The 57,671-nt window shown below is 34.9% G+C and carries 60 protein-coding genes and 1 tRNA gene (1 of these 61 running past the window's edge); 24 read left to right on the forward strand and 37 right to left on the reverse strand.

Annotated features, from left to right (window positions below):
- Positions 1–44: 44 nt before the first annotated feature.
- The 5 genes from ACQUQZ_RS21065 to ACQUQZ_RS21085 form a co-directional block, all read right to left on the reverse strand.
- Complete coding sequence (locus tag ACQUQZ_RS21065) at positions 45–2,438, reverse strand: ABC transporter permease (protein ID WP_435357067.1); 2,394 nt, start codon at positions 2,436–2,438, stop codon at positions 45–47.
- Positions 2,439–2,557: 119 nt separating this feature from the next.
- Positions 2,558–4,993 carry an ABC transporter permease gene (locus ACQUQZ_RS21070; RefSeq protein WP_435357068.1) on the reverse strand — a complete coding sequence of 812 codons (2,436 nt, stop codon included), beginning with the start codon at positions 4,991–4,993 and terminating at the stop codon, positions 2,558–2,560.
- A 94-nt stretch (positions 4,994–5,087) separates the two neighbouring features.
- Positions 5,088–7,484, reverse strand: coding sequence for an ABC transporter permease (locus ACQUQZ_RS21075; protein WP_435357069.1), 2,397 nt, complete (start codon positions 7,482–7,484; stop codon positions 5,088–5,090).
- 130 nt (positions 7,485–7,614) lie between these two features.
- Positions 7,615–8,283, reverse strand: a complete 669-nt coding sequence (locus ACQUQZ_RS21080; protein ID WP_435357070.1) for a hypothetical protein — start codon at positions 8,281–8,283, stop codon at positions 7,615–7,617.
- An 89-nt stretch (positions 8,284–8,372) separates the two neighbouring features.
- Positions 8,373–9,050 carry an ABC transporter ATP-binding protein gene (locus ACQUQZ_RS21085; RefSeq protein ID WP_435357071.1) on the reverse strand — a complete coding sequence of 226 codons (678 nt, stop codon included), beginning with the start codon at positions 9,048–9,050 and terminating at the stop codon, positions 8,373–8,375.
- 111 nt (positions 9,051–9,161) lie between these two features.
- Here ACQUQZ_RS21085 and ACQUQZ_RS21090 point away from each other — a divergent pair, with 111 nt between their 5' ends.
- Entirely contained in the window at positions 9,162–9,512 is a 351-nt protein-coding gene (locus ACQUQZ_RS21090; protein ID WP_435357072.1) for a four helix bundle protein, read from the forward strand.
- Between the two features lie 100 nt (positions 9,513–9,612).
- On the opposite strand, the gene ACQUQZ_RS21095 is transcribed toward ACQUQZ_RS21090, so the two are convergent.
- Positions 9,613–10,860 carry an efflux RND transporter periplasmic adaptor subunit gene (locus tag ACQUQZ_RS21095; protein ID WP_435357073.1) on the reverse strand — a complete coding sequence of 416 codons (1,248 nt, stop codon included), beginning with the start codon at positions 10,858–10,860 and terminating at the stop codon, positions 9,613–9,615.
- Positions 10,861–11,274: 414 nt separating this feature from the next.
- Between ACQUQZ_RS21095 and ACQUQZ_RS21100 the strand changes: the two genes are divergently transcribed.
- Positions 11,275–12,612 carry a sigma-54-dependent transcriptional regulator gene (locus ACQUQZ_RS21100; RefSeq protein WP_435357074.1) on the forward strand — a complete coding sequence of 446 codons (1,338 nt, stop codon included), beginning with the start codon at positions 11,275–11,277 and terminating at the stop codon, positions 12,610–12,612.
- A 313-nt stretch (positions 12,613–12,925) separates the two neighbouring features.
- Here the strand turns inward: ACQUQZ_RS21100 and ACQUQZ_RS21105 are convergent, their stop codons facing one another.
- The 6 genes from ACQUQZ_RS21105 to ACQUQZ_RS21130 all read right to left on the reverse strand — a co-directional run bounded on the left by ACQUQZ_RS21105 (position 12,926) and on the right by ACQUQZ_RS21130 (position 17,136).
- Positions 12,926–13,273, reverse strand: coding sequence for an arsenate reductase (locus ACQUQZ_RS21105; RefSeq protein ID WP_435357075.1), 348 nt, complete (start codon positions 13,271–13,273; stop codon positions 12,926–12,928).
- The gene (locus ACQUQZ_RS21110; RefSeq protein ID WP_435357076.1) at positions 13,266–13,748 is read right to left on the reverse strand and encodes a DinB family protein; all 483 of its coding nucleotides are present in this window, start codon (positions 13,746–13,748) and stop codon (positions 13,266–13,268) included. Before ACQUQZ_RS21110 ends, ACQUQZ_RS21105 begins: the two co-directional genes overlap by 8 nt.
- A 75-nt stretch (positions 13,749–13,823) precedes the next feature.
- A complete protein-coding gene (locus ACQUQZ_RS21115) occupies positions 13,824–14,375 on the reverse strand; it encodes a DUF4136 domain-containing protein (RefSeq protein ID WP_435357077.1) in 552 nt (183 codons plus the stop codon).
- A gap of 92 nt (positions 14,376–14,467) precedes the next feature.
- Positions 14,468–15,022 carry a DUF4136 domain-containing protein gene (locus tag ACQUQZ_RS21120; protein WP_435357078.1) on the reverse strand — a complete coding sequence of 185 codons (555 nt, stop codon included), beginning with the start codon at positions 15,020–15,022 and terminating at the stop codon, positions 14,468–14,470.
- 212 nt (positions 15,023–15,234) lie between these two features.
- Positions 15,235–16,260 (reverse strand): 3-dehydroquinate synthase, encoded by a 1,026-nt coding sequence (aroB, locus tag ACQUQZ_RS21125; RefSeq protein ID WP_435357079.1) that lies wholly within the window; start codon positions 16,258–16,260, stop codon positions 15,235–15,237.
- Between the two features lie 135 nt (positions 16,261–16,395).
- Positions 16,396–17,136 (reverse strand): glycosyltransferase family 2 protein, encoded by a 741-nt coding sequence (locus ACQUQZ_RS21130; protein ID WP_435357080.1) that lies wholly within the window; start codon positions 17,134–17,136, stop codon positions 16,396–16,398.
- A gap of 177 nt (positions 17,137–17,313) precedes the next feature.
- On the opposite strand from ACQUQZ_RS21130, the gene ACQUQZ_RS21135 reads away from it, so the two are divergent.
- Positions 17,314–18,375, forward strand: a complete 1,062-nt coding sequence (locus tag ACQUQZ_RS21135) for a TerC/Alx family metal homeostasis membrane protein (protein ID WP_435357081.1) — start codon at positions 17,314–17,316, stop codon at positions 18,373–18,375.
- Positions 18,376–18,470: 95 nt separating this feature from the next.
- Here the strand turns inward: ACQUQZ_RS21135 and ACQUQZ_RS21140 are convergent, their stop codons facing one another.
- From ACQUQZ_RS21140 to ACQUQZ_RS21155, 4 genes are all read right to left on the reverse strand, one after another.
- On the reverse strand, positions 18,471–19,598 hold the full coding sequence (locus tag ACQUQZ_RS21140; protein WP_435357082.1) for a hypothetical protein: 1,128 nt from the start codon (positions 19,596–19,598) through the stop codon (positions 18,471–18,473).
- Positions 19,573–20,142 carry a hypothetical protein gene (locus ACQUQZ_RS21145; RefSeq protein WP_435357083.1) on the reverse strand — a complete coding sequence of 190 codons (570 nt, stop codon included), beginning with the start codon at positions 20,140–20,142 and terminating at the stop codon, positions 19,573–19,575. The genes ACQUQZ_RS21140 and ACQUQZ_RS21145 overlap by 26 nt, the downstream gene beginning before the upstream one ends.
- 80 nt (positions 20,143–20,222) lie before the next feature.
- Entirely contained in the window at positions 20,223–20,819 is a 597-nt protein-coding gene (locus ACQUQZ_RS21150) for an RNA polymerase sigma factor (RefSeq protein WP_435357672.1), read from the reverse strand.
- A 90-nt stretch (positions 20,820–20,909) separates the two neighbouring features.
- Positions 20,910–21,536: a hypothetical protein gene (locus ACQUQZ_RS21155; protein ID WP_435357084.1), complete on the reverse strand. Its 627-nt coding sequence runs from the start codon at positions 21,534–21,536 to the stop codon at positions 20,910–20,912.
- Between the two features lie 404 nt (positions 21,537–21,940).
- Between ACQUQZ_RS21155 and ACQUQZ_RS21160 the strand changes: the two genes are divergently transcribed.
- Complete coding sequence (locus ACQUQZ_RS21160) at positions 21,941–22,657, forward strand: GNAT family N-acetyltransferase (protein ID WP_435357085.1); 717 nt, start codon at positions 21,941–21,943, stop codon at positions 22,655–22,657.
- Positions 22,658–22,797: 140 nt separating this feature from the next.
- Complete coding sequence (locus ACQUQZ_RS21165; protein WP_435357086.1) at positions 22,798–23,679, forward strand: DMT family transporter; 882 nt, start codon at positions 22,798–22,800, stop codon at positions 23,677–23,679.
- A 62-nt stretch (positions 23,680–23,741) separates the two neighbouring features.
- Here the strand turns inward: ACQUQZ_RS21165 and ACQUQZ_RS21170 are convergent, their stop codons facing one another.
- Positions 23,742–23,987: a type B 50S ribosomal protein L31 gene (locus ACQUQZ_RS21170; RefSeq protein WP_435357087.1), complete on the reverse strand. Its 246-nt coding sequence runs from the start codon at positions 23,985–23,987 to the stop codon at positions 23,742–23,744.
- A 227-nt stretch (positions 23,988–24,214) separates the two neighbouring features.
- Here ACQUQZ_RS21170 and ACQUQZ_RS21175 point away from each other — a divergent pair, with 227 nt between their 5' ends.
- Genes ACQUQZ_RS21175 through ACQUQZ_RS21190 form a run of 4 tightly spaced genes read left to right on the forward strand, consistent with a single transcriptional unit; the run spans position 24,215 to position 27,304 of the window.
- Positions 24,215–24,757 carry an RNA polymerase sigma factor gene (locus ACQUQZ_RS21175; protein ID WP_435357088.1) on the forward strand — a complete coding sequence of 181 codons (543 nt, stop codon included), beginning with the start codon at positions 24,215–24,217 and terminating at the stop codon, positions 24,755–24,757.
- Complete coding sequence (locus ACQUQZ_RS21180; protein ID WP_435357089.1) at positions 24,735–25,514, forward strand: hypothetical protein; 780 nt, start codon at positions 24,735–24,737, stop codon at positions 25,512–25,514. The genes ACQUQZ_RS21175 and ACQUQZ_RS21180 overlap by 23 nt, the downstream gene beginning before the upstream one ends.
- A gap of 41 nt (positions 25,515–25,555) precedes the next feature.
- On the forward strand, positions 25,556–26,626 hold the full coding sequence (locus ACQUQZ_RS21185; protein WP_435357090.1) for a hypothetical protein: 1,071 nt from the start codon (positions 25,556–25,558) through the stop codon (positions 26,624–26,626).
- A 51-nt stretch (positions 26,627–26,677) separates the two neighbouring features.
- Entirely contained in the window at positions 26,678–27,304 is a 627-nt protein-coding gene (locus tag ACQUQZ_RS21190; protein WP_435357091.1) for a hypothetical protein, read from the forward strand.
- A gap of 98 nt (positions 27,305–27,402) precedes the next feature.
- Here the strand turns inward: ACQUQZ_RS21190 and ACQUQZ_RS21195 are convergent, their stop codons facing one another.
- The gene (locus tag ACQUQZ_RS21195; protein ID WP_435357092.1) at positions 27,403–28,383 is read right to left on the reverse strand and encodes a pyruvate dehydrogenase complex E1 component subunit beta; all 981 of its coding nucleotides are present in this window, start codon (positions 28,381–28,383) and stop codon (positions 27,403–27,405) included.
- Between the two features lie 153 nt (positions 28,384–28,536).
- Complete coding sequence (locus ACQUQZ_RS21200; protein ID WP_435357093.1) at positions 28,537–29,064, reverse strand: hypothetical protein; 528 nt, start codon at positions 29,062–29,064, stop codon at positions 28,537–28,539.
- Between the two features lie 201 nt (positions 29,065–29,265).
- Between ACQUQZ_RS21200 and ACQUQZ_RS21205 the strand changes: the two genes are divergently transcribed.
- Positions 29,266–29,703 (forward strand): NUDIX domain-containing protein, encoded by a 438-nt coding sequence (locus ACQUQZ_RS21205; RefSeq protein ID WP_435357094.1) that lies wholly within the window; start codon positions 29,266–29,268, stop codon positions 29,701–29,703.
- Here the strand turns inward: ACQUQZ_RS21205 and ACQUQZ_RS21210 are convergent.
- Positions 29,700–30,884 (reverse strand): MFS transporter, encoded by a 1,185-nt coding sequence (locus ACQUQZ_RS21210; protein WP_435357095.1) that lies wholly within the window; start codon positions 30,882–30,884, stop codon positions 29,700–29,702. The genes ACQUQZ_RS21205 and ACQUQZ_RS21210 overlap by 4 nt on opposite strands.
- Positions 30,885–31,107: 223 nt before the next feature.
- Here ACQUQZ_RS21210 and ACQUQZ_RS21215 point away from each other — a divergent pair, with 223 nt between their 5' ends.
- The 3 genes from ACQUQZ_RS21215 to ACQUQZ_RS21225 all read left to right on the forward strand — a co-directional run bounded on the left by ACQUQZ_RS21215 (position 31,108) and on the right by ACQUQZ_RS21225 (position 32,986).
- Positions 31,108–32,046, forward strand: a complete 939-nt coding sequence (locus ACQUQZ_RS21215; protein WP_435357096.1) for a hypothetical protein — start codon at positions 31,108–31,110, stop codon at positions 32,044–32,046.
- Positions 32,047–32,241: 195 nt separating this feature from the next.
- The gene (locus tag ACQUQZ_RS21220; RefSeq protein WP_435357097.1) at positions 32,242–32,532 is read left to right on the forward strand and encodes a YciI family protein; all 291 of its coding nucleotides are present in this window, start codon (positions 32,242–32,244) and stop codon (positions 32,530–32,532) included.
- Between the two features lie 4 nt (positions 32,533–32,536).
- Entirely contained in the window at positions 32,537–32,986 is a 450-nt protein-coding gene (locus ACQUQZ_RS21225; protein WP_435357098.1) for a GNAT family N-acetyltransferase, read from the forward strand.
- 293 nt (positions 32,987–33,279) lie between these two features.
- On the opposite strand, the gene ACQUQZ_RS21230 is transcribed toward ACQUQZ_RS21225, so the two are convergent.
- Entirely contained in the window at positions 33,280–34,590 is a 1,311-nt protein-coding gene (locus tag ACQUQZ_RS21230; protein WP_435357099.1) for a DEAD/DEAH box helicase, read from the reverse strand.
- A 207-nt stretch (positions 34,591–34,797) separates the two neighbouring features.
- On the opposite strand from ACQUQZ_RS21230, the gene ACQUQZ_RS21235 reads away from it, so the two are divergent.
- The gene (locus ACQUQZ_RS21235) at positions 34,798–35,703 is read left to right on the forward strand and encodes a sterol desaturase family protein (RefSeq protein ID WP_435357100.1); all 906 of its coding nucleotides are present in this window, start codon (positions 34,798–34,800) and stop codon (positions 35,701–35,703) included.
- On the opposite strand, the gene ACQUQZ_RS21240 is transcribed toward ACQUQZ_RS21235, so the two are convergent.
- From ACQUQZ_RS21240 to ACQUQZ_RS21250, 3 genes are all read right to left on the reverse strand, one after another.
- Positions 35,700–36,383 (reverse strand): pseudouridine synthase, encoded by a 684-nt coding sequence (locus ACQUQZ_RS21240; RefSeq protein ID WP_435357101.1) that lies wholly within the window; start codon positions 36,381–36,383, stop codon positions 35,700–35,702. The two genes, ACQUQZ_RS21235 and ACQUQZ_RS21240, sit on opposite strands and share 4 nt — an antisense overlap.
- On the reverse strand, positions 36,380–36,643 hold the full coding sequence (locus ACQUQZ_RS21245) for a DUF1456 family protein (protein ID WP_435357102.1): 264 nt from the start codon (positions 36,641–36,643) through the stop codon (positions 36,380–36,382). The genes ACQUQZ_RS21240 and ACQUQZ_RS21245 overlap by 4 nt, the downstream gene beginning before the upstream one ends.
- 148 nt (positions 36,644–36,791) lie before the next feature.
- Entirely contained in the window at positions 36,792–38,345 is a 1,554-nt protein-coding gene (locus ACQUQZ_RS21250) for an NFACT RNA binding domain-containing protein (RefSeq protein WP_435357103.1), read from the reverse strand.
- Positions 38,346–38,527: 182 nt separating this feature from the next.
- On the opposite strand from ACQUQZ_RS21250, the gene ACQUQZ_RS21255 reads away from it, so the two are divergent.
- Positions 38,528–40,006 (forward strand): xylulokinase, encoded by a 1,479-nt coding sequence (locus ACQUQZ_RS21255; protein WP_435357104.1) that lies wholly within the window; start codon positions 38,528–38,530, stop codon positions 40,004–40,006.
- 51 nt (positions 40,007–40,057) lie between these two features.
- On the opposite strand, the gene ACQUQZ_RS21260 is transcribed toward ACQUQZ_RS21255, so the two are convergent.
- Complete coding sequence (locus tag ACQUQZ_RS21260; protein ID WP_435357673.1) at positions 40,058–40,633, reverse strand: thymidine kinase; 576 nt, start codon at positions 40,631–40,633, stop codon at positions 40,058–40,060.
- A 239-nt stretch (positions 40,634–40,872) separates the two neighbouring features.
- Here ACQUQZ_RS21260 and ACQUQZ_RS21265 point away from each other — a divergent pair, with 239 nt between their 5' ends.
- From ACQUQZ_RS21265 to ACQUQZ_RS21290, 6 genes are all read left to right on the forward strand, one after another.
- Positions 40,873–42,087, forward strand: a complete 1,215-nt coding sequence (locus tag ACQUQZ_RS21265; RefSeq protein ID WP_435357105.1) for a hypothetical protein — start codon at positions 40,873–40,875, stop codon at positions 42,085–42,087.
- 136 nt (positions 42,088–42,223) lie between these two features.
- Positions 42,224–43,054 carry a hypothetical protein gene (locus ACQUQZ_RS21270; protein ID WP_435357106.1) on the forward strand — a complete coding sequence of 277 codons (831 nt, stop codon included), beginning with the start codon at positions 42,224–42,226 and terminating at the stop codon, positions 43,052–43,054.
- A gap of 50 nt (positions 43,055–43,104) precedes the next feature.
- Positions 43,105–44,094, forward strand: coding sequence for a 2-hydroxyacid dehydrogenase (locus ACQUQZ_RS21275; protein ID WP_435357107.1), 990 nt, complete (start codon positions 43,105–43,107; stop codon positions 44,092–44,094).
- Positions 44,095–44,235: 141 nt separating this feature from the next.
- On the forward strand, positions 44,236–44,907 hold the full coding sequence (locus tag ACQUQZ_RS21280) for a DUF2461 domain-containing protein (RefSeq protein WP_435357108.1): 672 nt from the start codon (positions 44,236–44,238) through the stop codon (positions 44,905–44,907).
- 136 nt (positions 44,908–45,043) lie between these two features.
- Complete coding sequence (locus tag ACQUQZ_RS21285) at positions 45,044–45,760, forward strand: pirin family protein (protein ID WP_435357109.1); 717 nt, start codon at positions 45,044–45,046, stop codon at positions 45,758–45,760.
- A gap of 6 nt (positions 45,761–45,766) precedes the next feature.
- Entirely contained in the window at positions 45,767–46,309 is a 543-nt protein-coding gene (locus ACQUQZ_RS21290; RefSeq protein ID WP_435357110.1) for an NADPH-dependent FMN reductase, read from the forward strand.
- 85 nt (positions 46,310–46,394) lie between these two features.
- Here the strand turns inward: ACQUQZ_RS21290 and ACQUQZ_RS21295 are convergent, their stop codons facing one another.
- The 8 genes from ACQUQZ_RS21295 to tsf all read right to left on the reverse strand — a co-directional run bounded on the left by ACQUQZ_RS21295 (position 46,395) and on the right by tsf (position 52,308).
- Positions 46,395–46,877: a DinB family protein gene (locus ACQUQZ_RS21295; protein WP_435357111.1), complete on the reverse strand. Its 483-nt coding sequence runs from the start codon at positions 46,875–46,877 to the stop codon at positions 46,395–46,397.
- A gap of 24 nt (positions 46,878–46,901) precedes the next feature.
- Positions 46,902–47,363, reverse strand: a complete 462-nt coding sequence (locus ACQUQZ_RS21300) for a YdeI/OmpD-associated family protein (protein ID WP_435357112.1) — start codon at positions 47,361–47,363, stop codon at positions 46,902–46,904.
- Between the two features lie 51 nt (positions 47,364–47,414).
- A complete protein-coding gene (locus ACQUQZ_RS21305; RefSeq protein ID WP_435357113.1) occupies positions 47,415–48,110 on the reverse strand; it encodes a YjjG family noncanonical pyrimidine nucleotidase in 696 nt (231 codons plus the stop codon).
- A gap of 3 nt (positions 48,111–48,113) precedes the next feature.
- Entirely contained in the window at positions 48,114–48,434 is a 321-nt protein-coding gene (locus ACQUQZ_RS21310) for a (2Fe-2S) ferredoxin domain-containing protein (RefSeq protein ID WP_435357114.1), read from the reverse strand.
- An 87-nt stretch (positions 48,435–48,521) separates the two neighbouring features.
- A complete protein-coding gene (locus ACQUQZ_RS21315) occupies positions 48,522–48,947 on the reverse strand; it encodes a hypothetical protein (protein ID WP_435357115.1) in 426 nt (141 codons plus the stop codon).
- 155 nt (positions 48,948–49,102) lie between these two features.
- Positions 49,103–49,870, reverse strand: coding sequence for a shikimate dehydrogenase family protein (locus ACQUQZ_RS21320; RefSeq protein ID WP_435357116.1), 768 nt, complete (start codon positions 49,868–49,870; stop codon positions 49,103–49,105).
- Between the two features lie 36 nt (positions 49,871–49,906).
- Positions 49,907–51,262, reverse strand: coding sequence for a methyltransferase RsmF C-terminal domain-like protein (locus ACQUQZ_RS21325; RefSeq protein WP_435357117.1), 1,356 nt, complete (start codon positions 51,260–51,262; stop codon positions 49,907–49,909).
- Between the two features lie 215 nt (positions 51,263–51,477).
- Complete coding sequence (gene tsf / locus ACQUQZ_RS21330) at positions 51,478–52,308, reverse strand: translation elongation factor Ts (protein WP_435357118.1); 831 nt, start codon at positions 52,306–52,308, stop codon at positions 51,478–51,480.
- A gap of 70 nt (positions 52,309–52,378) precedes the next feature.
- Here tsf and ACQUQZ_RS21335 point away from each other — a divergent pair, with 70 nt between their 5' ends.
- Complete coding sequence (locus ACQUQZ_RS21335) at positions 52,379–53,101, forward strand: methyltransferase (protein ID WP_435357119.1); 723 nt, start codon at positions 52,379–52,381, stop codon at positions 53,099–53,101.
- Positions 53,102–53,200: 99 nt separating this feature from the next.
- Positions 53,201–53,716 carry an acyl-CoA thioesterase gene (locus ACQUQZ_RS21340; RefSeq protein WP_435357120.1) on the forward strand — a complete coding sequence of 172 codons (516 nt, stop codon included), beginning with the start codon at positions 53,201–53,203 and terminating at the stop codon, positions 53,714–53,716.
- An 86-nt stretch (positions 53,717–53,802) separates the two neighbouring features.
- On the opposite strand, the gene ACQUQZ_RS21345 is transcribed toward ACQUQZ_RS21340, so the two are convergent.
- Entirely contained in the window at positions 53,803–54,189 is a 387-nt protein-coding gene (locus tag ACQUQZ_RS21345) for a hypothetical protein (protein ID WP_435357121.1), read from the reverse strand.
- A 116-nt stretch (positions 54,190–54,305) separates the two neighbouring features.
- On the opposite strand from ACQUQZ_RS21345, the gene ACQUQZ_RS21350 reads away from it, so the two are divergent.
- A tRNA-Arg gene (locus tag ACQUQZ_RS21350) sits at positions 54,306–54,377 on the forward strand.
- 52 nt (positions 54,378–54,429) lie between these two features.
- Here ACQUQZ_RS21350 and ACQUQZ_RS21355 read toward each other — a convergent pair.
- The 3 genes from ACQUQZ_RS21355 to ACQUQZ_RS21365 all read right to left on the reverse strand — a co-directional run.
- Positions 54,430–55,518, reverse strand: a complete 1,089-nt coding sequence (locus tag ACQUQZ_RS21355) for a DUF3419 family protein (RefSeq protein ID WP_435357122.1) — start codon at positions 55,516–55,518, stop codon at positions 54,430–54,432.
- Between the two features lie 80 nt (positions 55,519–55,598).
- Positions 55,599–56,636, reverse strand: a complete 1,038-nt coding sequence (locus tag ACQUQZ_RS21360; RefSeq protein WP_435357123.1) for a Rieske 2Fe-2S domain-containing protein — start codon at positions 56,634–56,636, stop codon at positions 55,599–55,601.
- Between the two features lie 82 nt (positions 56,637–56,718).
- Positions 56,719–57,671 carry the 3' portion of a 3-oxoacyl-[acyl-carrier-protein] synthase III C-terminal domain-containing protein gene (locus tag ACQUQZ_RS21365; RefSeq protein WP_435357124.1) on the reverse strand. Its footprint extends 40 nt past the window's final position, so the window shows 953 of its 993 coding nt (coding positions 41–993); its start codon lies beyond the right edge, outside the window; its stop codon occupies positions 56,719–56,721.

Here is a 57,671-nt window from a genome sequence, read left to right on the forward strand (position 1 = left end):
TTTGTTTAAGGCTAAAAGCTAATCGCTAATAGCCAAAAGCTAAACTACTCCGTCTTCAAACTCTTCACAGGATTCGCCGTTGCTGCTCTAATCGCCTGATAACTCACTGTTAGTAAGGTAATTACCAACGCTAAAGCCAGTACCAAAACAAAAACACCAAAACCAATATTGATTTTGTAATCTTTATAGCTTTCCAACCATTCGCTCATACTATAATAGGCTATTGGTGAGGCAATTAGGCACGAGACAATAACCAATTTTACAAAATCTTGTGATAACAGTCCCCAAAGATTAGTTACTGATGCTCCCAAAACTTTTCGGATACCGATTTCTTTGGTGCGTTGTTCGGCCATGAACGATGCCAAGCCAAATAAGCCTAAACAAGAAATAAAAATGGCTAAAATAGAGACAATCAAAGAGAGATTACCGATGAGTTCTTCGTAATTAAATTTTTTGGAATATTCGGTATCAGCAAATTTATAATCGAAAGGATAGCCAGGGTTATATTTATCAAATATTGGCGTAATCTTAGCAATGGCTTCTGAAGATGAAACATTAGGGTTGATTCGTACACAAAATACGTTGACCCAGTTTTTGTTAAAAATAATACTCAATGGTTTGATAGCCTCAAAAGGAGATTGCATATTTATATCGGCTATAATGCCAACTATCTTGAATTCTTGGGTATTCAATTTTATCATTTCGCCTATCGGATTTTTCAAACCCATCCGTTTTATGGCAGCTTCATTCAGAATAATACCTGCCGAATCGGTTGAAAATTCTCTTGAAAAATCTCTCCCTTCTTTGAATTTTATACCGAGGGTTTTGGTATAATCGTAAGTTGTAGCAATGACATTAAATAATGTTCCTTTGTCTTCTTGTGTTGAGCCTTTCCATTCCCAGCCATTAGTATTACTATAGATTTGAGTTGGTGGTGAACTTGCTGTGCAGATAGACGAAACCATACCTGACGCCAGTAATTCGTTACGAAGGGGTTCAAAATTTTTATTCAAATCATCAGAAGAATCTACCGAAATCAAACTTTTATTATTAAATCCTATGGGGCGATTTTTGCCGTGCTGTATTTGTTGATAAATAATAATTGTACCTATCATTAGCACAATCGAAAAGGTGAACTGTATCACAACTAAGACTTTGCGAGGCAAAGAAGCATTTTTGCCAACATGGACACCGCCTTTAAGGATTTGTACAGGATTGAACGAAGATAAATACAATGCTGGGTAACTTCCTGCTAAAAGCCCTGTAAATAAGGTAAAAACAAGTATAATTCCCCAAAAAATTGGATTTCCCAATTGGAGAGTCATCAATTTTTCGGTGAGAGTATTGAAATATGGTAGCGAAATAAAAACCAAAATAAGTGCTACGATTAGGGCAAAAAACGCAATCAAAAGCGATTCGCTCAAAAACTGTCCGATGAGCTGTTTCCGTGCCGAACCAACAGCTTTACGAACACCTACTTCTTTGGCACGTTTCTCAGAACGAGCTGTGCTGAGATTCATGAAATTAATGCAAGCAATCACCAAAACGAAAATGCCAAAAATGCCAAAAAGTTTCACATACTTGATAAAGCCGCCTGTGTTTTGCCCATTTTCAAAATCATTGTACAATCTCCATTTTGCCATTGGATGAATAAAAACTTCGGGTTTCATACCCTCTTGCATCAATTTATTGTCGGTAAAATGACTCAAAACTACATTTTTGATTTTAGCATTAGTTTTTTCTGGACTCACGCCGTCTTTTAGCTGTACGTAAGTCTGAAAAGAATTATTTCCCCATTCGGTTGCTATGCGTTTAATATATTCAGGGCTTTGCTTTGCCTGCAATATCCAAGGCAATAAATAATCAAATTGTAGCGTGGCATTTTTAGGCTGCTTTTCAACAATGGCGGTTACTTTTAAGTCAATCGAATTATCAATTCTAACTGTTTTGCCAATAGGGTTTTGTTTTCCAAAAATCGCTTGGGCGGTTTCATCTGTCAAAACAATAGAATAAGGTTCTTTCAAAGGATTTTTATCGCCATTTAGTACTTTTAATGAAAACATATCAATGGCTTCTTCGCCAATATAATGTCCGTTTTTTAGGAATTTCTGATTACCCACTACCAAAGAACGATTCCCACCCCAATCACACATCGCAACTGCTTGAAAATCAGGATATTTAGTTTTCAATTCTTCCCCCATCGGATAAGGCAAAGCCTGTTGCGAACCACGATGCCCATCAAAAGTTTGGTGCATCATTACTTGGTAAATTGTTCCGTAGTTTTTGTGGTGCTTATTGGCAGAAAATTCATCAAAAATCCAAAGCCCAATGAGCATAGCTACAGCCATGCCTACCGAAAGACCAAAAATGTTGATGAACGAATAAACCCTGTTTTTAACGAGGTTTCGTAAGGCGATTTTTAAATAATTTTTTATCATAGCTTTTTCATAGTTTTTAAGGTTTTAGGAATTAGGATTTAGGAATTAGGGTTTAAGCTATTTTTTATATTTTTTTTCCTAATTCCTATCTCCTAATTCCTATCTCCTAAATCCTTGAATCACTCCGTTTTCAAACTCTTCACAGGATTCATTAAAGCTGCTTTTATTGCCTGATAACTCACTGTTAGTAAGGCTATTAACAAAGTGGCAATTCCAGCACCCACAAAAATCCAAATCGAAATATCAGTACGGAAGGCAAAATCTTTGAGCCAAGTATTCATGGCATAAGCTGCCAGTGGCGTAGCAATAACAAAAGCAATACAAACCAATTGCAAGAAATCTTTTGATAAGAGTTTCACAATACTCCAAATACTTGCACCAAGCACTTTTCTAACACCTATTTCTTTGGTACGTTGCTCGGCGATATAGGTGATTAATCCAAATAGGCCTAAACAAGCAATCAAAACTGTGAGTAAAGCAAAAATCAAAGCAATTTTACCGATTCGTTGCTCGGCTCTGTACATCTCATCAAACGATTCATCCATAAAATGATAGTTGAATGGCATTTCAGGAGCTAAAGCCTTCCATTTGGCTTCTATTTGTTTAATAAGTTTTTGAGGTTCGTCAGTGGTGATTTTAAAAGCTGTTACCCAAGCACTTCTACCATAACGAAAGCAAAGTGGACCTACGGTTTCACGCATAGACTGATAATGAAAATTCTTTACAACTCCTACAATCGTAAATTCAATTACATGATTCGGGGTGTCATCTCTTACATAAAGTTTCTTGCCAATTGGATCAGCAAAACTTAACAGTTTGGCTGCTTGTTCATTAATTATTATGGCCGATGAATCTGTACTAAAAGCCTTTGAGAAGTTTCGTCCCTTCAAAATTTCCATATCAAGTGTGGGAATATAATCTTCATCAATATCCCAAGTTTGCATATTAAATCCATTTTTTGCAGTAAATGCAGCCTCTGTCGAAAAAGTATTGTCACTTCTGGATGAATTGGCAACTGGTAAAAAACCTGCAAAAGTTGCATTTTTTACTCCCGCTATTTTCTTTACTTCTTCTTTGAACACATTGTTATTATCACGCAAAGAAGAAGTCCCTGTTACGACCAGTACTTTATCTTTAGAAAAACCCAGATTTTTATGTTGAATGAAATTGAGTTGTTTGTAAATGACAAAAGTAGAAATTACCAAAACCAGCGAGGTAACAAACTGAAAAGTTACCAAAGCATTACGAAAGTTTGACCGTCTGAAATTAGCATTAAGTTTACTCTTTAGTACCTCTATTGGTCGGAACGACGACAAGAAAAATGATGGATAATAACCTGCCAAAACACCCACTGCAAAAGGTAAAGTCACTAAAAAAGGTAAATACTGTACTTGAAAAAGCGATTTGAAACTAAATTGTTTTCCTGCAATGTCATTAAAATAAGGAATCAATAGCACAGTAAAAATCAAGGCAAAGCCAAAAGATAGGTAACTTGTAAGCACCGACTCTGACATAAATTGTATAATGAGGCTATTACGTTGTGTACCCATCACCTTGCGAATCCCTACTTCTTTAGCACGATTGGCCGAACGAGCCGTACTAAGATTCATGAAATTGATGCAAGCAATAAGCAATAAAAACAAAGCCACCACTGAAAATATATAGACATATTGAATATTTCCATTGGTATTCAATTCATAGATTCTGTCTGATTTTAAATGAATATCTAAAAGAGGTGTGAGCGAATATTGGAGGTAATTTCCTGCTTTTCTAAACTCATCCATGCTCTTGATGTCCATAAATGCTTTGGCTTGGGGCAAGATGTATTTATCAACAACTGCATCAAATTTTTTCTCAAATTGCTTGTAATCAACGCCTTCACGTAGCTTAATATATGTATAAAAATTATGACTAAGAAAATTGCCAAACTTATAGTCATTGATGTTTTTGAATGAAAAAATAAGGTTTGTTTGAAAATGCGTATTAGTAGGCAAATCTTCATACACGGCCGTGATTTTATATTCAACGGGGTCTCTAACGCCAATGGTGAGGGTTTTGCCAAGAGCAGAGGTATTTCCAAAATATTTTTGTGCAGCCGATTGACTAATGATAAGCGTATTAGGTTCGGTCAATGCTGTTTTTGCATCTCCTTCAAGAACATTCAATGAAAAAATGTCAAAAAGCGTAGAATCGGCATGAAGACAATCATTTTCTACCAAAAACTCATTGCCTTTTTTAATAAATCTACGGCTATTGTTGGCATAAATACGAACGTATTGCTCCACTTCAGCATAATCTTTTTTGAGCGTTGCTCCAAAAGGGTCTGAACTTACCGCCATTTTTTGGTCAGTTCCACCAAATTTGATGTCAGCATTGATACGATAAATACGGTCGGCATCTTTGAAATGACGGTCGTAGCTTAATTCGTCCAAAACATAAAGCGAAATGAGCAGAAAACAAGTAAGCCCAATAGCCAAACCAAAAATATTAATAAAAGAGTAAACCTTGTTTTTGGCAAGGTTGCGTAGGGCGATTTTTAAATAATTTTTTATCATAGCTTTTTCATAATTTTAAAGGTTTTAGGAATCAGGGTTTAGGGTTTAGGTTTTTTATCTATTTTTCCTAAATCTTATCTCCTAAATCCTTGAATCACTCTGTCTTCAAACTTTTTACAGGATTCATTATTGCTGCTCGAATGGCCTGATAACTCACTGTTAGTAAGGCAATTAATAATGAAATACAACCTGACCCGACAAATATCCACCATTGAATTTCGATTGAATAAGCAAAGTTTTTTAGCCAATTATTCATCAAAATTATGGCTATTGGCATGGCTACGACCGATGCAATCAATACCAATTTTATAAAATCTTTATTCAACAAAAAGAATATTGAACTGATGCTCGCTCCCAGTATCTTTCTGATACCTATTTCTTTTACTCGTTGTTGTGCGGTAAAAGCGGCTAAACCAAACAATCCAAGGCAAGCAAGTAACACCGAAATAATGGCAAACGATAGCGATAAAACTCCTTGTTTTTGTTCCGACTCATATTGCCTTGCAAAATTTTGATTCAGGAAATTTATTTCAATTGGATTTAATTTGTCAAATTCCCGAAACGTCTTTTGAATATAAGCTAATGCTTCTTTGGTTTTTGAAGTATTGATTTTTACATAAAGATTGTCTTCCATAGATGCTTGCGTAGGCATTACCAACACCATTGGTTCTACTTTATGTTGTAAAGAATACGTATGAAAATCTTTGAATACACCGATTATTCGACGTTCGGCAATACCACCTTCGTTATCTATTTTTACTTGAATCCTTTTTCCTATTGGGTTTGAAAAACCAAGTTCTTTCATTAAAGTTTCATTAATAAGAGCAGCACCCGTAATATCAGTTGGTTTATTTTCTGAAAAGTTACTGCCCAATTGCATTTTTATATCCATCGTAGGAATAAAAGATGGATTGACAGTAAGTTCCTGTACAATTTTCGAATTGGTAGAAATAGAACCGTCTGTTTTTTCAAAAAAGTAGGGAGTCTGACCTAAATTATTATTACCAATAGGGTTACCCGCAGCAGCTACATTTTCTATCAAAGGGTCTTTCATCAATTGGTCTTTTAGGGATGAAATCTTTAAACGTAAATTTCTGTCGTCAATATGTATCGTTACAACCTGTTTTCTATTAAATCCAAGGTCTTTATTGGCTGAAAATTGCAATTGTTGGTAAATAATCCACGCTCCAGCAATTAAAATAATGGTTGTTGCAAATTGAAATACTACCAATGATTTTCTAAAAATTATGCTTTGATTTAAACTTCCCGTCAAGCCTTTTAAAGCCAAAATAGTTCTGAATCGGGCAAGAAAGAAAGCGGGGTAGCTACCACTGATAAAGCCAATAAATAAGCTGAACATGGCAAAGATGGCGATTGAAGAAATTATACCAAATCTATTTAATTCTAAAGATTTATCGGCAAATTGATTGAAAAATGGAAGTAAAGTATTAATCAAAAAAACTGCAATAACTGAGGCAATAATACTGAAAGTAAGCGATTCAACAATAAATAAGCCGATTAAATCTCCTTGAGTAGAGCCAATAGCCTTGCGAACACCTACTTCACGAATTCTCATACCTGCTCTGGCTGTTGCCAAATTCATGTAATTAATCATGGCGATAATTAATATCAAACCTGCCAATGCCATAAATAGATACATGCGATCGATACTATTATTAGCACTTATTTCATATTGCAAATTGGAATGCAAATGAATATCACGTAATGGCTGTAATTCCATTTTGTAGGATACTACCTTCATCTCTTTTAAAATCGTTTTTTGGGCAAATTGTGGAAGCTTTGCCTCAAGCACGTTTTTATCAACACCATTGTCAAGAAGTAAATAAGTGTATAAATTTGACTCTTGCCAGCCCGCAGTAAAGCCAGTGGGCAACGAACGTAAGCCTTCAAACTGTAAATGTGAATTGCTGGGAATATCCTTAATTACACCTGTGATTTTATTGGCTATGGTTTTGTCAAATTGGATGGTTTGATTTAGAGCATTTTGTGCATTACCAAATATTTTTTTTGCCAATGATTCAGTAATAACAATCGTGTTAGGTTCTGAAAGTGCCGTTTTAGGGTCACCTGTCAAAAATGGAAATGTGAAAACGTCAAATACATTTTTATCAGTAAAAATTATATTACCTGCTTTAATAGTCTTATTTTCAAAAGTGATAATACCACCGCCTTCGGGTGCAAATCTAACCGCTTCTTTTATCTCTGGAAATTCGGACTTAAGTGCTGATGCAAAGGCAGCAGAAGTAACCGCATGATGAGCTTGCCCTCCTTCCCATTCAGCATGATGCACCACTCTTACAATATTATCAGACTTTACATGATAATCATCAAAACTCATTTCATCAATTACATACAATGAAATTAGGCAAAATACGGCGATGCCTACTGCCAATCCACCAATATTGATGAAAGAATAAACCTTGTTTTTAGCAAGATTACGGAAGGCTATTTTTAAGTAATTACGTAACATAATATTGTGGGTTAAAAAAGTTAAGCGTTGAAAATGGGAAAGCCAAAAACCGAGAAAGCATAGTGTTTTTCCAATCTTTCACCATTAACCTTTTACCTATTAAAATCCAAATCAATAATTTTGAAATCATCTATGGTTTTATCGTATAAACAAATGTTTCGTCAGCTCCAAGTTTTAATGAACCTTTTACCACACCATTTTTCTTATCTTCATAAGTCCAATCAAACTTTTTATTTGCCTCTATTTTCATTTTATGAGGAAAAGCTTCTTTGTCATCATCTAATGAAAATGACCAATTAGAAGAGAATGTACCATCATTGCTTTCAAGTTTGAGTTTGCCTTTTTTGTCACAAACTTTACATTCAAAAATGATAGTTGCTTTTGCAGCTTTGTCATTACTCGAAATCGTTTCAGTTTCTGAACTTGAACTGTTGGAAGAAGAAGATGATGATGAGTTTGAACCACCCCCACTCGAATACACTTTGTTTTTATGTCTTCTTTCACCGCCCATAACTTCTTGTCCAAGCGTAATTGTTAGACCATCTTCGCCCGTTTCAAAACGAGAGTTTTCGAGGCGAATATTATTCATCTTAAAATCTTCTCTGGCAATATGAATTTTTGAAAGCTCATTGACATTAAACTTAAATATTTGATTATCAGTCGATTGAATCGTGAGAATGTTATCATCAAATGACTTTGTTTCGCCTTTGATAACAGTCCCATCATTTTTTTGGACATAATCTTGAGCAATCGCTTGCGTAAAGGCAAACGTAAGTAGAGTTATAAATAGCTTTTTCATAATTTTTATAGATATTAGATTTTAGGTGTTAGGATTTAGGGTTTACGATTTAGATTTTAATCTAAGTCCTACTCCCTAACACCTAAGAATTACACGTGGAAATTCTCAGTAACCACCTTCCCATCAAACAAGTTGATGATTCTATGCGAAAACCCAGCATCATAAGGCGAGTGTGTCACCATGACGATGGTTGTGCCTTCATTATTAAGTTCTTGTAATAGCTTCATTACCTCTTCACCATTGGTTGAGTCTAAGTTACCAGTAGGCTCATCGGCTAATATCATTTTTGGTTTAGCAACTACCGCACGAGCAATCGCCACACGTTGTTGTTGTCCACCAGAAAGTTGTTGCGGAAAGTGATTGCGACGGTGCATCATATTCATGCGTTCAAGAGCAATTTCAACTTTCACTTTACGCTCATCAGCAGGCGTTTTAAGATACAAAAGTGGTAGTTCTACGTTTTCATAAACAGTAAGTTCATCAATAAGATTGAAACTCTGAAATACGAAGCCAATTGAACCTTTGCGAAGTCCAGCACGCTGACGTTCTGACATCACAGCGACTTCATTTCCGTAGAAATCATAGCTACCACCCGAAGGATTATCTAAAAGACCCAAAATATTGAGTAAAGTAGATTTTCCACAGCCTGATGGCCCCATAATGGCTACAAATTCACCATCTTTGATTTCCATAGTAATGCCATTCAAGGCAGTTGTTTCGACTTCTTCAGTAGTGAAGACTTTTTGAAGGTTGGTTGTTTTTATCATTTTTTTGCTGTTAGCGGTTAGCTATTAGCTTTTAGTTTTTTTGTGTAGTTTTGAAAAAATAATTATTCAAAATGTAACACTAAGTACTAATCGCAAATCACTTTTACCAATATGAAAAATTTTAAAGAATTAAGAATATGGCAAAGAAGCCACCAACTTGTTTTAACTATTTATGATTTAACAAAATATTTTCTTAAAGATGAAATTTATGGTCTTACAAGTCAAATTAGAAGGTCTTGTGCTTCAATTCCAACAAATATTGCTGAAGGTTGTGGTAGAAACTCAGATGCAGAGCTAAACAGATTTTTAGTTATTGCTATGGGTTCTGCATCTGAATTAGAATACCAATTGATACTCTCTAAAGACTTAGGGTATATTCAAACTGATAATTTTGAAAAATTAAACAATGAACTCATTGAGATTAGAAAAATGTTAAACACTTTTATTCAGAAACTAAGGTAAATAGCTGTTAGCGATTAGCATTTAGCTGTTAGCACTTATTTGATTATAACTCATTTTTCTTTAACTCATTGAATATTAACTAACAGCTAATCGCTAACAGCTAAAAGCTCAGCACCTCATTATCTCCAAAATTCTCGTACGAACTTGTGATTACTTGTTCGCCTACTTGTAAGCCTTCTAACACTTCAAAGAATTCTGGGTTCTTACGACCTAATGTAATTTTTCTTTTTGATGCTTTTTTGCCTGATTTATCCACAACATATACCCAATTTCCACCAGTATCAGAGAAGAATCCACCAACTGGAATCAAGACCGCTTTGGTTGCCTTGCCTAATTCTAAGCGAATCGGTGAAGATTGTCCACGTTTGATACCTTCTGGAACTCCTTTTGGGAAAATCATATCAACTTGAAAACGCCCGCTTTTTACTTCTGGATAAATTTTAGTAATTTCTAAAGCATAATCTTTTCCATTGAATTCAAACGACCCACCCAAACCAGCAAAAATTCTTGAAATATAATGTTCATCAATATCCACACGCATTTTGAAGCCATTCAAATCATCAATCTGGCCAATATTCTGTCCTTGACTGATATTTGACCCTACCTCAACATCAATTGAAGACAATAAACCTGCTACTGGAGCTTTTACCACCAAATTTTCAAGCGTTTCTCGCCACAACTGTACATTTTTTTGCGTACGTTCGAGTGTTCCTTCCAATTGTTTGATTTGCATTTCGGCATTTTCTTCTTGGTAGCGTTGCGATTCGAGTGTAATTTCACGTTGTTTGATAAGTTTTTCGTAATCACGCTTCGATTTCAAATAGTCAGATTCTGAAATGACTTTATCATTATTCAATTTTTTATTACGGTCGTAAATATCTTTGGCTTGGTCGATTTGAAAATCCAAATCATTGAGTGTTTGACGAATCGTAAATTTCTCAACTTTCAAACGTTGACGAGTATTTTGCAAGTCATTTACCAATCGACTCGCTTCCGTTTCCGACTGTAAGAAGTTAAGTTTCAAATTTTGATTTTCAAGTTTCAAAATTACTTGACTTTGCTTCACCATATTTCCTCCGTCAACTACTTTTTCTTTCACATATCCACCTACAATGGCATCTAATCTAATTGTTTTCAAAGGTAGAACGACACCCGTAACAACAATAAATTCATCAAAATCACCTTGACTTACAGTCGAAATGGTAATCTTATCTTTTTCGACGTTGAGTTTTGAACGTTTATCAGCAAAGGCCAATTGCCATATCAGGAATGCTGCTAATAATGCTCCTCCCCCAATCATTGCTATTCGTTGTGTATTCCAAAATTTTTTTTCAATTTGTCTGTCCATTGTGGTATGCTATAAAATCTATTACAATACTTTATTTTCTTAAATTTATTCCAAAGCTGTGCCAAAAACATAATTCACTGATAATCAAGTTATTACAAAAAAATATCTTTTAAAAACTGTCCGTTTTCGGACATATATTGTACGCTGTCGGACGTATTTTAAATCTTGCTTTTTTTCAATAAAAATTAAAAACAAAGGCAATTAACTGATAATCAGCTGATTACAAAAAACCTTTAAAAGAATAATTTGTTGGGGAATAATTTTTGTCATAGATTATGTGAGCTTTTAGCTGTTAGCTATTAACGTTTAGCCGCTTCGGCGGTCCGATTTTTTTGCATGTACCTTACTTTATCAAAAACAAAAAGTTTTTTTCGCTAAAAGCTATCAGCTAATAGCTAAAACCCTTACAAAATTATGTCGAAACTTCTAATAATTGATGATGATGTTGATGTACTAAGTGCCGCTAAATTATTTTTGAAGCGACATTTTGGTCAGGTTGATATTGAAAAAAATCCTGAAAGGATTCCTTTTTTGATTACCAATGGTAATTATGATGTTGTGTTGCTCGACATGAATTTTACGAGAGATGTAAACACGGGCAAAGAAGGTTTTGAATGGCTTGACCGCATTTTAGACATTGACCCGCTCATTTCGGTTGTACTTTTTACCGCTTATGGTGATGTAGAAATGGCGGTACGTGCCATCAAAGTCGGTGCAGTTGATTTTGTGTTAAAACCTTGGGAAAACACAAAGTTGCTCGAAACCATGCAGTCGGCATATGAAATTAGATTACAAAAAACTGGCAAAACCGATAGTAAGAAAAAGCCCGAAAGCAAGGTAGAAATCATCGGTAAAAGTCCATTGATGCTCAAAATTTTTGAGACCATCGAAAGAGTAGCAGCTACCGATGCAAATATTTTGATTTTAGGAGAAAACGGCACAGGTAAAGATTTGATAGCAAGGGCTTTACACGAAAAATCAAATCGTGCAGAAATGCCTTTTGTACATTCAGATTTAGGAGCGATTTCAGAAACTTTATTTGAAAGTGAGCTTTTTGGCCATGTAAAAGGAGCATTTACCGATGCCCGTGAAGACCGAGCTGGAAGATTTGAAGAAGCCAATAATGGCACTATATTTTTGGATGAAATCGGAAATATTCCATTGCCATTGCAAGCTAAACTATTGAATGTACTACAAAATAGAAGTATTACGAAAGTTGGCTCAAATAAATCAAAAAACATTGATATTCGCTTGATTTGTGCTACAAACGAACCTATTTATGACCGAGTTGCACAACGAACTTTTCGTCAAGATTTACTCTACCGAATCAATACAATTGAGATAAAATTGCCTGCTTTGCGTGAACGTCCAGAAGACATTTTACCATTAGCAGAACATTTTTTGAAAATTTATCGTAAAAAATATAATCGCCCTGTCAATACGATTAGTGCTAATTTAGCCAAGCAATTACAACGCTATCACTGGGCAGGAAATGTTCGTGAACTACAACACGCCGTTGAACGGGCGGTCATTCTCTCACAGGGAACTGCACTTCAACCAGAAGATTTCTTCTTTGAAGTCAGACAAGAATCGACTCCATCTTTCGACCAAACGTACCAACTGGAAGAAGTTGAAAAAATGCTAATTATCAAGACTTTAAAGAAATTCAATGGCAATATCACCGAAGCTGCCCGAGAAATGGGGCTCACTCGCCAAGCTCTTTATCGACGAGTAGAGAAGTATGGGATTTAGTAGAATATCTATGTAATTATAAAATATTTTTTATGTAATTAGCAATAAGACTTTGATTTATGGAGGAAATGAAAGTCAAGCCCGTACAAATTATAGTGTGAAGGCTTGGGATGATTTATTTTGAAAAATGCAAAAGACTTGAAAACAATTTTCAAGTCTTTATTTAATATCACCGAAGCTACTCCAGAAATGAGACTCACTCGGCAAGTTCTTTATAGGAGAGTGGAAAAGTATGGGATTTACGAAACTTAATTTATAAAAACCTAAGAGCTTTGAAAGATAGTCTTTCAAAGCTCTACATATTAAAAAAAAATTATCCAAAAATCCCTTCATACTCTTCAACATTAAACCCAACCGCCAAAATCTTGTCAGATTCTACAATGGGGCGTTTAATAACAGAAGTTTTTTCGAACATTAAATCTATCGCTGAAGCATTATCTGAGATTTCAGCTTTTTCTTCGTCAGAAAGGCTCTTGAAAGTCGTTCCTTTTCGATTAATTAATGTTTCATATGAAATCTGTGTAAGCCATTCTGCTAACTTTTCTTTAGAAATACCCTGCTTCTTATAATCGTGAAATTCATAGGCAATTCCTTTACTTTTTAGCCAAACAGTTGTTTTTTTTACTGTATCGCAATTCGGAATTCCGTAAACTTTAAGCATTTTTAAGACGATTTATGATATTTTTAATTACTTTCATCTCGCCTAAATGCTCGGTTTCATGGTTATAAAAAAACCAAAGCAATGCTTCGTTGCTACGGGGATTAGGTCCAACTTTTATAGTAGATTCTTGATCTAAATATTCTTCTGAAACCTTTTCTATCAATTCATTTATTTTTTCACCACGCTTTTCAAAAAGTCCAAGAATAAAATTTAGGTCTGGATAAGCATCTTCAGCTTGTAGTATTGAGCCATTACCGAATAATTCTCTCTCATTTTCATAAGTAGTCAATTTTTCTGTAGGATTCAATACTTTGATGATAGTATTCCTTACGGTGGTCACATGACCAAGATTCCATAGAAAATTATTTACTGCATCATAAGGGCGTGAAAGTGCTTCTTCTTGGGAAAGTCCTTCGGCAAATTTTATTATTTTTTGGGTATTGAGCGAAAGCCCTTTTTGTAGTTCTGTTAGCATTTTGGGTTATTGTTCAATATATATGCGAAAGTCGAACATCTTATTTGATATTCGACCTGTACAAAAAACATAGTTTTAAAAAAGAACGTTCCCTTTAGGTTTCTGCGGTTTTTCGGCAGTTGCAAAAAGTGGATATTGATCAAAAATATTCCTGACAATACTTTTAAAATAATTTCTCTTAGAGGAAGCTCTATTGAAGATTCCAGTAGCATATCCTCGCCAAACAACTTCACTCGACTCAGCTTCAATCATTGATACCATCAATGTTCCCTTTTCTAAATCGTACTTTACAGGACGATACATATAGTTATCATCTTCGGTCGATACCCAATTGACTAACGAAGGTTGGTCATAGCCTTTGTATCTCAGTCGGTCATAGTAAATTGCGAAATTAACCAAAATATTGGGCTTTTGAGCATTAAACTCATAGCCTCTTGCACGCATTTGGTACTGAATTGCTTGCTGGACATCTTCGCACAAAATATTCGTATCACGCTCACATTCAACAAATGCGTAGGTCATGTACTTCTTAAAATGTGTCGAATATCTATAGTCATTATCAACAAAAACTCTGGTGCAGCCACTAAAAAAAAGCCCCAAACAACAAAATAATAGTATTTTTTTCATCATATTGATATGTTTACGACCGTCTGAAATTACCTCACAGTAAAGGGAAGTTCAAAATCTTTAGATTTATTGACTGTCGAAAGTGGACTTCCTTATAATTCTTCAATTTTACGTGGTTTTTCTCCAGCTGCAAAAAGTGGGTACTGGTCAAAAATATTTCTGACAACGCTACGGTAATAATTAATAGGCTTATTGACTTGTTTATTGAAAACGCCTGAAGCATACCCTCTCCAAATCAGACGGCTACTTTCGGCATCAAGTAAAGATACTAAAATCATTCCACCACCAAAATGGAAATTTTGGGTTTTATAAGTATCATCGCCATCAAAATGATTTACCCAACGGTCGAGTGATGGTTGGAAATATCCTTTATAATCTACACGGTCACGAATGATGCTATAACTAACCAATAAACCTGGATCATCAGCAACTACTTTATATCCACGAGCTTTCATCTGACGGCGAATGGCATCTTGAATTTCCGAACAAACAAACGACGTATCAATTTCGCAATTGAGAAAGTTGTAGGTTTTGTACTTTGTGAAGTCAGTTTCATAACTATAATCATTATCAACCATCAATTTGAGAGTATTACAGCTTGATAATGCAGCGATAATCAGTGCGGAGAATAAATAGATTTTTTTCATAAGGCTTATAAAACGTTTGGTTTAGATTAAGATAAATCAAATCAACTATTTAATACACAATCGCAACAGCAATTCATCAAAGTTAATGAATCGTTTTTAAAAATCAAGTGAAATATGTATGATTTCTTGATTTTTTTACAGTTATGAATTAGTAATATTAAACAATAAAAATGATGCAATACCTAAAAAAACTCGCCCTAATCAGCAATCTTCTACCCAACGTAGTACTCCAATGCTTTTTTCATTTCTGTTTTCGACACAACTACGTCATATAAACAAGTCCCAGCTCCATTGATAAGCGAAAAACGAATGTCTTTTCCTTTATTTTTCTTGTCTTGTTGTGTGTGCTTAATAATCGCCTCAAAATCACTTGCTTGCATCGATACTTTTCCATAAATCGAAAAAATAAAATCTTCGATTTGTTCTAAAGTCTTTTCATCGAGTAAACCTCTTTCAAAAGCTATATACGACTCACAGAGCATTCCGGTTGCAATTGCTTCGCCATGAAGCAATCTTTTTTTTCCTTGAGGCAAAAAATACGTCTCTATGGCATGTCCAAGTGTATGTCCGAAATTTAAAATTTTTCTAATTCCTTGCTCGGTTGGGTCTTGTTCTACTACTTTTTTCTTGATTTCGACCGAATGTGTAATCAAATCAGCCAAATCTTGATCGGCCAAATCTTTTTTTCTGATTTCATTCCATTTTTCACCATCTTGAATCAAACAATGTTTCAAGATTTCAGCAAAACCCGAACGTTTTTCTCTTTCAGAAAGTGTTTCCAAGAAAACAGGATCAATTAAAACTGATTTTGGCAAAGTAAAAACACCTAAATGATTCTTAAAACCATGAAAATCAATGCCTAACTTCCCTCCTACGCTGGCATCTACTTGCGAAAGCAGTGTTGTAGGGATTTGAATAAAATCAATGCCTCGCTTGTAGGTTGCTGCACAAAAACCACCCATGTCACCAATCACCCCTCCACCCAAATTGATCATCAAAGCGTGGCGGTCGAGTTGTGCGTCAGTCATTGTCGACCAAATAGTTTCACAAGTTTGAAGATTTTTATGTTCTTCACCATTTTTTACCGTAACCGAAATGTGTTTGGGCAAAAACTCTTTTACGATCGGATAACAAAAACGTTTGGTGTTCGTATCGGTTAATACAATGATTTTAGAATAACTTTTTGTATCCAGAAAAGTTTGTAAACTTTCGGAAATTCGAGAAATTACAACTGACATTTGACTTCTTAGATTAATTAGAATGCCAAAGTTAGTGATTGAAGAGGAGAAATGTTTTGAATAAAGAAGAAAAAACAACGAAGAGACATAGAAAAACCTGCAAGGTCTTTTTCAGACCTTACAGGTTTTATTATTTTAGTTCAACAAATCCCATTTAAAAATACCTAATTTCGAAAAGAAATATCGAATTGAGACTCTTAAAACCCCCAAACCATATTTTGAACTTCGAGCGAAATTGATTGATGATGCCTCTTCAAAATATTTAGTTGGACAAGTAACTTCGGCAATCTCAAAGCCTTTCCAAAAGATCTGGGCAATCATTTCATTATCGAAAATAAAATCATCATCACATTTTTTGAATGGTACAGCTTGTAAAACTTCCTTTGAGAAAGCCCGATAACCAGTATGATATTCTGAGAGCTTTTGGCTCATTAAAATATTTTGTGTCAATGTCAAAAAACGATTGGCTATATACTTATAAAGAGGCATTCCACCTTTCAAAGCACCTTTTCCTAAGATTCGAGAACCAAAAACCACTGGATATAAATCTTCCCCTATGATACTCACCATTGCCCGAATCAGCTTAGGTGTGTATTGATAATCTGGGTGAACCATCACCACAATATCTGCCCCTATTTCAAGAGCTTTTGTGTAACAAGTTTTCTGATTCCCACCATAACCTTTATTCACATCATGCCGTATAACATGCTGAATACCAATACTTTGTGCAACTTGAGATGTATCATCTGGGCTATGATCATCAACCAAAATCACTTCGTCAACAATATCGAAAGGAATCTCTTTATAGGTACGCTCAACAGTCAATGACGCACGGTAGGCGGGCATCACTATAACTACTTTTTTGCCATTATACATGAATTATTCGAGTTTTCGGTGCATTTTTGCAAACCGATTGGATTAAAACTTTGTTACAAAATAGACAAGGTTTCATTTAATTTGCAAGATTTACCTTGTTTTTTGGTTTTCATTATTCATATTGTATGGCAAACAAAATGCCAATATCTAAAGCGTTTTTATTTAAAATTTGATTTTATGACATTTTCAAGCGAAAGTATATTTTTTATTGGCTTTGCAATTTTTGTAGGTTTAGTGATGGCTTTTGATTTAGGTGCATTCAGCAAATCGACCAGTCACAAAGTCAGTTTCAAAGAGGCAGGCATTTGGAGTGCTGTTTGGGTAAGTTTAGCAGTTGGATTTTTCTTCTTTTTGCGTCAATATGGTTATTTGATTCATGATATTAGCGATGCTTCTCATCTGGAAACTATTAAGGCACAATATTATGAAAAAATGAAACTGCCTTCTGATTTTGGAAGTGCGTTAAAAGTATTTCAAAATAGCATGGCGATTGATTATTTGACTGGCTATCTAACCGAATATTCTCTTTCAGTTGATAATATTTTTGTATTTATCCTGATTTTCAATTCGTTTGGTGTACGTGAAAAATTCTACAAAAAAGTATTAGTTTGGGGAATTTTGGGTTCGATTGTTTTGCGTTTTATCTTTATTTTCATTGGAGCGGCCTTGATTCAAGAATTTGAATGGATTCTTTACTTTTTTGGTGGATTTTTAGTTTATACAGGTCTAAAAATATTTTTTAACAAGGAAGAAGAGGAAGAAAATATTGAGCCAGCCAAACATCCAATTGTAAAATTAGCCTCCAAAGTTTTCAATGTTTACAAAAGGAATGTAACAGATAATTTCTTGATCTATCATAAAGGACTCAAGAAATGGTACATTACACCTCTGTTTTTGGTGATGCTGGTCATTGCAGGAACTGACGTGGTTTTTGCAGTAGATTCAATTCCTGCGATATTTTCGATTACAAAAGATCCTTATATTGTATTTTTCTCGAATGTATTTGCAATTATGGGCTTGCGTTCGATGTTTTTCTTCTTATCAAGTATCATGGGGCTTTTCAGATACTTACCAATGGGCTTGGGTGTATTATTAACTTTTATTGGTGCCAAAATGCTATTAGAGCATAAATTAGCAGCAATGGGCTTTACAAATTCCTATTCTTTATTGGTAATCGTGGGAATTTTGGCAGTTAGTATCGGAGCATCAATTTTGATTCCTGAGAAGAAAGCTGAATAAATGACAAATTACGAGTTACGAATGACAAAGAAAATTTGATTTGGTCTATTCATCATTACATTCGTAACTCGTAATTCATCACTCCTAACTCGTAATTACTTAAATTTCACACTACTAAAATTACCATTGACAATTATTTTACAGTCGCTTGTGCCTTTTCCTATTTTGCCAATGTAGTATTTGGTCGGGTTGAAAGTATATTGTCCATTGCTTTTCTTTGAGTCTGTTTCTGAATTTCTGGTAAAAGAAACAGATTTATCTTCTGGATAATTGAAATCGCCATAGTTGGCCTTTACCTCAAAATCATAAGCCATATTATCGCTGAGTGTCAAATGCACAGGCGAATAACTGGCATTAATATCTAATTCTTTGACATTTTTGCCTAAACCGCCTAATTTAAAGCCTCCTGAAAACTCTAATCGGAGATTAGATGATTCTTTTATCATGCCTATCAATCCACTCGAATAAGAGATTTTTGCATCCATTTTGCCCACCTCTTTGATATCTATATCACCAAAACTATTGTTGAAATCAAAATCATCTGCTTTTTCCATCTTAATTCCCGAATATGATGCCTTCAATTTTCCACCTGACATCGACCTAATATAAGAGCCTTTACAAAATTCCAAACGAACATCTGACTGAGGATTGGTAATATCTTCTGCAATTAATTTACCATAGCTTTGATGAACTGTCAGGATATTTGTAAAAGTGGGTAAATAAGTATTCCCAAACGAATTTTTCACTTTCAAAGCATTATTTTTTGGCATAAACACTTGATAGTCAATTTTTAATGAATTTTTATCATTAGTTCCTCCTTTCCAATTCCAAGTATTATTTTTATAATTTCCTTCTTCACGGTCAATGATTGTTTTTATCTTCACTTCTCCCTCTGCTTTTTTTCCAACTACATCAACCATCTGAACAAAATTGGATGCTCGCTCTTCTGAAGTTGCATTAGCTAAAACAATGACTTCTACTTTCACTTCATTTTTGTCCCAAAAACTAACTTTAATATCTCCAAATTGGTTTTCTAATGAAATTTTGTCTGCTGGAGTTATATTATACGAAAAAGTAATATTCTTTTTCTTTTCAATCCATTGAGTTTCGGTTGGTTCTTTTGCTATGGCATTGCTTTTTCCATAAATGAACAGACCTATCAAAGCCATCATTGCTGCTCTTTGAACGGAGCTAAAACTATATAACTGTGCTAACTTTCTCATTTTTTGATTCTTTAATTTTTTGAATAATTTGTAGCTGTTGATTCAACAGTTCAATTTGCATACTTAAATTTTGAGTCATTGCCTTTAATAACTCTTCTTGGTTTGGATTCTTAGGTAATTCAGCTTTAAGTTTCTGATAATCTTGGTCTAAACCTTTCAATTCAGCATTAAAATCATGGTAAAGCATTGGGTCTTCTTTCTCCAAAAACTTCAATTCTCCTCTTTTTTCTTCCACCATTGAAGTAAATTGTGTCAATTCTTTGGCATAAGTCGGACTCAAAGCAACAATATCTGGATTCTGAGCAACCGATTTTCCATAATTAAAAGCTAAGTAACTTATGCTCAACACAAACGCAATACTTGCGGCAATTTGCCAAGCAAATTTTGGCCCACCAAGCGATACTATTTTCCCATTTAACCTTTTGCTTTTTGGGTTTTGTTTCGCTGTTTCTGCCTCAATTTTTTTCCATAGATTATTTGATGGCTCGTAGTCATCAAAAGCCTCTCGGTTATCTCTCACGAATCTTTCTAAACGGTCTTTCATAACCCCTAACCCCTAAAGGGGAATTTAATTTTATTGATACTTAACTTTCTATTAGCAATAGTCTATTGACCATCGACTACTCAAAACATTTGTCTATCTATAATCTCCAAAAGTCTTTTTTTAGCTCGCATATACTGTGTGCGAGAAGTACTTTCGTTGATATTCAAAATCCTCCCTATTTCTTCGTGGTCGTATCCCTCAAATAAATACAACGACAGCACAACCCTAAAGCCTTCGGGCAATTGTCCCATTGCTCGCTTCACTCGCTCAACCTCAAACTTTACTTCTTCTTCGTTATATGATTCTTGATAATCAGCAATATCATATTCATCACCGCCAAACTCTTCAATATCAACCAATTGCATCTTTCTTGACCGAATCTGATTGATGGCTTTATTGACCACAATCTGCTTCAACCAAACACCAAAAGTCGAATCTTGACGAAAATCTCCAATTTTGGCAAAGGCATCAATAAATGACTCCTGTAAAACATCTTCTGCTTCTCCTACATGGCTGAGTATTCTCATGCAGACACTAAACATAGCTTTCGAGTAATGCTTGTACAGTTCATACTGTGCCTTACTTTCGCCACGTTTGCATCGCTCGACTAAATCGAAATGCTTATTGATGAATACAGTGTTTGTCAGAAAAGTATTGTGTTTTATGGTTTCAAACAAATGACGCAAGCAAAAATAAAATGTTGCATGAATTGTAAAACAATTTTTTAAATTGTTTACAAACACCTAACTATCAGTACTTTAAAAGAATCAAAATAGCATATAAACCGAAACTATACTAAGCAAAACACCCAATAAAAATCCAGCTCCAACTTGTTTGGGCGTATGAGCATTGAGTGCCAAGCGAGCAGAAATAAGATAGCCAGCCAAAATAATAAGGCATAGAAGAGGAATAAATAAAGCTGTTTCACCAAACAGTACTGTAATGCCTGCCAAAGCACCAATCATGCCACCAATACCAGCCGCATGGGCCGATATTTGCCACCAAAGGCTAATAATAGCCACAAAGAATATAACTACCGCAATGCTCCAAAGTATATATGCACAAGGATAAAGCATGGCATTTTTAGAATAAATGATATAGCCTAAAATCGCATAAATGGCGGTTGTAATAAAATAGGGTAGTCGTCTATCTCGAAGATTCTCTAATTTAAGGCTTCCGATAAGACCCCAACGTTTCAACAAATAAATAAAATAGGCAGGTAATGCAAAAGTGTAAAAAAAAGTAAAAGCGATAAAAATCAATTTAAAGAATAAATCAAGAGATTCTGCTCCAATGGCTGTAGGAGCCATAAAAAAGAGTATCAAAAACAAAAAAGTTGGCATCACCAAAGGATGTAATGCAACTGAAAGAAAATTAGCGAGTCGAGTATTCAAGGATTAAAGTTATTTTTTCTCAAAGTTATTTAAACTTCTGTTGTCGGCAATCGCTTATTAGCTTTTTTTAAATAAATACAATCGTTTCAATAATGGCAGAATACTAATTTCTTACTTTCCAACGAACTAAAATCGAAAGTCGGTCGTTATTTTAATTCAAATAAAAATATTAGAGTTATTTTTTGGATATTATTCCGAAACCTAACATCTTTGCATCCTATTTTTAAGAAAATGCACATTCGTCTTCCCATAACGCCAGTTCGACGATTCCGATATTTTAATATCAGACAGTAATTGTTTTGCCCTTGTAGCAAAAAACCTCCTCATCAAAGTTTTCATATTTTTTCATTTAAAACCATTTAGGATACAGCGTCTCCGTTTGAGGGAAAGCCCAATAAATGACGATGAATAACACAGCACTCACATCCGAAGATTTATATACTGTGCAAGTAGCCAATGAAAGCCACTACCATTTGGCTGAAACTATTTGCGATGAAATGGCAGAAAGTGCCAAAGCACGTGGTACAGGTATTGCAAAACGCTCGCCCGACTACTTGCGTGAAAAAATGCGTGAAGGGAAAGCCATCATTGCTCTCACCAAAAAAGGAGAATGGATGGGCTTTTGCTACATTGAAACATGGGAACATGGTAAATTTGTGGCAAATTCTGGCCTAATTGTACAACCAGAATTTAGAAAAAGTGGCATCGCTACTCGCATCAAACAAAAAGCATTTGAACTTTCTCGTACAAAATATCCTGATGCCAAAATTATTGGACTAACCACCAGCTTGGCGGTTATGAAGATCAATTCTGATTTAGGATACGAGCCAACTACTTTTAGCGAACTACCTGCCGATGATGCTTTCTGGAAAGGTTGCTCAAGCTGTGTCAACTATGATGTGCTTACTCGTACCAATCGCAAGCATTGCTTATGTACAGGTATGCTTTTCGACCCCTTAGAGGCAAAGAAAAAAGAAGAAGCAGGAAAAAAAGATGAGCATTGGGATTTCTTGGAAGAATCACCTTTATACGAACGTTGGATGAGATTTAAACAAAGAATCTTATTACGACGTGAGGAACGTCGAAAAAAAAAATTAGCAGAAGCGGAATTGATGGCTTAATCGACACCATTAAAGGAATTATTGAATAAATTCACCATCTAAAACGTGCCACATTTCAAAAATGTGGCACGTTTGGTTTATAAGAATCTTGTTACTCTTAAAATCTTTTAATCCTGCTATATTTGCACAAAAAACACTATATGAATACCAAACCTTTACCACAAGATTATCTCAAATTACATTTTATTGTTATTATATTAGGCTTTACGGCCATTCTTGGAAGACTTACCGAAGTTTCATCTTTAGGCGTAGTTTTCTATCGTACACTGTTGGCTGCTTCTGGTATGTGGATTGTTGCCCAATTTCAGAAGAAAAGTCTCAAAGTTTCTTTCAAAGAAGCCCTTCCACTATTGGGTGTTGGAGCAATTATGTCATTTCACTGGATTTGCTTTTTCGGTTCAGCTCGTGCTTCAACAGTGGCGGTGAGTTTGGTAACTTTTTCTACCACATCGTTCTTTACAAGTATTGTTGAGCCATTTATTCGCAAAACAAAAATTAGTTGGGTAGAGGTTTTTCTTGGAATATTGGTAGTGTTGGGCATGTACTTCGTCTTTACTTTCGAATCAAAATACATAACGGGCATTTTAATTGGGTTGGTAGGAGCTTTATTAGCAACAATTTTCTCAGTAATTAATGCTCAATTTGCTCAAAAATATGATGCTCAAATCGTTACTTTCTACGAGATGATTGGAGCATTTACCTCTTCTTGGATTTACATTCCAATCATTATCTATTTCTCGAAAGACATAGAGTATCAATTAGTTTTGACACATTACGATTGGCTTTGGATAGGAATTTTGGGGCTTGTTTGTACGGTATATCCATACATTGAAATGATGCACTTGCTCAAAAAAATATCAGCATTTACGCTCAATCTTTCCATCAACATGGAACCGATTTACGGTATCATTATGGCGTATTTTATCTTCGGCGAAAAGGAAAAAATGACTTCGGGATTTTATATTGGTGGATCTTTGATTTTACTTTCAGTGGTGTTGCATCCTTTTTTGAAGAAAAAATGACAATAAAAAAACCTGCAAGGTCTGAAAAAGACCTTACAGGTTTTATCTGATAACAGAAAAAATCATTTCTTTCCGTAACGTTTGTTGAATTTATCAACACGTCCTGCAGTATCAAGTAATACGTTTTTACCAGTGTAGAATGGATGTGAGTCTGAGCTAACCTCTACTTTGTAAACTGGGTATTCGTTGCCATCTTCCCAAACAATACTTTCTTTGGTATTAGCACATGATTTTGTCAAAAATTTGAAGTTTGTTGACAAATCCCAGAAAACAACTGGTCTATAATTTGGATGAATATCTTTTTTCATTGCTTTATTTATTGAATTTCTTAATTAATTTCAAAAACGGAGTGCAAAATTAGATATTTCAAACGAAAAAACAAAACCTGACTCTTATTTTAATCAAATTATCTGCCTTTTTTATTAAAATTTTGATTATTTTTATTTCATCATACAACTTATTAGATACTTTTTGCATTTACATCATATATAAACGACTGTTACAAGCCTTGATTGCTACTACTACTATCGAAAGTTTGCGAAAAAAAGACGCTGTTGCTCAAAAGAAAGTTTTTGAACAATACGGCAGTTTTTTGTATCGCATTGCTTATCGCTATGTACGTGACCGCATGACGGCTGAGGATTTAGTCGTAGATTCGTTTTTAAAGATTTTTGATGGAGCTCCCAACTTTAGGTTTGAAAACTTACGCTCTTTTGAGGCGTGGATGAAAAAAATCATTGTCAATGAGTCGCTGATGCTACTCCGTAAACAAGCTAATTTTCATTTAATGCCCGAAAGTGAAGCAATCGAAATGCCTGTTGATGAAACCGCTCTTGATTCGATTTCGACTGATGAGATTTATCAACTCATTGCTGAATTACCTGATGGTTATCGAACGATTTTCAACCTTTTTGCTATTGAAGGCTATTCGCACAAAGAAATTGCTGAAAAACTCAATATCAATGAAGGAACATCAAAATCGCAGTTGAATCACGCTCGAAAATTGTTACAAAAGAAAATTTTATTGCGGGATACCGCCCAAATAAATAGAAGTCATGCAAGCAGAGAAATTCTATAAAGAAATTCAGCAAAAAATTGACCAAACTGACTTTGAACCAACATGGAATCGAGCAGAAGTTTGGCAACGCATCGAACAAAAACAAGGCAAACGTAAAACTCCGTTTGTTTGGTGGAAAGCCATCGCTGCAAGTGTCATTTTGGTAGGGGGAATTAGTATTTATTTTTTAAAAAACAGCACAAAAAACATTGATAATCAGACAGTTGCAGTTAATACACCCGTAATCAATTCTCAAACAAATATACAAAATATCACTGAATCCACACAAGTAATTTCATTACAAACACCCACTATTTCTCGCAATAATAACAGTAAAACGATTACAATTGTAGCACCCAAAAACGAGTTGATAGCTGGTGTTGATGAGTCTAATCTTGCTGAAAAAACAAGTGCTAATGAGCAAGTTCTACCTGCGATTGAGGAAAAAACAATGGCAACGAATACACCTATTTTATCAGATGTCACAACGCAAGAAACGACATTTATTGCTCATCCTGCTTTGCTTGAAAAACGTGCACCCAAAAAGAGAGAGAGAGTTGCGATTTTAGAAATTCCAGAAGATGATGAATCATATAATATGCCTAAGAAAGAAAAAAGCAAAGGTTTTATGGCTCGTTTGACAAGGAAAAAAGGCAAGAACAGTACCGAAGAAAATAATGAATTACCATCATTGAATGCTAAACCTAACAAAGTTTGGGCATTTGTTAAGGAAAGTTTTAAGAATGAAACGATGGTCGTTGATTCTACCGACAAATAGAAGCTTCGTAATTTCTACAATTATCAGACAACGACTTTGCCATGAAAACGTTAATCATCACACTGCTATTTTTACTTTTTTCAAGCAATATTTATGCTAATTACTGTACTAAAAATACTGATTTAGACTCAATTGTAGTAAATATTGGTAAAAGGAAAAAAATTGTTCTTTGGGGCGAAACCAAGGAGGATTTAAAGGCTTTAGAAAAATATGATTTGAATAGAATTGTGGTGCAAATGAACCAAGATTTAGACGAAATGCCAACAAATGTACGTCGTAGTTTTAGACAAGATTTTGAAGGCAATTCCTACACAAAAGAAACTACTTACCAACGAGAACTCGAAGGACTTACCTCTTGGCAACGTCTCAAAAGAAATACTTATTTAAACCTTTCTTTTGGGTTAAGTGCAGCCAATTATTTACAAATCAGTAGCAATACTTATAATCCTTTCAAAATGACGGAACAAATTTTTCGTCAGAACTTCCTTACTTCACCAAGTCTGAGTGTGGCTTTGATGCGACAAGAAAGTTTTACTCGAACAGGACATAAAGAAATTGTGCTTCGCTATGGCATCGACCTGAGTTGGTATCATTTACAAAGTATTAGCACCAAACGAACGGCTAATTTACTTCGCCTTAATAGTCTTGATAATACAAAGTACGATACCGTTGCAGTGTATCGACCAGCAAAAAATGGAGGAAATTATTATACTATCGAAAATTTAATTGCAGGTTCTAATGCCCAAAGAGAAGTAGCTCCAAATACCTCTAATCAATCCCTTTTTTATACTGACTTTAAAATTGTACCTACAATCAACTTTTATGGTCAAAACAACAGAAAGACTTTCAATTTTGGCATTGGTGCTTATATAGGTATGCTTTTGCAAGGGAGTAGGAATTTTAAAGAAATAAAGGCACTTAACCAGCAAGAAACAAGAGTAAGTATCAAAAATCGAGAAAATCCATATCGTTATGGTATTATTCTGAATATGGGCTATGGTGTTGTAAACCTATTTTTGGAAGCAGATATTAAGAATGTATTCTTGAATAAACAAGATAGAGGTATTGCTACACAAAATCTTACTACTTTTGGGCTGAGATTTGGGAGATAATCTCTCAATAACAGCTTAATCGAATGTAAACTTAATTATTAAGGCAAAAAAATGAAGATATTTACTTTTTCTTTGATTCTGATTTTATCGTTTAATGTTTTTGCACAAGTAAAAATCAAAAAAAGGGTAGTAAATACCAATCTTGCTTATTCTGAAAAATTTTATGTTTTAGATACAAATAAAAATATCCGTCATGGCGAATATTTCAAAATATCAAATGATAACTCAATTTTAGAAAATGGGTATTATGAATTTGGGAAAAAAGTTAAAAATTGGCGTTTTTTTTCAGAAAACACGCTTTTTTTAACTTATAATTTTGAAGCCAAAAAGGTTGTTAATTATAAAAATGTGGAAGATTCCGTAATAGTGAAGGTTGGCGATAAATACTTAAAAATTTTTCCTGACATCCCCTTGTTACCGATAGCTTCATTTGTTGAAATTTACAGCCTTATCATGAATAATAGCAAGATTTTACCTTTACTATACAGTAGAGAATATATGCACAATATATTGATTTTTATTGATAAAGAAGGGCATTTTATAGAAGCTAAACTGAATATTCCTGAGCAGAACAAAACATCAAATATTAAAATTGATGGTATTGAATCGATTAATTGGGTTCCACCTATGATTGGTAGCCAAGCCTTTGATTCTGTTTTTGTTTTAAAATTAAAGTAAGCTTTTGTGAAACAAAAAATCCGTTGTCTTTGGCTTCGCTCAGACAACGGATTTTATATTGTGGTGGTTGAGCGAAGTCGAAACCACCAACCAAGATCCTATTTATACATCACTTTCTTTACTGCATCAATCGTACGTTTTACGTTTGGCAAAGTTGCCTCGATAAGCGTTGGAGCATAGTGAAGTGGAATATCCATGTTATTTACACGAATCACTGGAGCGTCGAGATAATCAAAAGCATTGCGTTGAATATTGTATGTAAGTTCCGAAGAAATAGCAGCCAATGGCCACGCTTCTTCAACCACTACACAACGGTTTGTTTTCTTAACAGAATTTATAACTGTCTGATAATCAATCGGTCTAACTGTACGAAGGTCAATAAGTTCGACTTTTATACCGTCTTTTTCTAATTCAGCAATAGCTGGTAAAACTACTCTTGGAATCATTTTTCCAAATGAAACGATGGTTACATCAGAGCCTTCTTTCATTACGTTGGCTTTGCCTAATGGAATCAAATATTCTCCTTCAGGCACTTCGCCTTTATCGCCATACATTTGCTCCGACTCCATAAAAATGGTAGGGTCATTGTCACGAATCGAGGCTTTCAATAAACCTTTTGCATCGTAAGGATTATGAGGAACAACCACTTTCAAACCTGGGGTATTAGCAAACCAATTCTCGAAGTTTTGTGAGTGTTGAGCTCCTAACTGTCCCGCATTTCCTGTTGGTCCACGAAATACGATTGGGCAAGAGTATTGTCCCGCTGACATTGACATGAATTTGGCAGCAGAGTTGATAATTTGGTCAATGGCAACCAACGAAAAGTTGAAAGTCATGAATTCGATAACTGGACGCAAACCATTGACGGCCGCTCCAACCCCGATTCCACCAAAACCTAATTCGGCAATTGGCGTGTCGATAACTCGCTTTGCACCGAATTCATCCAACATTCCTTGACTTACTTTATAAGCACCGTTGTATTCGGCTACTTCTTCTCCCATCAAAAACACGTTTTCGTCACGTCGCATTTCTTCCGAAAGGGCTTCACGTAGGGCTTCTCTGAATTGTATCTCTCTCATTTTAGCTTAGAATTTTGCAAATTTGCGGACGTAAAATTAGTACATCTACTTCTAAACTCAAAACAATTCAGTTCAAGAATTCTCATATTCCATCAAATACACAAAAAAAGCGACTGTTGAGCAACAATCGCTTTTTTATAATCGGCAAATAATTTATTTAATGTCGTTTACACTTATTGCATTTCCATGATGTACGGGTTTAAACATACCTAAGTCATAGAATAAATATGCAAGTTTGATGACACCTTTAGCATAAGTTTTAAGACTCCCATCTTTTGTTTTTTCAAAAACCTCTTTTACTTGTATCAAATAAGTATCGTCATTTTTAGCCATTGATGCCAAATATTCAATCGACCCACTTCCAAAAATTGTCTGATTTGCTATTTTTTTTCCATCTCTCAACAGCGAAACATCAAACTCTTGTACAACCAATTCTTTTTTTTCTTTTCGATCTTGCTCATAAAATGGAAATGTTTTTAGAGACAACTCCGTGTCATTCCGACCTAAAGCCAAATTGGCGGGAGCAATTTTATCATTAATCAAGCATTGTACCTTTATTAATTTCTTTTTTTCTTCCTGTGCTTGATCAATTTCTTGAACATTCTGTGCAAAAGTAAGAGCGGTGCTTAGACTCAAAACAATAGTCATTGTTTTCAATCTTAGATTGGAGAAATGTTTCATTGATTACAGCAAATCTAATTTTAAATTTCTTTTATTTAAAATTCAATCATCGGTGTATTTTCTAAGCTAAAGTTTGCTTATATTTTCACTTTAGTTGATATTTTGTTATTAAGAGGTATCAAATTGTATGCCAAACGGTTTTTCTAAGAAAAGATTGATTATTTTTGCTTGATACACCAATAAAAATTTTGTTTTAATGCTATGAAAATCCGACCAGCAATTTTGATAATTGAGAATGAAAAAATCTTGACGATGCAGTATAACTATGGGGGTCAAGATCTATATAATCTACCCGGTGGAAACTTAGAATTTGGCGAACACCTAACCGATGCTTTGGTAAGAGAAATGATGGAAGAAATGGGTATTAAAGTTTCGATTGGTGAACTGATTATGGTTGGAGAGGTGTTTTTTGCAGAACAAAAAAAGCAAACATTTCACTTTATTTTTGAAGGGGAAATTACTGCTGGTACACCTATTTTAAACCCTAAAGAAACATCTGCAATTAACATTAAATGGCTGAATATCAACGATTTAAAATCAGTCAATTTATATCCAAATATTTCAGAGAAACTCTTGCAATATTTAGAAGGAAATCTTGATAATAAATATATTGGAAAGATTGAACAGCAATGGTTTTAGCTTGCTGCTTTCATTTGGCGGATTGTTCCCGAATACAGATAAATCATTGCTAAAACAGCAAAGAATCCCATGCCTAGAAAAGCATATTTCATTCGTTCAATCTGATTTTGATAAATTTTAGCCGAAAGAAACGCCCCCAAACCAATCGCTGTTTCGAGTGAGATATACATGGTTGCTAAAGCCCTTCCACGGTTATGTTCATCACATAAATCAATTGTCCAAGCTTGTAAGATTGGCGAAAGTATGCCCGAAGATATACCAAAAACAACCGCTCCAATAACAAACATATATATATTGTCGGCGTAGGCAGTCAGAATCATTGAAATAATTAAGGCAAAACATCCCCAACGGATTACGTCAATTCGCCCATTTTTGTCTGAAAACTTTCCGGCCACAACCCTTATAAAAAGCGATGCAATAGTAAACACCATAAAATAGAAACCTTTGTTATGTAAGCCTATACTTTTGCTTAAATCTGGTGTGAGTGTTGCTACAGCACCGTAGCCAAAGTAAGTCAGAAACACAACAATAGCAGCAGGCAAAACCTTTCTATCAAAAACATCTTCTTTGGTGATTTTCAATGAATTAAGCGAAAACTTCTCTTGTTGATTCTTAGGTAAGGTTTCCTTCATATTGTACAAAATGGCAATTGAAATGAGAGCAAACATGGAGGATACATAAAACAAAACATTCATTGAAAAAGTATCAGCAATCCAACTACCAAGAGCGGGGCCAAAAGCCATTCCTAAACTACTCATCGTTCCATGCATTCCCATTGCTTCACCTCTTCGGTGTATTGGTACAATATCAGCAATATAGGCAGCAGTTCCCGTAGGCTTAAAGCCTGTCGAAAAACCATGAATTAATCTCAGGAATAAAAAAGGAAAAACCGTCACAACGATAGGATAGAAAAAACCGCACACAAAACAGACCAATGAACCAAAAGCCATCACAGGCACCCGTCCAATGCGGTCTGTAAGTCGGCCACTGAAAGGCCTCGAAAGTCCTGCTGTAACTGTAAAAAGACTGATTATCAAACCTTTATAGTCGGCACCACCTAAACTACTCAAATAATCGGGAAGCTCAGGAATAAGCATATTGAAGCTACAAAAAAACACCAAGGAGCTGATGCAAAGAAGCCAAAATTGAAGCGAGAAGATACTGTCAGATTGTTTTTCCATCTGCAAAGATACGGCTTCAATGATAAAGTTCCGAGATTAAAAATTAGTATTTTTTCAAAATTATCAAATTTTAATTTAAACCTTACGCAACCTTTTCTATCCAAACCTCCGTCATTGATTTGTAAGTCAGTTCATTTTCATTTATCCTATTCAGTATTTTTATGCAAAGACGTGTACACATTTTTATTATTTGTATCACTCTATAAAAACTAACAAAACCGAAATGAAAAGCAATTTTTTAAAAATCGCAGGATTAAGTATCGCATTAGGAATAATGGTTGTTTCGTGTAACAAGGACGACACCACCACCACCCCAACCAGTCAAGCAACAAGTGTGGTAAGTGACAGTCAAACAGCAAATGACCAATCGGAAAGTGCCTATCAGTTGGCCGATGATGCTACATTTTTGCCTTTTGGTGGAAGAAATTTTCGTGAAACAGGAGAAACACTTGACAAAGGCGATGGTCATTTCCCTTTTTTGGGTTTAGGCTGGGGAAAAGCATGGAAAGGAAAAGATGGTAATTGTGCCACAGTAACCAAAACTGTCGCTAATAATATCATTACTATCGTTTATGATTTTACTGGTGTTGCAGGTGGTGTTTGTGGAACGCAAGCTGTGGGCGGTAAAATGACCATTACGATACCTGTCAAACCAGATTCTACCTTCTCAGGAACAATGGTTAGAACTGTAACTTATGACAATTTGAAAAGAGATAGTCTTACCTTAAACGGCTCTCATACCATTACAACAACTCTTGTAAGTGGCAAAGCAACTGCCAGTGAGAAGTTGGCAACAATGACAATTTTGAATAGCAATACAGGCAAAACAATTACATATACAAGTACTCGTTCACGTAAAATTGATAATAAAGGTACAGGCAGCCGTAGTGATGATGAATCATCAGTAACAGGTTCAACTACTGGAAAATCGAGTGATGGAACTACGTTTTCAACCACTATCACCAAAGCATTGCTTACCAAAAATTCATGCTCCAACTCAAAAGGTTTTCCTGTGAGTGGCACAGAAGAAATTACAACGGCGGCGGGTGTAAAAACGGTCGTTGATTATGGCGATGGTACTTGTGATTTAAAATATACCGAAACAACCAATGGTGTAACGGTAGAAAAAGAAAAAACCAAAGGGAAAAAAGGCAAAAACTAAAGACCCTTTTGGCTGAAACATAAATCATTGTTTATCAATGTTTTATATTATTTAAAGATGAATTTTTCAATTATCATATAGAGTTAAGAGAAAAAGGTTAGTAACACGTTTAAAGGTTGGAAAGCGTTGTCAATTTTTGACAACGCTTTTTTTTCTTCATGCAAAATCGTTTTCTTTGTAAGAAAAACTAATCTTATGAAACAATACGTAATTGTAGCCCAAGATGGCAGAGATGAAGCTGCTCTTGAGCGTCGCATGGCTGCTCGTCCTGAGCATTTGGCTGGAGCGAAAGCTTTGAAAGAAAAAGGTAATTTTGTCGTAGGCGGTGCAATGCTCGACGATAACGACAAAATGATTGGTTCGGTTATGATTTTACAATTTGAAAGTGATGAAAAAATGCAAGAATGGTACGACAACGAACCTTATATCAAGGATGGTGTATGGAAGTTTGTGGAGGTAAAGCCTTTTAGAGTAGCCAATATCTAAAAGTATGATAGAAATTCTTCGAACCAATAGCGAAAACCCTGATTTTGCTCAATTGGTCATGCTTTTAGATGCTCATTTGTGGGAACAATATCCCGAAACCCAAGCTGAATATGATACTTATAATATCATTGAAACAAATAATACGGTTATTATCGCTTATAATGAAAACATAGCGGTTGGTTGTGGTTGTTTTAAAAAATTAGATGATGAAAATGTCGAAATTAAGCGAATGTATGTAAAACCTGAAAGTCGAGGTTTGGGTGTTTCACACTTGATTTTGGCAGAATTAGAGCAATGGGCAAAGGAATTAGGTTTCAAAGCGGCACTTTTAGAAACGCTATACAAACAATCTGCAGCTATTAGTTTGTACCAAAAAAGGGGCTTTAAAATCATACAGAACTATGGGCCTTATGTTGGTTTAGATAAAAGTATTTGTATGAAAAAAGAGCTTTAAGTATTCAATTTTCAGAATAAGATAGTATAAAACAAAAGTCCCGTAAAAATTCAACATTGAATCTTTACGGGACTTTTTTAATGAGAAAAATTAATCTCTTTTATTATTCTTTTTGTCTTGTTTTTCGGCACGCTTTTCCTTTAAGGTTTTAGCAGGCTCTTTTTTAGTTTCTTTTGCGGGTTTGTCTTTTGCCATAGTAGTAATATTTAGAATTTTGATGAAATTTAGGTAGAATTTTGAGATATTTTAGAAAAATGACTTTATTCTATCACTCAAAATTCACTTATTTATTTTTAACGAGCAATCTCAATCTTATATTTTTTTCCTTTCATTTTTTCTTCTCTAATCAATTGCAAAAACTCTTTGACTTTGGTACGCTTAACAGCAGCAAAAGAAGTAAAATCTTTGACTTCAATCAAGCCTAAATCTCCTTTTTCAAGTTTGCCTTTCTGCGAGAAAAAACCTACAATATCAATCTTATTAAGCTTATTTTTCTTGCCTCCACTGATATAGAGGGTTGTAAATTCGGGCAGTTTCGGTAAAGGTTTATTGGGTGAAAGCCTTAATTCTTCGAGCGAATTGTCAACATATCTTGGGCGTTCTTCTTCATAATGAAAAATCAAATAGGAAGTTCCCGAAGCGTGCATTCGAGCGGTTCGTCCGTTGCGATGCACAAATTCATGCTCATTTAAAGGCAAATGATAATGAATCACGTGTTTCATTTCTGGAATATCTAAACCACGAGCTGCCAAATCGGTCGTAACTAAGTAATTTACGCTGCCATTTCTAAACTGAATCAAGGCACGTTCACGGTCATCCTGGTCCATTCCGCCGTGATAAAACGTGGCAACAATGCCTTTCATATTCAGAAATTCACTTGTTCGCTCTGCTGCATCACGGTGATTACAAAAAATCAACGCTGATTCTGAGTTTAATGAACAAATCAAATCAAAAAGTGTATCCAATTTATCTTTTTCCTCCGAAATCACCAATTTCATAGTGAGGCTAACTTTCACTCCATCTTCAGGCAAAAAATCTAAAACCGTTGGTGTTCCTAGACCCGTAAATTCTGGAATATCAATCCCTGCCGTAGCAGAAACCAAAACTCTTTTATTAAGATTTCGTAAGCCACCAATAATAAATGACATTTGTTCATGGAAACCCAAATCTAAAGATTTATCAAATTCATCAAGCACCAAAGTTTCGATACCGTCTAAATCAAAAGTTTTTCGAGTAATATGGTCGGCGATTCTTCCTGGAGTACCTATCAATAAAGCTGGTGGAACGCTCAAATTTTGCACTTCTACCGCCATCGCATGACCACCATAGCAGACATTTACTTTGTAACCTGTGGACATTTTTTTCCAAACTTGTTCAATCTGCATCGCCAATTCACGTGAAGGTGCAAGAACTAAGCACTGAACACCTACTTTATCAGGTTTCAATAATTGCAAAACTGGCAACAAAAAACCTAAGGTTTTTCCTGAACCAGTCGGGGCTAAAAGAAGAATGTCTTTGTCATGTACGATTGCTTTTTCAGCCGATTTTTGCATCGGATTTAAAGCTTCAATGCCCAAATTTGAAAGAATTTGTTTAGTTTCCATACAACAAAGGTACAGACAAAATCTGACTGCTGAACAATTACAAGTTACGAATGACGATTTACGAATAAAATCTTTGGTTTTATTCAAATATGTAACTTAAAATATTAAAAATTGACGAAATAATTATACTTTTCAATGAATCAAAATTACAAGCTTATTGTTAAGATTCAAATAGTTAATATTCGCTTAATCACTCATTGATTCCCTATGAATTTTCAAACAATTGTCGCAGAGCTTCAAAATGACAAAATAATTCCATTTGCGATTCCAATTTTTCTTTTATCGATGTTGGTGGAATGGTATTTAGGCAAAGAAGAACATCCAGAATTATACAAAGGCAAGGACATGCTTGTATCTATTTCAATGGGTATTTTGTCAGGAATTGTTGAGTTTTTTCCAAAAGTTTTGGCTTTTATAGTATTTTATTATTTGCACGAAATCAGTCCATTGCGAGATATTGTTGGAAGACAATGGTGGGCTTGGATTATCTTATTTTTCCTTGATGATTTTTCTTATTATTGGTTTCATCGAATGAACCACGAAGTTCGGCTTTTTTGGGCAGGGCATGTACCACATCATTCTTCAATAAAGTATAATTATGGCACAGCATTAAGGCAAGGTGTAGGTGAAAGGGTGCATAAATATTTATTTTGGCTTTGGCTTCCGCTCTTAGGTTTCGACCCGTTGATGATATTTATGATGATTGGCATGAATTTGATTTTTCAATTTTTTGTCCATACCGACCTTGTACATAAGCTACCTTCTTGGTACGAAAATATTTTCAATACTCCTTCACATCACCGAGTGCATCATGCGTCCAATATTCGATATTTAGACTGCAATCATGCAGGTGTTTTGATTATTTGGGACAAAATTTTTGGAACATTTTCAGAAGAAAAAGACAGTGAAAAGCCTGTTTATGGACTAACTACAAATATTGAAACATACAATCCGATTCATGTAGCCACGCACGAATACCGTTCAATTTTACATGACATGAAAAGAGCAAAAAAATGGTCAGATAAGCTAAAATATATCTTTTATGCCCCAGGTTGGAGTCATGATGGAGAAGATAAAAGAGCTAAAACTCTGAGAAAAGAATTAGGAATTTAATTTGGCAACTTAAAATCTTCCAAAACTCTATAAGTACCAGCAGTCAGGTTTTCGAGCCTGATATGGTCAATTCTTACTCTAATCAAACTCAATACCTCGTAATTAAGTTTATAACACATTCGCCGAATTTGGCGATTTAGACCTTGTACCAAAATAATATTAAAAGTAAAATCATCTATTTGTTGTACATCACAAGGCAAGGTAGTTTTGCCCATAATTGTAATTCCATTCGACATAGTCTTGATGAAATTTTCATCAATTTTTCTATCTACTTTTACGATATATTCTTTCTCTTTATTATGCTCACTTCTGAGCATTTTGTCATAAAACGTGCCATCATTGGTAAGCAAAAGTAAGCCTTCTGATGCCTTATCAAGCCTTCCTACAGGAAAAAGTTCATCATCAAAAGGTAAAATATTTTTCAGATTATCAGAAATTGCCGTGTTCAAAGTCGTTTCAATTCCTCTTGGTTTGTAATAGGCAATATAAATCAGTTTTTTTCCTTCTTGCAAAACTTTATCTTCATAAATTACCTCATCAACTTGTGTCAATTCTATATTTGACTTTACCGAAACGCCATTGACCAAAACCTTCCCTGACAGTATCAAAGCCAAAGCATTTTTATTAGAAATTTGAAGCCTAACGACCAATAAATATTGAAGTCGATTTCTGAAAGTCATTTAGGAACGTCAATTTTTTTAATAATCGAAGGCTTTTTGTCTTCTTTCGGCCCTCTTAAATGAATAATTAATCCATCAAGAAAATTTCTAAGAATTTGGTCGCCACAAGGTTTGAAACTTGGATGCTCTTTGTCACGAAAAAATGCTCCAATTTCAGCTTTTGAAGCATTGAAATTAGCTAATTTAAGAATCTCCACAATTTGGTCATCACGCAATTGAAGGGCAACTCTCAATTTCTTTAAAATATCGTTGTTTGACATCTTGACTTTTTTGTTTGAAATGTTTGTAAAATTTAATTTTAAATGAGTGAATGATAGAATGAATGAATGAATATCAATGTACTTCAAACTCCTAAATTCTTATATTTTATGTTCGAAACTATTCTATCATTCACTCATTCTATCATTCTTAAATTAGCCTCGGCTCTACCATTACTACCTCTTCCTTCTCAACTACTACTTGACCATCTGCCAAACCCTTGGGTTTTCTGACAAATTTCTTTTGTGTAACAATTACTGGGGCAAGCGTTTCATTACGTCGTTTGGAAAAATATGCTGCCAAAGATGCTGCCGCTTCAATCACCGAATTTGGTATTTTTTTTCCTGCCTTATACTTCACCACAACATGTGAGCCTGTTGCATCACGGGCGTGTAACCAAAGGTCTTCTTTATAGGCATATTGCTGTGTAAGTACATCATTATTCTTAGAATTTTTTCCAACTAAAATCTCAAATCCTTCCACCTCAAAACGCTTAAATAATTCTTTATAACTTATAACTGCTGATTTTGAAACTTGTGCTAATTTATTGACTTTCAAATAATTACGCAATGTTTTTAAGTTTTCTGCTTCATCAATGGCTTGAATATGTGCATTAATTGTGGCTAATAGTTGCTCTCGACTTTCGATGTTTTCCATCAATTTTTCAACTTCAATTTTCTCGTTTTTTGATTTTCGATAATAATTTTCAGCATTTTTTTGAGGCGAAAGCTCAGGCTTTAATTTGATAAAAATATTTTCATTCCGATAAAAATCAAATAATTCTACACGCTCGGCACGCTCTTCTATTTGATGCAAATTTGCCATTAAAATATGCCCTAATTCCTCATTTTTCACTGCCGAATCAACCATTTCTAAGCGACGAAAAGCATCTTGCAAATAGATTTCAGTTTGCTTTTTTTCTTTGTTTAGCTTTCGTAAAATATTAACCTTCTCTTCATCAAGGGTATTTACTTTATTGTGCGAAACATAAAACGAATTGATGGCTTCAATGGCACTTGTAAACTCCTGCAAAACTTCCCCAAGAGGCAAAAGTGATAAATGTACTTCATGTTGCCATTTCACCAAATAATAACGCGGGTTTTCTAATTGTCGAACAATGATTTGTATCTCTTCCCAAGAATTATTTTCAAAGCCTAACTCACTATTCACTAATTTTCCAAACGTAGGAAACAATTTTCGATAATCTTTTCCTTGTTGAATGAAGTTCTCGTAAGATTGGTCTATTTCTCTATCTAATTGATTCATTATCAGGTTTTTATCTGCTAAAATTCTGCTATGAAAAAGTTCGATAACTTCATCGTTCTGAAACAAAATAATATTGGAACGAGTACCGTATAGCTTGAAAACTATTGAAAAATTCTGTTCAAAATTGATAGCAAAACAACGTTCATTCAAAAATTGTCGAACACCCGTAACTTCTAAATCCATCAATCGTTCAAACAAATTGACACTGTTTCTTCTGGCACGTTCAAATTTGTCAGTAAAATACAATGCCGAAAAATCAGGAAAAACCACAGCCTTCATGAAAAATTCTTTGTAATTTCGGTTTTTGCCACGAGCCGCCGCAAAACCAAAAACCAATTCGTCTTTTTCTTGACTAAAACATTCCATCAATTTCAAACCTACGATTTTGGTTTCAATCTCTTTCGTAAGCTGACGCAGGAAATAATAATTATTTTGCACGGTAAGTTTTTAAAATTGATTACAAATTACGGTATTTTGTGGGGAAGAACCAACCATAGCCTTCGACTTCGCTCAGGCAGCGGTTCAACGATGGTTGAGCGGAGCTGAAACCACCGTTGAAAAAACCACTTTTTTGCAGCAATAAAAAATAATTGTAACTTTGACAATTAAAACCCCTAATCATGTTATTACTCGGTATAGACATTGGAACATCTTCTATCAAAGCATCAGTTGTAGATGCTGATACCCAACAAGTGATCGCTTCGGCACAATATCCTGATGTGGAAGCAGCTATCTCTTCTCCCCAAGCGGGTTGGGCAGAACAAGACCCCGAAATGTGGTGGACGAATACCATCGAAGCCATCAAAAGAGTGAATGCTTCAGGAATTTTTGACCCAAAAAACATCGGTGCGATAGGTATTGCCTACCAAATGCACGGTTTGGTGATGGTTGATAAAAATAAAAAAGTGCTTCGTCCGTCAATTATTTGGTGCGATAGTCGTGCTGTACAAATTGGAGAAAAAGCCTTTTCCGATATTGGCGAAGATGTTTGTTTGAATCATTTATTAAATTCCCCTGGCAATTTTACTGCCTCAAAATTGGCTTGGGTAAAAGCAAACGAACCACATATTTACGAACAATGTGATAAAATCATGTTGCCTGGCGATTATATTGCCATGATGCTGACTGATGCCATCACTACTTCGAATTCTGGCCTTTCTGAAGGTATTTTCTGGGATTTTCAGGCCAACGAGGTTTCAATTGATGTGATGGACTACTATGGTTTTGATGAAGATTTGATTCCTGAGATAAAACCAGTTTTTAGTAATCACGGAGAAGTAACAAACGAAGTTGCCACACTTTTGGGTATAAAGGCAGGTATTCCTGTTACCTATAAAGCAGGCGACCAACCCAACAACGCACTTTCATTAGATGTATTAGAACCAGGGGAAATTGCCGCAACGGCAGGTACTTCGGGCGTAGTTTATGCGGTAAGCGACCAGATTTCTTACGACCCAAAATCTCGTATCAATTCATTTGCTCACGTCAATCATCAATTAGGTGGCGAAAATAGAATTGGCATCTTACTTTGTATCAACGGCACAGGAATTTTGAATCGTTGGGCTAAAGAAAATTTCGGTGGAAATTTGAGTTACATTGAAATGAATCAACTGGCAGCACAAGCCCCAATCGGCAGCAATGGGCTTTTGGTAATGCCTTTCGGGAATGGTGCTGAGCGAATGTTGAATAACAGAATTTTAGGAGCATCTTTCCAAAACCTTGATTTTAATCTTCATTCACGAAGCCATATTTTCCGTGCGGCACAAGAAGGAATTGCTTTTTCACTACATTATGGTTTTGAAATCATGCAAGCCAATGGTGTAGTACCAAAAGTAATTCGTGCAGGAAATGCCAATATGTTTTTGAGCGATATTTTTAGCAATGCTTTGGTGAATGTAACCAATACACCTATCGAGCTATATGATACCGATGGAGCAAAAGGTGCGGCGTTAGGAGCAGGCTTTGGTGTAGGAGTTTATAGTTCGCCAAAAGAAGCAATGAGCAAACTCACCAAACTAAAAGTGATTGAACCAAATTCTGCTCAAGTAGCTGATTATCAAGTGGTTTATGAGAAATGGAAGGGTATTTTGGAAGGATAAGTTCCCGAGTAACTGTGGCACACTTTCGAAGTGTGCCACAGTTTGTTTGTTTTATCCCGCATGAAAACATTTCCTGCATCGGGCTTCATAAGAATCTAATTCGCCAAGCATTACTTGTTGTTCGTTGGCTACTTTTCGGTAAGAATAGTTAGCTATTTCGCCACAAACTACACAAATGGCGTGTACTTTCGTAACATATTCGGCTATCGACATTAAGGCTGGCATTGGTCCAAATGGCACACCTTTAGAGTCCATGTCAAGTCCAGCCACGATTACACGCTTACCATTTTCGGCCAATTTATTTACTACATCTATAATGCCCTCATCGAAGAATTGAGCTTCATCAACGCCAACAACTTCACAGTCGGAAGTCATTAATAAAATTTCATTAGAAGTATTCACTGGTGTAGAACGAATAGTGGTCTGATTATGAGAAACGATGTCACTTTCATGGTAACGAACATCAATGGCTGGTTTGAAAATTTCAACTTTTTGTTGTGCAATTTTTGCACGTTTCAAACGACGAATCAATTCTTCGGTCTTTCCCGAGAACATTGAGCCACAAATTACCTCTACCCAGCCCGTTTTATTATTTTGACCACGCCCTCTTTTTGGTTCGATAAACATTATTTTATTATTTTTTTCGTTCTTAGTAAAACTGGCAATAAAGTTGCGGTAAATTTGTGTGTAGCTTTTGGCTATTAGCATTTAGCTATTAGCTTATTTTTATTTAACTATCTGACTATTAGTAAAGTATAAAATCAATTGCAATTACAAATTATTTTTGAAAAGCTAAATGCTAATCGCTAATAGCCAAAAGCTAAGAAGCCAGCCGCTAATAAAATACAAAACAAACGAATTTACAAATGTCGAACAAATTGAATTTGTCCGCCGTCGAACGGTATAGTAAGGCTTATGCCTCCAAAGTATGTGATGAGTTTTTCGCTGAAAATAGCAGTATTACAGGTAAACAAATCCTTTCTTTGTCAAATATTCAGCAAATTAATATGCTGACTATCAAAGCTTTATTCGACAAATGGCAAGCTGATACACAACGCCTAAGAAGTCCTTTTTTTGATTTTGGAGCTGCTGAAGTTCAGCAAGCTCTAAAGAATTTTATGAATACCGTTTCACAACATATTTCGGTAAAACGTGAACATTTTGAACCTCTTTTAGTCGATTCTATTGGTGAAACTTTGGTATTAATTCTTGAACCTCAAACTTTTTATAAAGAATTGATGAGAGATTTACCAAGTTTTCGCTTTAGTCAAGAAAACTTAGTGCCGCTCATCAAATACATTTTAATCAACAAAGATGTTTTACCAAAATTAGCTGAAAAACTTAATGGTCAGGAATTTGTTTTTGCCAATCAGGCTATGGCTTGGCTTGAAGAAATGCCTCTAAATATCGAAAATCCCGATAAATATTTAGCTCAATTTGCTGAAAAAGTACCTATTCCTGAAGAATTGGTACCTTCAAAAGCAGCACCTGTTGAAAATCAAGCATCTAAATCATTTTTCGATTTTGAAGTAGCAAATGTCATTCCGCAAAAAATTGAAATTCCTCAGCCAAAAGTTGAGCCAATTGTTGAAAGAGTCGTTCAAAGGGTTGAGCCTGTGGTAGAAAGTGATGTAGAAATTGCCCCAGTTATTAAAAAAGAAGAGGCTATTTTCGAGCAAAAACTTGAATCTGTTACTGCACGAGTAAATGAACCGATTGTAGAGAAAATAACTCCAAAAGAACCCGAAAATGTAAGATTGAATGATAAATTGGGTGGCGAACAAAAAACATTAAACGACAATACTCAATCAAATAAATCGGTTTTAGATTATCACCAAAATTCACGCATTGAAGGAATTACAGGAGCTATTTCCCTCAATCAACGCTTTTTGTTTACCAATAATCTATTTGGTGGAAATATTCAGGCTTTCTCTCATGCACTCGAAGAACTTGAACTTTGCAAAGATTTCGGTGAAGCTAAAGAATTAATTCTGAAAAAATATGTTCCTCGTTATATGTGGGATATTACTGGTGCCGAAGCAGAAGAATTTATTGATATTATCAAACGAAGATTTAACTAAATAGTCAATTTTTATAAAAGTTTTATAGCAAAAAGGAATAAGGTCAGACCTTATTCCTTTTTTATTTGTCAATTTATTGATAATTCTTTATTTTGCTTCAAATTTATCATCCGCCACACAATAAAAATATTAGAAAATGTTCAATCAATGGAAAATCTTTATTTTCTGTATTATTACTATTCCATACTCAACTTCAACTTTCGCTTCGGGCGAACCTTTTCTGATGGGAGCTAAAAGCTGGGGAATGGGTAATGCTACCGTAGCTATCGCCGACAATTATTCGGTTTTTAATAATCCTTCGGGTTTAGGATTTCTACAAGAAAGTTTTGTAAGTGCTTCGTGCCATACTCGTTATAATATTGCTGGACTTCAAACTTTCTCATTATCAAGTAATTACAATACAAAATATATTAATATTGGACTCGGAATTGAACGTTTTGGAGATAAACTCTACAACGAACAAAAATTAGGTTTAGCTTTAGCCAAAAGTAGCAATCGAGTTTCATTAGGATTGAAAGTAAGCTATTTTCAGGCAGCGATTGATAACTTTGCCGTCAAAAATACCATATTGACTGAATTTGGTTTGATGACAAAGCTCAGTTCTAAAGTACAAATGGGTTTTCATGGCTATAACCTCACTGGTGCAAAACTTTTTGCTTCACAACGCATTCCAACAGTGCTACGTTTGGGGCTATCTTTTACACCAAGTAAACAAATTTTATTAGTAACTGAAGCCGAAAAAGATATTGAACTACCTCTGCTTATCAAAGCAGGCATTGAATACCAAATGGTCAAAAACTTTTATCTCCGAACGGGTATTACCTCTCAACTTAATTATGCTCATTTTGGCTTTGGTATTCAATCAAAACAGTTTATTTTTGATTATGCTGCCAGTAGCCATTCAGCTTTAGGTTTCTCACATCATTTATCAATTACTTATCAAATTGGCAAAAAAAACACTCAATAATTATTCGTACCTTCACAAAAAAAATAGCATAATTAAACACTTCTTTTACCATGAAAATAGCCTTTTTTAGCACAAAATCTTATGATAAAGAGTTTTTTGAAAAGTATAATCAAACAAATACACTTACATTCTATGAAGTTCCGCTCAATGAGTCCTCCGTTCGTTTGGCAGAAGGATTTGATGCTATTTGTGTTTTTGTGAATGATAAAGTCGATGCCTCCATCATCAAAATATTGACACAATTAGGTGTCAAATTAATCGCTCTTCGGTGTGCAGGTTTTAATAATGTTGACTTAGAAGCAACAAAAAAAGCGAATATTAGTGTTGTTCGAGTACCAGCCTACTCTCCTCATGCAGTTGCCGAACACGCCGTTGCTTTAATCATGACTCTCAATCGTAAAACTCATAAAGCTTATAATCGTGTGCGAGAGGGTAATTTTTCGTTAGAAAAATTGATAGGTTTCGACCTTTATCAAAAAACGATTGGTGTCATAGGAACAGGTAAAATCGGTGAAGCGTTTGCTCGCATCATGCTCGGATTTGGTTGTAAAGTAATTGCTTATGATATTTTTCAAAACCAAAATTTAGTCAATTTAGGAGTTGAATATGGCTCTTTAGATGAGGTACTTGCCGAATCTGATATTATCTCTTTACACTGTCCACTCACCGAAAAAACACACCATTTAATTGATAATCAAGCCATTAGCAAAGTAAAAGACGGTATGATGCTCATCAATACCAGTCGTGGGGCATTGATTGATACGCCAGCAGTGGTTGAAGCTTTGAAAACCAAAAAAATTGGATACTTAGGCTTAGATGTATATGAACAAGAAGAAAATATTTTCTTTAAAGACCACTCTGAAGAAATTTTGGTGGACGATACCCTTGCTCGCTTGATGAGCTTTCCGAATGTATTAATTACCTCGCATCAAGGTTTTCTGACAGAAGAAGCTCTTACACAAATTGCGATCATTACCTTAAATAATATTACTGCTTTTGAACAAGGTCAAAAATCTGGAAATGAGATTGAAATTAATTGAAATTGAACAACCAAACGTGCAACATCTGAAAATAAAGTTTAGGGGCAAAACCTTTAGCAATCTTGCTTTGTTAATATCTCAAAAATTTATTAATTTGATCACCTTCGTAAATCGTCATTCTTAAATCGTCATTCAAAGAATATGTTACAATCTCAAACAATCCAATTTCTAAAAGAACTCAAAGAAAATAATAACAAACCGTGGTTTGATGCCAATAGAAAAGCTTATGAGGCTGCCAAGAAGAATTTTGGTGAAATAGTGGAAACTATCATTAAAGGAATTGAAAAGTTTGACATAGGGATTCAAGAAGCTAATTTACAAGTAAAAGATTGTACTTTTAGAATCAACCGTGATGTCCGTTTTTCTAAAAATAAAGACCCTTATAAAACAAATTTTGGAGCGTCGTTTAGCAAAGGAGGTAAAAAGGCACATTCTGCGGGTTATTATTTACATATCGACCCTACGGAATGTTTCTTGGCTGGCGGAATTTGGATGCCCGAAGCCGATGATTTAAAGAAAATTCGCACCGAAATTGACTATAATTTTGATGAATTTAAGAATATTCTAAATGCCGAAAGTTTCAAGAATATTTTCCCGAATGGCCTTGACAGAGAAGCATTTACCGTTCGTCCGCCAAAAGGTTATGACGAAACAAACCCTGCTATTGAACTAATCAAACTCAAAAGTTTCACTGCCTCATCTGCGATTAAAGCTAAAGAGATTTTAACACCCAATTTCCCTACTTTGATTTTAGATGGCTTTAAAGCGATGCAGCCTTACATTGAATTCCTGAATCGTGCTGTTGAAGGCTAATTAAAAATAGTGCGTAAACAACTTATAATCAGGCAATTGCTATTTTTAATTATCCATTTTACATTATTCATTAAATTACGTTGAACTTTTTGAAAAATAAATATGTATATACATTATATGTAAATGTATTTTAATTATGAAAACAATATTGCACAAAGCCGACGAGCGTGGACATGCCAATCATGGTTGGTTAAACAGTTATCATTCTTTTAGTTTTGCTGGTTTCCACGACCCTGCAAAAATTCATTTTGGTGCTTTAAGAGTCTTAAACGACGACACCGTTTCAGGTGGAATGGGTTTTGGTACGCACCCACATGACAATATGGAGATAATCTCAATTCCACTTTCAGGAGATTTGGAACACAATGATAGTATGGGTAACACGGCCGTTATCAAAAAAGGAGAAGTACAGATTATGTCGGCAGGAACGGGTATCTATCACTCAGAAAAAAACAAAAATCATGGGGAAGCTGTGAAGTTTTTGCAAATTTGGGTTTTCCCTAAACTTCGCAACATTGAGCCTCGTTATGACCAAAAAGTTTTTTTGGAAGAAGACCGAAAAAATAAATTTCAAACTGTAGTTTCACCACTCGACTCAAACGATGGTGGTGTAGGAATTAACCAAGATGCGTGGTTTTCACTCGGAAATCTTGAAAAAGATACTGAAACCACTTACCAAATACAAAACGAAGGGAATGGTGTTTATGCCTTTATTTTGGAAGGAGAAGTTGAAATAAATGGCCAAAAATTAGGCCGTAGAGATGGTTTAGGTATTAGTGAAACCAATGTTTTACAAATCAAAGCGAGCAGCAATGCTGAAGTATTATTGATGGATATACCAATGAAATTTTAAGAAAATATGAAAATTGAAATTATTTCGGGAAGCCCCCGACACGAAAGCGTTACTGTGAGAGTTGCTAAGTTTTTGTACAAGTATTTATCTGAAACAACTACGCATGAAATCAATCTGTTGGATGTGAGAGATTTCCCTTTGCCCAATATTCAGAAAGTTTGGACTTCACTTGAAGCTGTTCCAGAAGAATGGAAAAGTTTAGGCGAACGTATTTTTGGTGCTGACGCTTTCATATTGGTTACTCCCGAATTTAATGGAGGTTATTCACCAGCATTAAAAAACTTACTTGACCATTTCCCGAAGCAAAGCCATAAACCTGTTGGTATTGCTACTGCTTCGCCAGGTATCATGGGCGGTATGCGTGCGAGTCAACAAATGATACAATTGGTAGCAGCTTTATTCGGAATTGCATCACCTCAGATGCTTATTACACCATTGGTTGACAAAAAATTTGATGCAGAAGGAAATTTATTGGACGAAGCTTTTCAAAAACAAGCCGATATTTTTGTAAAAGAATATCTTTGGTTGGCGGAGCGGTTGGTTAAATAATTTTAAGGAGAAATGGATTAACTCTCTTATTTATTCTATTTCTCCTTAAAAATTTAAAAAACGAAACTGGAGTTTCGTTTTTAAATTAGGCATTATAAACATTTGCAAACTTGCTTTCTAAACCAATTTCAGGCAAAATCGCTTTCAGATGATGCTTGAGATGTTCGGCATAATCTTGCATAATAAATTCTAAAGTAAACAAACCATTCCCTTCAATCGTAATCGTATTTTGCAGAAAATTAGGGTTTACATGCTCAATAATATGAGCGATATGAGAATTATAAGCATACCAAAAACCAATTAATTCTTGCCATGAAGTTTGATTATAATGCTGCTCACTTACCCAAAAATCTTGTGCATAACCCACAAAATTGAGGTGTGGTTGTGCCATTGTTCTCACAAATTTCTGTTGATTATTACAAGCCGAATCAATCAAATGTCCTAAAATCTCTCTCTTTGACCATTTATGTGGCAAGGGTTTAATGCTTGCTTCTTCGTCAGAAATTTGTTGCAAAAATGGCAAGACTTGTTTAAGTGTTTGACGTAAACTTTGTGCAGTAGCTTTCATAAGATTTATTGGAGTACAATTATTTTACCTTGTTTTTATCTTATTTTGCATCATTTCGATGGCTTTTACCAGTCTATTCTGACGAGTTTCTTCTTTTTTAGCATCTAAAATCCATTGCACATATTCTTTCTGATGAGTAAATGAAAGGCTATCGAAAAAAGGTTTCACTTCATTTTCGAGCATCAATTGCAGCAAATCATCAGGAATTTCTACAACTCGTGGTTCGTCATCTTCTTCGATTGAAATATGTACTAAATCACCATAGGTTTTACCCACTTTATCACGAACTTCTTTATTCATGAAAACCCCATATTTTCCACCCATTGGCGTGAGTAGTCCACGATATTCAACGGCATCAATCAATGCTTTGATTTTGACTCTTTTCTTGCCAAAAGTTTCAAAAACATTGAAAGGGATTTCACAATAAGAACCATTATGTTCTTCGTCTTTTAGAATAATTGCGTCGTATTCTATTTTTGTTTTCATAGGTTTGAAGGGCAAGTTTCTCTATAACATGGAACAAGTTTGAAACTTGTTCTACAGTATTTCTTTCAATTCTACCAATTTTTTTATTTCAAAAGTAGGTTTTTGACCTGTCGGAATATTATCAGGATTATAAAAAACTGTATCCATACTGGCACTGATTGCTCCTAAAATATCGGCTTCGTAATTATCTCCAATCATTAGACTTTCGGCAAGATTTGCTTTTGTAATCTCTATGGCATAATCAAAGATTCTTCGGTCGGGCTTGCGAGTACCTGCCAATTCATTAGTAATGATTTCGCCAAAATAATGATGAATTTCTGAGCTTTTCATCTTATTTACTTGAATATCCTGCCAACCGTTACTAATAATATGCAACTCATAATTAGGCAGTAAATATTCCAACAATTCTACTGCACCTTCAATCAAATGAGCCTTTTTGGGCAAAAGTCCAAGAAAATATTCATTGACTTCTAAACCAAAATTATCATCAATATCTGCTCCGAGATTAATAAGTGTATCTCGAAACCTCCGTTGACGAAGCTCATGGTGGGTAATTTGATTACTTTCCAACAAACTCCAATAGTATTTATTTACAATCGAAAACTCTTGTTGAAAAGCTTCTAAAGTACTGATATTCAAATCTTTAAACTTGAAAACTTCATAAATATCTGCCAAGCATTCGGCAGAATTTTTCTCAAAGTCCCAAAGCGTGTGGTCAAGGTCAAAGAATAGATGTTTGTAAGCCATATTTTAAGCTTCTTTCGGTGCAAATTTTAATTGTAAACGCTCAACAGCTTGGTTGTTTACTAAATGGCTTTCAACGATTTCTTTTACATCAGAAGGCTGTACATTTCCATACCAAATTCCTTCTGGATAAACGACCACCGAAGGTCCAAAAGCACAAGTATCTAAACAGCCTGTTTTTTGAGCTCTTATTTCAGTCAATAAATTTCTCTCTTTTAATTCTTCTTTGAAAGCATCAACCAAAGCCATTCCTCGCTCACTTCCACAACATTTTTTTGGAGCATCTTTATCATTTGTACAAATAAATACGTGTTTTTTGAATTTCATTAGAAGTTATTATTAAATCATGTATAAAAATAAACGCCACAAAGTTACAAAAAACTTTGTGGCGTTTATGTTATTTTTTATTCATTCTCACCAGCCAAATGGATTCCAAAAACCACCTATACCCCATAAAACAGTGGCGATGACACAACCCCAGAATGCTTTGCGAACTTGGTCTTTGTCATGGTCAGTAATAAAGTAAACCAAAGCTAAACCTACTACACCAAGGCAACAGCCCCACCAAAAACCACCAACCAAAGGCATATCTTTTGTGGGGGCAAAATTGGTGTCAGTGTTGGCAACCAAGTCAAAACCTTTCAAAAGCTCAGGTTTTGTTTGTTTTAACTCTTCTAATGTAACTCCAGGATGCTCGGCGAGGTATTTTTCTAATTTATCTACCTTACTGAACTCATTTTTAATTTCAACTGATTGGAAATCTAAGTCAGTATTTGCAGCGAATGTGGTAGTAGCAAAAAATGACAATAAAAAAATCAAGAAATTTGCTTTTGATTTCATTTGAATTGGTTTTGGTGGTTAAATAATACAATTTTTATTCTTTTGAGCAATTATACTTTAGATGAAATTATCAAACGAAGCGTTGCATGAGTGAAAATTAATCCATTGATTAAAAGACAAATGACAGATACAAAGCCCCTCATTTTGATGATAAATTATTTTGCATTCCAAATCTCCCACGCCTTTTCCGCTTGCAAATGAAGCATTAATAAGCCATTGTGCGTTTTTGCCCCTTGCTCATGTCCTTTCTGCAAAAATAGCGTTTCTAATGGGTTATACACTAAGTCGTAAAGATAATGATTTGGTGTTAATAATTCATAAGGTATATCAGGGCATTGGTCAGACTTTGGAAAAGTTCCTACAGGCGAACAATTGATAATCAGTTGATAATCAGCCATTAAAGCAGGGATCTCATCGTAACTTATATTATCACTTGACTTTGTTCGAGAAACAGTTTTATAGTCAATTCCTAAATCTTTCAAAGCTGCCACTACTGCCTTCCCTGCTCCACCATTACCTAAAACAAGGGCTTTGATTTCTTGAAAAGAAACCTGAGAAAGGAAGTCTTCCAAAGACGTTTTAAAACCATAATAGTCTGAATTATAGCCAATTAGCTTCCCATCTGGCGAAATTTTTATCACATTTACCGCACCTACTTTTTCAGCCGAATCATCCAATCCATCTAAAAAGGGCATGATGGCTTGCTTGTGTGGAATTGTTACATTGAGACCACCAATATTTCCTTGATTTTTAAGAAATTCAGGAAATTGTTGAATATCTGATAGTTCAAAAAGTTCATAGATATTGGTTGCTGAAATGCCTAATTTCTCAAATTTTTCAGTAAAATATTTTTTTGAAAACGAATGTCCAAGCGGAAAGCCAAGAAGTCCGAAAGTTTTCAATTGAGGTACTGATTTTTCCATTAAAAATACTATTTTGTTATATGATATTCTTTAATATTATTCAGAAATGTCCATTCTTATTCGCCATTCTTTAGGCAAATAATTATTGATTCTATCGCCAATTACTTTCATAAAACCTAAATTCAAACCTTTATATCGAGCTAATAACCAGCCATTTGCAGCATTTTCTACGACAATATTTTCTCTTTTTAAAAACTTCAAAGCATCTTCTTTCGATAATTCTATGGCGGGTAAATCTGTTGCAATAGCTGTACTCAATGCCAAGTCGTGACTTGGAATAAAATCATCACCTTTGAATTGTCCAATTTCCAGCCCTGATGAGCGTTTTTGTAAAACTCTGAAAATAGTGGCGTATTCATTGGTTAAATTGACAGGGATTGCCACAATTGGGCCTTCTGGTTTTTCAAAAAACTCGAAATCTGCAGGTTCTTTCAACCATTTTTTGAGTAATTCAACCTTTTTTTGAGAAACACGGTTGAATTTTATTTTGCCTCTTGCTTCTTGCTTATCCCCTCTTATTTTTCTAAAAATAGCCAAATAAAAACCTTCTCCAGCTACTTTATGCGGAAAAAATTGATAGCCAAACTCCTTTTCAACAATACCCCATTCGGCAGGAATATTTAATTTAACTCGCTCAAAATCAGCCGTTTGTGTGAGCCAATTAGCATTTTGTTCGTTTTCTTTTTCGTTATAAGTACAAGTCGAATAGCATAAAAAACCATTGGGAGCAACCAACATCGCTGCTGCTTGTAAAATCCGCTTTTGTCGAGCCGAACACAATTGTACACTATTTTCCGACCATTCTTTGCTGGCTTTTGGGTCTTTTCTGAAAAGCCCTTCGCCCGAACATGGAGCATCGGTCAACACAACATCAAAAAAACCTTCCAAATCTATCATTTCTTCGGGGTCGTGGTTACTCACAACATAATTTGGATAACCCCATTTTTCTAAGTTTTCTTTCAAAGCCCCTACCCTACTTTTAATCACTTCATTGGCAACCAACAAACTTTTATTATTGAGCAAAGAAGCCAAAAGCGTTGTTTTACCTCCAGGAGCGGCACATAGATCCATTACTTTCAAAGGTTTAGTCAAATCAACTGTTTGTTTGATAGCTTCGGCAACAAACATCGAAGACGCCTCTTGCACATAATAGGCTCCTGCATGAAAAGATGGGTCAAGTGTAAAACTTGGGCGTTGAGGCAAATAAAATCCATCTGTATTCCATTTGACAGGTACTAAATTTTCACCAAATAATGCAGCATTAGGGAGTGTTTTCTTGGAGTTCAACCGAATAGTAGTAGGAGCTTCTTTTTGAAGACTTTCGACAAAATCAGGATATTCAGCACCAAGAATGTGCTGCATTTGGGAAACAAAATTTTCGGGTAAATTCATCAACTTTTTATTAATAATCTACGTGCAAAGCACCAATGGCATCTTGAAAAAAAGGAAGATACCAAGACTCATTTTTTTACAAATTTAATTAAAACTGTTTACTAAAATGCTAACAATATTCAAAAGCCCTGTAATAGCATTTTTCACAATTCCATTTACAACAAAAAGCCCCATTTTCAATGAAAACGGGGCTTTTTTATATCAATCAACAAAAATTAGATTTGTACTCTTTTGAAAGCAGTTACTTTCAAACCTTTTTGAGTTTGCTCCAATAATTGAGAGATTGTGATAGCGTTATCTTTTACGAAAACTTGGTTCAATAAAGTAGATTCTTTGTAGAATTTACCTAATTTACCCATCGCAATTTTTTCTAACATCGCTTCTGCTTTTCCTTCTTGACGGGCAACTTCCATTCCGATTTCGATTTCTTTTTGAACGATTGCAGGGTCAACATCGTCTTTGTCAAGACCAACAGGTTTCATGGCAGCAATTTGCATAGCAATATCTTTACCCACTTCGCTGATGTCATTTCCTTGTGTATTATCAAAAGCAACCAAAACGCCTAATTTACCTGTTGAGTGGTTATATCCAACAACTTGTTCAGCTTCAACGTGATTATAGTCAGTGATAACGATTTTCTCACCAATTTTACCAACTAATTCAAGAATACTTTCTTCTACTGTACGACCATCAGCCATTGGCAAAGCCAATAAAGTTTCTTTGTCTTTAGCGTGGTGTTTTACACCTACTTGCAAAATGTCTTCTGCCAAAGTACGGAAAACTTCTACTTTAGAAACTGGCTCAGTTTCGCAAGCAAGAGCTAAAATTTTTGCAGTTTTGCCACTATCGCTTACATCAATTAAAACCAAACCTTCATTAGTTTCGTTGTCAGCACGTTTTGCTGCAACTTTTTGACCTGATTTACGGAGAACCTCAACCGCTTTATCAAAATCGCCTTCAGCTTCTGTCAAAGCTTTTTTACAGTCCATCATACCAGCTCCAGTCATTTGACGGAGTTTATTTACATCTGCTGCTGTGATATTCATATTTTTATTTGTAAAAAGTGTTTTCTGAAATGTTGTAGAAAGACCATTTCATACGGAATTTCTAATAAGGGTGCAAAATTACGATTTTCTTTGTGATATTCCAAATACAGTTTATAATGGATTTATAAAGAAATTTCAAAACTTTCTGATAGTTTTCAATAAAGATTTAGTTGTTTTGCAGAAAAATAAAGTTTTCATGCTTAATGATCAATATTGGAGTGAGCGTTATGAAAATCACCAAACTCGTTGGGATATTGGGAAAGTTGCACCTGCCCTAAAAGCTTATTTTGACCAACTGACCGATAAAAATCTTGCCATTCTAATTCCAGGTTGTGGCAATTCCCACGAAGCAATTTATTTACTTCAACAAGGTTTTACAAATATTACTTTGATTGATATTTCAGCAGTTTTAGTCAATATTTTGCAGAAAAAGCTACAATTTTATGTAGAAAAAGGAAATGTCCGAGTACTTCATCAAGATTTTTTTGAGCATTCAGGAAACTATGATTTGATTATTGAACAAACTTTCTTTTGTGCAATTGACCAAAGTTTACGAACAATTTATGCCGAAAAAATGTCTAACTTATTGAATCCAAAAGGAAAATTAGTCGGACTATTATTTGATTGTCATTTTGAAGGAGGGCCGCCATTTGGAGGTTCAAAGGAGGAATATATACCTTATTTTGAACCTTATTTTAAATTGAAAATTTTTGAAAAATGTTATAATTCTATTCCGCCCCGTGCAGGAAACGAGTTATTTATTTGTCTGGAAAACTTAGAAATGATTGAGTAACAGATCAAACTAAGAAAACCATAGCATTGATAATCAATGATTTAACCATTATCAATTGCGGTTCGCCGCTGCGATAAATTATCCATTAACTTACACAATATGCAAAAACCAAAGAAAGCCCAAGAATCACTTACCGTAATGACCGAAATGATTTTTCCGAATGATACCAATACACTCGGGAATTTGATGGGGGGAAACTTGATGAGATTATTAGATATTGCAGGGGCGATTGCTGCCCAAAAACACTGTAACAGAATCGTAGTAACAGCTTCGGTCGATAATGTTTCGTTCAAAGAAGCCATTCCTTTAGGAAGTGTCGTTACACTACAATCAAAAGTTACCCGTGCATTCAATTCTTCTTTAGAAGTGGTGGTAGAAGTTTGGGCAGAAAATATTCCTGCTGGCACAAAAATTCATACCAATAAAGCATTTTTGACTTTCGTAGCAGTTGACCAAACTGGCAGACCAATAGAAGTACCACCTGTTGAACCAGAAACGGAAGATGAAAAAGAACTTTATGCAGGAGCATTACGCCGCCGTCAGTTGAGATTAGTATTGGCAGGACGAATGAAACCTGAAGAAGCAGTAGAATTAAAAGAAATTTTTAAAGTATAATTTCTTGATTATTAGCATTATAGAAAGGAAAAAGACGAGATTTTACTCGTCTTTTTTGCGTTTTCAAAACCTTAAAATTTTCAATTTTACCAAGTGCCTCTGCGTCTATCACGGCGGTCTTCTTTGCGGTCACGGACATCTTCGGCTTTGTCTTTTCTGTCTTCTTTGCGGTCTCGCACATCTTCTTTTCTATCTCTCACATCTTCTTTCGCATCACGAATATCTTCCAAGCGGTCTTTTCGTCCACCATTATGCCTAGCATCCCTAATATCTTCTTTCTTGTCACGAATATCTTCAGCACGGTCACGGCGGTCTTCAGCTTTATCTTTTCTGTCTTCTTTTCTGTCACGCACATCTTCACGATGGTCACGTACATCTTCTCTGCGGTCACGACGACCTTGAGCGTTGGTGTCAAGTGTTAATAAAGTGGTGAAGGCAAGAGCAAATCCGAGTAATTTGATAGTAGTTTTCATGGCTGTAATTGTTTTTTTAGTTTAATAGTTTTCATGGCATTTGTGTTTCTTTGATGAAGAAGAATCAAAAAGGTTTAAAACAGTGAAGAAAATTTTTGTAACTTTGCCTTAGCAATGTCCCCGTAGTTCAATGGATAGAATTTCAGATTCCGGTTCTGACGATGGGGGTTCGAATCCCTTCGAGGACACAAAAAAATCCTTCAAAATTAAGTTTTTGAAGGATTTTCAGTATAAAACGCTTTATACTGTTACTTTTATTCTCCCCACACAAAAAGTATAAATAGCCGAAAGGTCTTCGTCATATAGTTGTTTTTCTAATACATTATTTCTTTCTATCAAATTACTTAGTTTTTCTGGCTCTCTTTTTACCAAGAAGAAACGTTCACAGAATTTTATTTCATTGGTAGTGTTTTTCACAATTTTACCCCAAATCTCATTGTACATCTCAGCATCTGCATAAGATGAAAAATCTGATAATGAATAGGCATTTACTGAACCCACAAGCTTTTGATTATCAAGTACATTCAGTAGAGAATCAGTAATAATTTCGATTTTATCAACTTGATTTTTAATGATTTCAAAGTTTTCTTCACGAAGATGAATAGGCAGGAGGCAATCTGGTTTATATTCACCATAAAATAAAAGATTCGCAAAGTGATTGGTTCTTAATAAATGATTATTTGCCATATAGTACATGCGTGAACGCATGTACTCATATATATCAAACTCTTTTGGAATCAACAAAGCCCCAGGTTCTCTAACAATTTTTGTCCATAAAAATCGGTTGGAAATGATTTTTAAAAAGAATCTCCAAATAGCATTATCCCAATGTTTTGTCCAATAATCTTGTTGAATTGCCACGGTGTGAGATTCCATCAAATTTTTAATTTCCTTTCTCCTGAAAAACGCCAATTTTGCCATTGTTCTTAGAATCAATTCCCAAGTTCCACAATAGAGAATTCCTTTTTCAATCAAATCAAAATTTTTATCCCAATATGTTTTGGCTTCCAAAGAAAGCAAAATCTCTACTTTTTTATATATTTCTTGCCGTGAAGAACAATTTTCTAAGCCGATAAAAGATTTGAAATCAGTGTAATTTAAAGATTTATAAGCGGCTATTTTTATCGCTAAAAGATAGTTTTGGGTAATATTAAAATCAACGCTAATTATTTTTTTAGGGCTATCAATGAGTAAGTCAAGCGATCTTGCACCGCTGCCTGTAATGCAAAGAATAGTATCTTCGGTAGTCAAACGCAAGGCTTTTCTTTCCGATTCGCTGTCTTCGTTGCAAGCTGAATAATTTATTTTTTCAAAAAATGAGTTCGCCAAGAGAAATTTTGAATTTTATAATCTAAAACATGTAAAAAACATAATCTGTGGACAGTTGACCTAAAACTGTGGACTAATTATTACAAAGTCAAATCAATTTTTTGGGTAGTTGATTCGTCTCGTAAAGCCACATTATTAATCTTATTATTTCTTATTTTTTTTACCTTATTATGCATGGCATCATAATCAATGTTATTATCCGATTTCGCCTTAAATATTTGTTGATTTGCAAATTGCTTTTGTGTGATTATAAAATCTTGTTTCAAAACTTTTTTGGCCAAGTAAGGAATAATCATTTTTATTAAATAATTGAACCATTTGAATTGAAAGGAAAGCCTTACAAAAGCAATAGTTTTCCCCTCTTTTAAGGGCGTACAAGCAATAAATGCTTGAAAACGATGAATTTGATTGATATAATAGTTCACTCTTACCAAGTTTGGTAGCAAAAATTCATCTGTATGCGAAACCGTAAGGTTTTTTCCCAACATCCAATCAAGCCCCAAACCGATTTTTTCTTTGGTTTCGGCATAAGAAACATGGACAGTTTCATTGGTTTGCAAAATTGTGATTGTGTGTTTTACTTTTTTATCGTTGTCTCTAATCAGTTTGTCATGCACCATGGGCGTATGCGTGGCATCCATAAAATTTTCAACTAAAAGTTCTTCATTGGTCTCAAAAAGCATAGAAGTTTGGTAATGTTTCCAGTCTTTACCAGCAACTTCAGTTAAAGGTTCGGGAAGGGTATTTTTCTCATTTTCAGTAGCCAAATATATCCAAATGAAACCATTTTGTTCGAATATTGTATAAGAATCAACTTTGCACTTCATTTTCTGAATCAAATGTTGCGAACTTGGAATATCAATTAAACTACCTTCTTTATCATATTTCCAACCATGATATTGGCATAAAACATGACTTTCTTTGAAATCACACACTTCTAAAGGGGCTTTTCTGTGAGCACAAATATCTAATAAGGCATGCACCTTCAAATCTTCATCACGCCATAGCAATAATGGAATTTGGTAAAGATTTCGTTTGAGCGATTTGCCTTTTTTTAGCTCGTCAGACAAAGCTATTACATGCCAATATTTTATTAATCCACCGATTTTATCAAACATTCGTTTTGTTATTTGTAGGTTTCTTTGTAAAAATCATTGCAACACAATTTAGAAAATTGTGTTACAAAATAGCTTTCAGGTACTAAAATCTCAATAAAAGCCCCCCAATGGAAAAGCCTGCCGCTGTACCGATGATAAAACAAGTATCTCCTCTTTTGATTGCCCCCGACTCAACTGCATCATGAAAAACAAGTGGAATAGATGCAGCAATACAATTGCCATAAGTTGACAGGTTTCCCAGCACTTGATTTTCTTTCACACGGTATAAACTTGATAAAATCGAAACCCCTAATTTAGATGCTTGATGCGGAATAATCGCATCTGCCTCTTCCATTGAAATGGGTAAATCTTTGAAAAAATCATCAATAAATTCTGGTAATTTGTTTTTTGCCAAACGCAAAAGTCTTCGACCATTCATGGCAAACGAATGTAGTTCAGGATCATAAGGATTGTCTTTAAAAAACAATTTCATGCCTCCGCCTTTAAAAGTTGAATCATAAACGCCTTCTGAATATGTTCGCATATTACCCTTAATATAAGCGGCATCTGAATCAGGGTCGAATTGTAAAATGGCAGCAACAGCCCCATCTCCAAAAAGTGTTAAGGTTTCCCAATTACTTGGATTTAGTCCAGTTGAGGCAATTTCACTGCTAACAATGATAATATTCTTATACTTTTTCCCATCAAGCAAACTTGAGGCAATTTCAAAAGCACTTACAAAACTCAAACAACTTGAATCTACATCTAAAGCAGGAATATTGACCGACATGCCATCTTTGAGTTCGCTCTTGATAATGCTTGATTGACTTGGTAAAGGATAATCAAAGCCAGCACTCGCTGAAATGAGTAAATCAATGTCTTCCAACTTCATTTGGCATTTCTCTAAAGCATTTTCAATGGCTTGAGCTCCCATATAACCAATCGACTCAAATGTGATATGATGCCGAGACTGAACGCCAGAATATTTCTCCGACCAACCCAAAGGAAGACCATATTTAAGTTCTAAATCAGCAGATAAAACTTCTTGTGGGAGGT

Source organism: Emticicia sp. SJ17W-69, from assembly GCF_051209875.1.
Classification (GTDB): Bacteria; Bacteroidota; Bacteroidia; order Cytophagales; family Spirosomataceae; genus Emticicia.

Coding starts and splice junctions, on each gene's coding strand:
- ACQUQZ_RS21070 (WP_435357068.1), bottom strand. CDS start 4,993: ATGATAAAAAATTATTTAAAAATCGCCCTACGCAACCTTGCCAAAAAC.
- ACQUQZ_RS21225 (WP_435357098.1), top strand. CDS start 32,537: ATGATAGAAATTCTTCGAACCAATAGCGAAAACCCTGATTTTGCTCAA.
- ACQUQZ_RS21220 (WP_435357097.1), top strand. CDS start 32,242: ATGAAACAATACGTAATTGTAGCCCAAGATGGCAGAGATGAAGCTGCT.
- ACQUQZ_RS21095 (WP_435357073.1), bottom strand. CDS start 10,860: ATGGACAGACAAATTGAAAAAAAATTTTGGAATACACAACGAATAGCA.
- ACQUQZ_RS21195 (WP_435357092.1), bottom strand. CDS start 28,383: ATGAGAGAGATACAATTCAGAGAAGCCCTACGTGAAGCCCTTTCGGAA.
- ACQUQZ_RS21310 (WP_435357114.1), bottom strand. CDS start 48,434: ATGAAATTCAAAAAACACGTATTTATTTGTACAAATGATAAAGATGCT.
- ACQUQZ_RS21280 (WP_435357108.1), top strand. CDS start 44,236: ATGTTACAATCTCAAACAATCCAATTTCTAAAAGAACTCAAAGAAAAT.
- ACQUQZ_RS21110 (WP_435357076.1), bottom strand. CDS start 13,748: ATGCTAACAGAACTACAAAAAGGGCTTTCGCTCAATACCCAAAAAATA.
- ACQUQZ_RS21230 (WP_435357099.1), bottom strand. CDS start 34,590: ATGGAAACTAAACAAATTCTTTCAAATTTGGGCATTGAAGCTTTAAAT.
- ACQUQZ_RS21290 (WP_435357110.1), top strand. CDS start 45,767: ATGAAAATTGAAATTATTTCGGGAAGCCCCCGACACGAAAGCGTTACT.
- ACQUQZ_RS21185 (WP_435357090.1), top strand. CDS start 25,556: ATGAAAACGTTAATCATCACACTGCTATTTTTACTTTTTTCAAGCAAT.
- ACQUQZ_RS21170 (WP_435357087.1), bottom strand. CDS start 23,987: ATGAAAAAAGATATTCATCCAAATTATAGACCAGTTGTTTTCTGGGAT.
- ACQUQZ_RS21315 (WP_435357115.1), bottom strand. CDS start 48,947: ATGAAATCAAAAGCAAATTTCTTGATTTTTTTATTGTCATTTTTTGCT.
- ACQUQZ_RS21200 (WP_435357093.1), bottom strand. CDS start 29,064: ATGAAACATTTCTCCAATCTAAGATTGAAAACAATGACTATTGTTTTG.
- ACQUQZ_RS21140 (WP_435357082.1), bottom strand. CDS start 19,598: ATGAGAAAGTTAGCACAGTTATATAGTTTTAGCTCCGTTCAAAGAGCA.
- ACQUQZ_RS21080 (WP_435357070.1), bottom strand. CDS start 8,283: ATGAAAAAGCTATTTATAACTCTACTTACGTTTGCCTTTACGCAAGCG.
- ACQUQZ_RS21205 (WP_435357094.1), top strand. CDS start 29,266: ATGAAAATCCGACCAGCAATTTTGATAATTGAGAATGAAAAAATCTTG.
- ACQUQZ_RS21120 (WP_435357078.1), bottom strand. CDS start 15,022: ATGAAAAAAATCTATTTATTCTCCGCACTGATTATCGCTGCATTATCA.
- tsf (WP_435357118.1), bottom strand. CDS start 52,308: ATGAATATCACAGCAGCAGATGTAAATAAACTCCGTCAAATGACTGGA.
- ACQUQZ_RS21210 (WP_435357095.1), bottom strand. CDS start 30,884: ATGGAAAAACAATCTGACAGTATCTTCTCGCTTCAATTTTGGCTTCTT.
- ACQUQZ_RS21190 (WP_435357091.1), top strand. CDS start 26,678: ATGAAGATATTTACTTTTTCTTTGATTCTGATTTTATCGTTTAATGTT.
- ACQUQZ_RS21180 (WP_435357089.1), top strand. CDS start 24,735: ATGCAAGCAGAGAAATTCTATAAAGAAATTCAGCAAAAAATTGACCAA.
- aroB (WP_435357079.1), bottom strand. CDS start 16,260: ATGTCAGTTGTAATTTCTCGAATTTCCGAAAGTTTACAAACTTTTCTG.
- ACQUQZ_RS21340 (WP_435357120.1), top strand. CDS start 53,201: ATGCAAAAACCAAAGAAAGCCCAAGAATCACTTACCGTAATGACCGAA.
- ACQUQZ_RS21165 (WP_435357086.1), top strand. CDS start 22,798: ATGAATACCAAACCTTTACCACAAGATTATCTCAAATTACATTTTATT.
- ACQUQZ_RS21085 (WP_435357071.1), bottom strand. CDS start 9,050: ATGATAAAAACAACCAACCTTCAAAAAGTCTTCACTACTGAAGAAGTC.
- ACQUQZ_RS21090 (WP_435357072.1), top strand. CDS start 9,162: ATGAAAAATTTTAAAGAATTAAGAATATGGCAAAGAAGCCACCAACTT.
- ACQUQZ_RS21130 (WP_435357080.1), bottom strand. CDS start 17,136: ATGTATAATGGCAAAAAAGTAGTTATAGTGATGCCCGCCTACCGTGCG.
- ACQUQZ_RS21135 (WP_435357081.1), top strand. CDS start 17,314: ATGACATTTTCAAGCGAAAGTATATTTTTTATTGGCTTTGCAATTTTT.
- ACQUQZ_RS21285 (WP_435357109.1), top strand. CDS start 45,044: ATGAAAACAATATTGCACAAAGCCGACGAGCGTGGACATGCCAATCAT.
- ACQUQZ_RS21160 (WP_435357085.1), top strand. CDS start 21,941: ATGAATAACACAGCACTCACATCCGAAGATTTATATACTGTGCAAGTA.
- ACQUQZ_RS21275 (WP_435357107.1), top strand. CDS start 43,105: ATGAAAATAGCCTTTTTTAGCACAAAATCTTATGATAAAGAGTTTTTT.
- ACQUQZ_RS21255 (WP_435357104.1), top strand. CDS start 38,528: ATGTTATTACTCGGTATAGACATTGGAACATCTTCTATCAAAGCATCA.
- ACQUQZ_RS21115 (WP_435357077.1), bottom strand. CDS start 14,375: ATGAAAAAAATACTATTATTTTGTTGTTTGGGGCTTTTTTTTAGTGGC.
- ACQUQZ_RS21265 (WP_435357105.1), top strand. CDS start 40,873: ATGTCGAACAAATTGAATTTGTCCGCCGTCGAACGGTATAGTAAGGCT.
- ACQUQZ_RS21235 (WP_435357100.1), top strand. CDS start 34,798: ATGAATTTTCAAACAATTGTCGCAGAGCTTCAAAATGACAAAATAATT.
- ACQUQZ_RS21105 (WP_435357075.1), bottom strand. CDS start 13,273: ATGCTTAAAGTTTACGGAATTCCGAATTGCGATACAGTAAAAAAAACA.
- ACQUQZ_RS21320 (WP_435357116.1), bottom strand. CDS start 49,870: ATGGAAAAATCAGTACCTCAATTGAAAACTTTCGGACTTCTTGGCTTT.
- ACQUQZ_RS21360 (WP_435357123.1), bottom strand. CDS start 56,636: ATGTTTGATAAAATCGGTGGATTAATAAAATATTGGCATGTAATAGCT.
- ACQUQZ_RS21245 (WP_435357102.1), bottom strand. CDS start 36,643: ATGTCAAACAACGATATTTTAAAGAAATTGAGAGTTGCCCTTCAATTG.
- ACQUQZ_RS21305 (WP_435357113.1), bottom strand. CDS start 48,110: ATGGCTTACAAACATCTATTCTTTGACCTTGACCACACGCTTTGGGAC.
- ACQUQZ_RS21325 (WP_435357117.1), bottom strand. CDS start 51,262: ATGAATTTACCCGAAAATTTTGTTTCCCAAATGCAGCACATTCTTGGT.
- ACQUQZ_RS21100 (WP_435357074.1), top strand. CDS start 11,275: ATGTCGAAACTTCTAATAATTGATGATGATGTTGATGTACTAAGTGCC.
- ACQUQZ_RS21295 (WP_435357111.1), bottom strand. CDS start 46,877: ATGAAAGCTACTGCACAAAGTTTACGTCAAACACTTAAACAAGTCTTG.
- ACQUQZ_RS21145 (WP_435357083.1), bottom strand. CDS start 20,142: ATGAAAGACCGTTTAGAAAGATTCGTGAGAGATAACCGAGAGGCTTTT.
- ACQUQZ_RS21215 (WP_435357096.1), top strand. CDS start 31,108: ATGAAAAGCAATTTTTTAAAAATCGCAGGATTAAGTATCGCATTAGGA.
- ACQUQZ_RS21300 (WP_435357112.1), bottom strand. CDS start 47,363: ATGAAAACAAAAATAGAATACGACGCAATTATTCTAAAAGACGAAGAA.
- ACQUQZ_RS21065 (WP_435357067.1), bottom strand. CDS start 2,438: ATGATAAAAAATTATTTAAAAATCGCCTTACGAAACCTCGTTAAAAAC.
- ACQUQZ_RS21345 (WP_435357121.1), bottom strand. CDS start 54,189: ATGAAAACTACTATCAAATTACTCGGATTTGCTCTTGCCTTCACCACT.
- ACQUQZ_RS21260 (WP_435357673.1), bottom strand. CDS start 40,633: ATGTTTATCGAACCAAAAAGAGGGCGTGGTCAAAATAATAAAACGGGC.
- ACQUQZ_RS21270 (WP_435357106.1), top strand. CDS start 42,224: ATGTTCAATCAATGGAAAATCTTTATTTTCTGTATTATTACTATTCCA.
- ACQUQZ_RS21240 (WP_435357101.1), bottom strand. CDS start 36,383: ATGACTTTCAGAAATCGACTTCAATATTTATTGGTCGTTAGGCTTCAA.
- ACQUQZ_RS21075 (WP_435357069.1), bottom strand. CDS start 7,484: ATGTTACGTAATTACTTAAAAATAGCCTTCCGTAATCTTGCTAAAAAC.